Below are 57,671 nucleotides of genomic sequence, written 5' to 3'. Positions count from 1 at the left end.
TGTTCCATGGCTTTGTGGTGTATCCAACACTGCTGAAACTCTTTTCAGGCTTAAGCCCACTGATGTTTATTCGCAAGATGCGTGACGTGCAGCTGTTTGCCTTCAGTACCGCCAGCTCCAATGCCACCCTGCCAGTGACCATGGAAGCCGCTGAGCACCGTCTGGGGGCCGATAACAAGGTTGCCTCTTTTACGCTGCCACTCGGCGCCACCATCAATATGGACGGCACCGCGATTATGCAGGGCGTGGCCACCGTATTTATCGCCCAGGTCTTTGGCATTGAGCTGACCATCACCGATTACGCCATGGTCGTGATGACCGCCACCCTGGCATCCATTGGTACCGCGGGCGTGCCTGGAGTAGGTCTGGTGATGCTGGCGATGGTGCTCAATCAGGTAGGCCTGCCGGTAGAAGGTATCGCGCTTATTCTCGGTGTAGACCGTCTGCTGGACATGGTGCGTACCGCCGTTAACGTGACCGGCGATACAGTGGCAACTGTGGTTATTGCCAAGTCAGAAGGCGCCCTCAACGAAGCCGTGTTCAACGACCCCAAAGCCGGGAAGACCACGGGCAGTTTCGATGCCGAGGTACACCGCGGCGAATAAGCCCGGTGACAACACTCTGATGAAAAAAGGCGCCCAATGGGCGCCTTTTTAATGCTTATCAATTTGCCCCAGTTTAGATATCTGCCGGGGCATGGGCACAAACTAAGTATCAGCGTTCCCAGTATGACTCTTCGAGGCTATCTTCGCGTTCAGGCAGGCCACGGGACAAACGCGGGCTGTGCTGAGCCAGCACCTCGTAAGCTACCCGGTTTGCGTACTTACAGATCTGCGAAAATGATGAATAGCACAGGCCGTCATTTCGGTGTTTGCTCGAACCTGGAACATTCACCCGGTGGAAGTTATTGGCGGCGAGATCGTGCAGCAGCGCCGACAGCGCACCATCACCGGCGCCATTGGTATTACGGATCTGCTCAGGGCCACCCATATAAGGTGAAATGTGCGCATACACCTTAATTGGCTCGCTGCAATCGCGCTTACGCATCGGACGGGAGAACTCGAAGCGGTTAAATTCAGGAATCGCACCTGGCAGCAGAGTATGGCTGGTTTCGCGCTTGTCAGCTTCTTCGGTGTAGCCTGCAGTATAAAGCCCAATGGGGCCTGCGGTGGTCAGTACCATATCGCACCACTCCAGTGCCGCTTCACTGGCCAGCAGCGGGTCGGCAAAGCCGGTCAGCGCCTCACCTTCATCTTCATTCATCGCCAGAATGGTTACATTGTCACGGATAAACGCCTGCCACCAAGCCGGATCTTCCTGAATAAGGAAGCGGGTACCCAGGGTGAGCACTACAGGCACATCGGCTTCTTTGGCGTATTCGATGGCGGTCAGTGCGGCCTGACTCATCCCATCGCCCGCCGCAGCGCGCATCAGATAAGCGGTCAGCACCAGCGCGGCGCTACCCTGAATCACCTCTTTATCGATAAAGTCCGGTGTCAGTTTGTCCATCGAGCCTTTACTGATGGCAAAGGTGCGCTCGCCGCAGTCGGAAACCAGCGTAAAACAGCGACCGATGGGGCCATCCACCGGCTGCAGGTGGTTCAAATCCACTTTTGATGAGGTGTGGCACAAATACCGATAGGCATAACTGCCCACTTCGATGGACTTGCTCATCACCCCAAACAGCACCGAGCGGTCATCAGCCAGAATAGAGTAGTTGTGTACCGTATTGCCGATGGTGCCACCGGCAAACTCATCGCTGATAAGGTCTTCTTTTTTAAGCTCTTCATACAGCGCATGGGCGGTAGCATCGTCAATCAGGGTCGAGTTACCCTTGGGCAGTCCGTAGCGTTCCAGCAGCTCCTCGGCCACCTTGGCCTCAATGTCCACCAGGGTCTGATCAATCCCGCTGATATAGGTTGGCTGCGGCTGGGGAAGCTGAGTCAATTGCTCAAGCAGGGGGTCGCGGGTTTTGACCGGAAAATAATGTTTGGACTTGCGCTGACCAGGAAACTTCATATCGGATTCTCTGCAATCTCTGCACTTTGCAACTTGCGAAACGCAACTTGCCTATCGGCATTTCGCATCCATGCCATCGACGCCCGGCGCCCTCGCCCGGCGAAAGAAGAAAATAGGTAACTTGATTGTAGGCCGGACCGATTTTCATCGTCAAAAAGGCGGGGAGTTTATCTGGCAAGAGAGCCGAATACCGCCGCCCGGCGCAAAGGCGGCAGATTCTACCATATTTTCAGCCGCTGACCAGTGACAGCGGCTGCAGAGCATTAACTTAACTGCCAGCCCAGGCTTTGTTCGCGCACAAGCTCGGCAAGTAAGCGAATATGGGCATCATCGTCATTCAGACACGGGATCACCCGGTACTGCTCGCCACCGGCGTGAATAAAGGACTCCTGGCCACCTTCGGCAATTTCTTCGAGGGTTTCAAGGCAATCCGCCGCAAAGGCCGGACACATAATATCCACCCGTTTCACGCCCTGAGCAGGCAGGCTTTCCAGCAGCTCGTCAGTGTAAGGCGTAAGCCACTCTTCTTTGCCGAAGCGTGACTGGAAACACACCTGCCACTCATCATTGCCAAGTCCAAGCTCCTTAGCCACAAGGCGCGCAGTTTCGAGGCACTGAGCCTGATACGGGTCGCCTTCGGTAACATAACGAAGCGGCACACCGTGGAACGACATCAGCAAACGGCCAGGCTTGCCTTGTGCATCCCACAGACGGGTCACCGACTCCGCCAGAGCACGGATATAGAGCGGATGGCGATAATACTCACGCACCATGCGCCAATCCGGCAGACGACGCCAGCTTTTGAGCACACCGGCAACACCATCAAACACACTGGCGACGGTGGAGCAGGAATACTGCGGATAAAGCGGCAGCACCACGACCTTATCAACGCCCTGGGCACTCAAGGCATCGAGCCCGGATTGCAAAGACGGCGTGCCGTAGCTCATCCCGAGGGCAACAGGCACCTCGAAACCACAAACCGCCTTGAGCTCAGCTGCGAGTTTGTCGCGCTGGCGCTCACTGATCACCATCAGCGGCGAGCCTTCATCCCACCAAATGCTCTGATACAGCTTGGCCACCTTAGCCGGACGGGTATTGAGGATGATGCCATTGAGAATGGGCTTCCAAATCCAGGGAGACAGATCCACCACACGGGGATCACTTAAAAACTGTTTCAGAAAGCGGCGCACAGAAGCGGCATCGGGGGCATCGGGCGTGCCCAAATTGACCAGAAGGACACCAAACATAGGATTTACCTGGCTCACTCATCACCTCAGCGTTGCAAAAATATGGATTAGCCTAACACAGGGCAGAAAACAAAAAAGCCTGTTTTCACAGGCTTTTTCGCAAAGTGCGAACTGGCTTCCAGCGCTGGTTTCAGACCAGCACAAGGCTGAGGTTCACATTGGGCTGAACGTTATCAGCTCAGCCCAGGGCTCTATTCTCAGCTCAAGGCTGCCTGGATGAGCTTGCTCACCTCGGCCACAGACTGGGTACCGTCGAACTTGCTGTACTTGGTGTTACCTTCAGCAGCCACTTTGCCATAGTAGTCAACCAATGGCTTGGTTTGCTCGTGGTAAATGCCAAGACGCTTACGCACTGTGCTCTCTTCGTCGTCAGGACGGATAACCAAGTCTTCACCGGTCACGTCATCCTTACCTTCCACCTTGGGTGGATTGAATACCACGTGGTACACACGGCCTGAGCCTGGATGTACACGGCGACCACTCATGCGCTTAACGATTTCTTCGTCAGGCACATCGATTTCAATCACGTGGTCGATGCTGATGCCGTTGGCAGCCATAGCATCGGCCTGAGGGATGGTACGTGGGAAACCATCCAGCAGGAAACCCTTGGCACAGTCGTCCTGGGCAATGCGCTCTTTCACCAGACCGATAATCAGCTCGTCAGATACCAGCTGACCGGCGTCCATCACTTTCTTGGCTTCCAGACCCAGTGGAGTGCCCGCCTTAACAGCGGCGCGAAGCATGTCGCCGGTGGAGATCTGGGGAATTCCGTAGTGTTCCATGATGAACTGAGCCTGGGTACCTTTACCGGCACCTGGGGCGCCCAATAGGATAATGCGCATCGGGGGAGTCCTCTTAATTTCGCATCGATATTCTTCTTAGGGCCGCGATCTTCGCACATTACCCCGCGCTTTAGAAGGGCTGCGCTTTCGACTTTAGCCTCAGTTGGCGCAAAAAAACGCCAACTCAGGCCGACCCAGATTCATTCCACCGCTCAGTACAACAGGCCGTAGAGCTTGCGTCTGAATTGATTGGCCAGGGCACTGCCCTGCCCCATGGCGGTTAAAATATCCATAAACGCTTGTTTTACATCGCCACCCTGACAATTCAGGTCGTTGGCAAGTACGTCAAACAACAGACCGAGCGCTTCTTCTTCGCGCTTGGCCTGAGCGAGGGCTCTTGCCAACTCAATACGCAGCAAGGCGTTATCCGGATCAAGATTAAATTTTTGCTGTAGTTCACGAATTTCAGGCGTATCCGCCGCTTCTTTGGCGAGCGCGAGTTTCGCCTTAAGGCTCTGATAGTAACTATCCTGATCCGCAAGCCCAACAGTGCCAAGACGGACTTCGGCGCTACTGACATCCCCCATGGCGAGTTCAGCATCGGCCATGGTCAGCTGAAACTCGGCGCCAGCCGCCTGGGCCTCAGCTTCAATGCCCTTGAGGAGCCCATAAGCCGGCTCACTTTCGCCTGAGGCCAGCAGCGCTTTAGCGTCCTCCAGGGTTTGCTTCCACGCCGGTGGCAGATGTTGCTCCAGAATGGCACCAATCTCTGCATCGGCCTTTTCACCGGCAAAGCCATCCACCGGCTGCCCCTGGCTCATTACCAGCACAGTTGGCAGTGCCTGAATGCGAAAATAAGAGGCAATTTCCATCTCGGCTTCGCAGTTCACCAGTGCCAACGGACAGCGGCCCTGAATAAGGCGCGCCAGGGTGTCGTTCATGGCCACACTCTGGGGGTGGGATGGCGCATAAAAGCTGATGATAACGGGGCCCGTTAATGATTGTTCCAGCACCTGCTGAATGTTGTCGCGGCTAAGCTCTACGACCGCCAGTGCGTCGCCCGGATTCGTCCCTTGCATTGCTGTGGGCTCTCCTGTTCCTGTCGCAAATAGACAAACGGGGGCGCATGGCCCCCGCTATGAGTTTAGTTCACCGATTTAAGCAGCATCGCATTGACGAGCTTAATAAAGGCGGATGGATCTGCCAGGCTGCCGCGCTCTGACAAAGTCGCCTGGGACAGCAACAGCTCAGCCCACTGGGTGAAGGCTTCTTCATCCTGCTCGGCATCGAGTCTTGCCACCAGCGGATGGGTGGGGTTGAGCTCAAGCGTCGGCTTACTTTCCGGCACCGGCTGACCGGCCGCCTGCATCAGCTTGATCATCTGGCTCGACATTTCGCCTTCACCGGCCACCACACAGGCTGGGGTGTCGGTCAGACGAGTGGTCACTTTCACCTCTTTGACCTTGTCACCCAACGCTGACTTGAATCTGTCCACCAGGGCTTCGGCCTCTTTGGCAAGCTTCTCCTGCTCGGCCTTTTCGGCTTCATCTTCCAATGCGCCCAGATCCAGATCGCCACGGGTCACAGAGTGCAGTGATTTCTCTTTGAAATCATGCAGGTGGTTAATCAGCCACTCATCGATGCGCTCAGACAGCAGCAGCACTTCGATGCCCTTTTTCTTCAAAAGCTCCAAGTGCGGACTGTTGGCAGCGGCTTCATAACTGTCGGCCACTATGTAGTAAATCTTTTCCTGACCTTCCTTCATGCGGCCGATGTAGTCATCCAGCGACACTGAAGGCGTGGCATCGCCACTGTGGGTCGAGGCAAAGCGCAGCAGGCCTGCGATGCGCTCACGGTTGGTAAAATCTTCCGCCGGACCTTCTTTAAGCACAGTACCGAACTCGGCCCAGAACTGCTGATACTTATCGGCATCATCCTTGGCCAGCTTTTCCAGCATCGACAGCACGCGCTTGGTCAGTGCCTGACGCAGGTTACGGGTCACCTTGTTGTCCTGCAGGATTTCACGGCTGACGTTCAGTGGCAGATCGTTGGAATCAATCAAGCCCTGCACGAAGCGCAGGTAAGACGGCATAAACTGCTCGGCGTCATCCATGATGAATACCCGCTGCACAAACAGCTTCAGCCCGTGCTTGCGGTCGCGGTTCCACAGATCCCATGGCGCCTTGGCAGGGATATACAGCAGACTGGTATATTCCTGATTACCTTCAACTTTGTTGTGGCTCCATTCCAGCGGGTCGCCGTAATCGTGGGAAATGTGCTTGTAAAACTCTTTGTACTCTTCGTCAGTCACATCTGACTTGCTGCGGGTCCAAAGCGCGGTGGCTTTGTTCATCGCCTTCCACTCACCTTCGGTGGCAGGGATTTTCTCGCCGTCAGGGCCCTCGGTTTCAGGGGTGCCTTCCTGATACATCTCTACCGGGATGGAGATATGATCTGAGTACTTGGTGATGATGGAGCGCAGGCGCCAGTCGTCGGCAAACTCTTTCTCTTCATCGCGCAGGTGCAGCACGATTTTAGTGCCGCGAGTGGCTTTGGTGATGGTTTCAACGCTGAAGTTACCTTCGCCTTCTGATTCCCATTTTACGCCTTCATCGGCGCTGTGGCCGGCGGCGCGGGTGAACACTTCTACCCGTTTGGCCACGATAAAGGCCGAGTAGAAGCCGACACCAAACTGACCAATCAGCTGCGAGTCTTTGGCGCTGTCACCGGAGAGGTTTTTGAAGAACTCGGCGGTGCCTGACTTGGCAATGGTGCCCAGATGTTCGATAACGCCATCGCGGGTCATACCTATACCATTGTCTTCAATGGTCACTGTGCCCTTGTCTTTATCGGCACTGACGCGCACTTTCAGCTCGCCGTCACCCTCGTACAGGGCGTCGTTGGTCAGCGCCAGATAACGCAGCTTGTCGGCGGCGTCGGCGGCATTGGACACCAGTTCACGCAAAAAGATCTCTTTGTTGGAGTACAAAGAGTGGATCATCAAATGCAAAAGCTGTTTGACTTCTGTTTGAAAACCATGGGTTTCTTGATGCGACATCTCAGTTCCCTTTTCTTTCAGTGTTGCAAAATACGTGGGCGTTTGCCCGGATAGAAAAGAGATGGGGTCTGTGGTTTGGATTTCAAGGGCTGTAATGCACGACGCGCTTAAATGGCCAAAATTCCAACAAAAAAGCCCCAATAATTGGGGCTTTAGCATGAATATTCAAATGGCTTACAGCGGCAGACGACCGTTGAAACTGAGCGCCAGGGTGGTGCTGTCCACATATTCAAGTTCGCCGCCCACCGGTACACCATGGGCGATACGGCTCACCGAAACACCGGCCTTGCGGGCGATATCGGCAATAAAATGCGCCGTGGCATCCCCTTCCACCGTGGGATTGGTGGCGAGAATAAGCTCATTGATGCCGCCCTGCTCCAGCTGAGATGCCAGCAACGACAGCCCCAACTGCTCCGGACCTATGCCGTCCAGCGGCGATAAATGCCCCTGCAGCACAAAGTAGCGGCCCTGGAAGTGGCCACCGGACTCGATGGCCAACACGTCCGCCGGCGTTTCCACCACACACAGGGTGTCAGCATCGCCGCGACGACTGCTGGCGCAAATCGGACACAGAGGCTGCTCGGTGAAGGTACGACACTTCTGACAGTGGCCCACATCACTCATGGCCCGCGACAGGGTATCGGCCAGCCGAATGCCCGCCTTGCGATCGCTCTCAAGCAGCGCAAACGCCATGCGCTGGGCCGACTTGGGCCCAACGCCCGGCAAACAACGCAGGCTCTGGATAAGCTCATCCACCAGCGGACTGAATTTCATTCGACGCAGTTCCTCAGAAAGGCATCTTCATGCCGGGTGGCAACTGCATACCGCCAGTCACTTCGGCCATTTTGGCTTTCTGGTTTTCTTCCACGCGGCGCGCGGCATCATTACAGGCCGCAGCAATCAAATCTTCCAGCAGCTCTTTATCGTCTTCCAACAGGCTTGGGTCGATTTCCACTTTACGTACATTGTGGGTGCCGGTCATGGTCACTTTAACCAGGCCAGCGCCGGACTCACCGGTCACTTCCATGCGGGCAATCTCTTCCTGCACCTTGGCCATTCTTTCCTGCATCATCTGGGCTTGCTTCATCAGGTTGCCCATACCGCCTTTTCCAAACATACGCTCAATCTCTTTCGGTTGTGGCCCGCAGCCTTGCAGGCAAAAAGGAATTAAAGTTGGCTAATCTTACTGAAATCTGCGCCCTTGGCAATTGCCACACTTGTCCGCTGGGATCAGGACGACGCAATTTCATCCTGAGTCTCTGCCAGCGCCGGTGGTTGTGGCAGGGCTCTGCCACGGGCTGCCAGTCTGTCCTGGGGATAACTGATACTGTCTTCATCAATCCAGGCGCCAGCTTGTTGCATCAGCCGCTGAGCCACCGCATCAGTGCCAAGGGCCGTCTTGGCGTTTCTAAGCAGTTCCTGGTGGAAACGGCCACGAATATCGAGGGGGGTTTCGCGTCCCGGCACTTCACCCACTTCAAGGGCAATCCAGGCCGGATGACCCAGGGCATTTGAGAGTGCCTCATTGAGCTGCTCAATCGCCACAGGCGCCGCCAGGTGCTTCTGATCTTGCTTCAGCACCAATGGAATGGGATTGGTCCACTCAAGACACACTGAATTCACCGCCAGCTGACGCACCCGGCCACCAATCTCCAACGCGCCCATTAACTTGTACCAGCGCAAGTCGGTTTCATCGCCATTAATAGCATCGCCAGATACAGCGGACACTGGCTGCTGTGCCTGTGGCGGCGTTTGTACTGCGGAAGCCATTTGAGGCTCTCCCGCAGCCGCTTGCAAAGATACAGACTCTGGCTGAGCAGCAGATTCTGGCTGAGGCACGGGTTCCGGCTGAGCTGTAGGCTCTGGCAGCTGTGCATTTGCCCGCTCAGACGGAGCTTGCTCACTTGGCGCTATATCAGCTGTAGCGGCCTTACCCTCGGCATTGGAGGAGTCTTTACCGTCTGCCTGACTCTCAGCGACAGCGGCTTGCTGAGTCGGCGCCTCAGTGGCTTTGATGGGTTCTTCCCAGGGCGGCCGGTCATCAATCGCACTCACGGCCTGGCTGGCATGAGCTTGGCTGGCATGATGAGCTTCGTTGGCATCAGCAGCATCAACATTCTGGGCAGTCGCAGTCGGCGCTGTCGCAGCAGGCTCAGGCGCTTTGGTCGATTCAGCAGTTGCGGCAGAGTCAGCGCTGGCCTTTGCCGTCGCCAATTGACGACGGGCGAAACTGCCCGGGGACTTTTTTGATTCATCCTCTTTCGCCTCCTCACTGAGCCCAGCCAGCAGGTCGTCCCGTGCCGCCAGCACGGCATCGAGAATGTCGTCACCAAAGGCCGCGCCCGCCTGAGCTGAAGGGCAAGTTTCAGGGCTTGGCTCAGTTACAGGGCTTGGAGCAGAACTTACGTCCGCAGCGCTGTTTTGAGTTTGCGCTGCAGGCTCTGCCTGCCCGGGCTCAGTCAATACTTGGCTGCTTTGACCAGGCTCGGCAAACAAATCCTCACCAGAGGCAAAGGCTTCATAGTCATGGGAGTCAGACGCAAACAGCGAACCATTATCATATTCGGCATAATCAGCCGCTTCACCGTAGCCGACAAAGCCCTGACTTTCGGCCTGGGACATCAGCAGTGTCTGCTCGGCCAAAAGCGCAGCCTCGTCATGGGTATCTGCATCCGTGCTGGCCTCGGTAATAATGTCAGCGCCAGGCTTGTCTGCTGCTTGTGCCTCTTCCCCGGCTGAGTTATCCACCTGCGGTAACGGCTTTTTCACCTGCGGTAACGGATTGTCATCACTCACCACGGCCACTGCTGGCTTTTTGGGGGGCTTGGCAGGATCAAGGGCAGGTTTTACAGGTTCAACCGCTGCGGGAGTCGCAGCAGGTTCAGATACGTTTGCTGATGTCGCGGCCGTTGATGTAGCTGTTGTTGATGTAGCGGCTGTTGATGTAGCAGCAGGTGTTGCAGCCACTATTGCTGCAGCAGGCGCCGCAGCGGCTAAGCTGGCGACCTGGGGTAGCCCTTCGCCTGCCTGCCAGGTTTTTACTGGTTTTTCAGGAACAAAACCCACGGCGCGAAGCAGCGTCATCTCCAGACCGATGGCCGGAGTGGGCGCAAAGGCCAAATCTTTTCGACCGGCGAGTAAAATCTGATAGAAGAGCTGCACCTGCTCTGGCTTGAGCACCTGCGCCCAGGCGAGCACCACTTCGGTGTTATCACTCACCTGCGCCGTCGCCGGGGCAAATTGCGCCAGACTGATTTGATGCAACAACTCCAAAAGTGCCCGCAGCACTTCGTCGGCATCGGCGCCAAAACCCAGAGCCGAGCGGGCGCTACTGAGCAGCGGCTCAATCTCGCCCTGACACAGGGCATCGAACAGCGCGGCTATTTGCCCCTTGTCGATGGCGCCCAGCATGGTTTGCACCTGCTCGAGGCGCACTTCACCGGCGCCAAAGGCGATGGCCTGATCGGTAAGACTCAAGGCATCGCGCATACTGCCTGCGGCAGCTTTAGCCAGCAGTTGCAGCGCAGGCTCATCAAAGCCAACGTCCTCGCCGCCAAGCACGGCAGCCAGCTGCTGCTGGATTTGCTCCTGGGTCAGCGCCTTTAAATTGAATTGCAAACAGCGGGACAACACAGTCACCGGCAGCTTTTGCGGATCTGTGGTAGCCAGCAGGAATTTAACGTGTTCAGGGGGCTCTTCGAGGGTCTTTAGCAGCGCATTGAAGCTGCTCTTGGACAGCATGTGCACCTCGTCGATAAGGTACACCTTGAAGCGGCCTCGGCTGGGGCGATATTGAACGTTATCGAGGATTTCCCGGGTGTCATCCACCTTGGTGCGTGACGCCGCATCCACTTCAATCAAATCGACAAAGCGGCCTTCGGCAATTTCACGGCAGGCGCTGCACTGACCACAGGGAGTGGCAGTAATGCCGGTTTCACAGTTCAGCCCCTTGGCAAACAGACGCGCCAAACTGGTCTTCCCCACACCGCGGGTGCCGGTAAACAGATAAGCGTGATGTAATCGTTGCTGACCGAGGGCGTTGGTCAGGGCATGCAGAACATGGGACTGCCCCACGACCTGGGCAAAATTGGCAGGGCGCCATTTTCTGGCCAACACCTGATAAGACATGTCACTCCCCAATCGAAAAATCCGTCGGGAGCTTGTGTCCCGTCATGGGGCAAACATACCACGCGAAAGTGGCTGATGCCATCAAACCATAACGGGACGGTCAGTGTGACGAAGCGAGCGGCGGATTAATCGCCTTCGAACTCACACAGCTTGAAGATTTCAAGCCCAAGGTTTTCAAGACGCGCTTCACCGCCAAGATCCGGCAGGGAGATAACAAAGGCAGAATGCGTTACTTCACCACCGAGACGGCGGATAAGTTTCACAGTGGCTTCGATGGTGCCACCGGTGGCCAGCAGATCGTCCACCACCAGCACCTTGTCACCGGCTTCAATGGCATCCACATGGATTTCCAGCGTGTCGTGACCATACTCCAGCTCATAGCTTTCGCTGATGGTTTCGCGGGGCAGCTTACCAGGCTTGCGCACAGGCACAAAACCTACGCCCAGCTCCAGCGCCAGCGGCGCGCCAAACAGGAAGCCACGGGACTCAGTGCCCACAACCTTGGTAAAGCCGGCATCCTTGTAGCGGTCGACAAACAGCTTCATGGCCGTTTGGTAGGCGGTGTGATCCTCAAGCAGGCTGGTCACATCGCGGAACATGATGCCGGCCTTGGGATAATCAGGAATGGTTTTAATGCTTTGCTTGATAAGCGCTAAGCTGTCTGTGTTCATAGTATGTTCACATTCAATTCGCCGGGGTTAGCCGGGTTTAAACAACAAAAAAGTCCACAGGACGTGGACTTCATATTTAATCCGGCTAAAGCTTAAGCCCCTTTGCCAGTGGATGCAACCGTGTCACCCCGGTTACATCAGTGTTACTGGTCACAAAAAGCGCTATTGATGCTCATCTTCAAGCTCGGGAATACTGCGAAGGTACAAAAGCAGCGCCAGCAACATACATCCCAGCATTATTTTGACCCATATCAATGGCACTACGGCAATACTCGCCATAAAACTCAGACTAGACAGCAGCATCGCCTTTCGCTTCAAGCCTTTACGAATGGCCTTTTTCTGCTCCCAATTGTTGAGCGCATCAGAAAACCAGGGGTGCGCCAGTAACCAGCGGTGCAACCGTTCACTGGAACGGGCAAAACAAAACGCCGACAGCAGTACAAAAGGCACAGTGGGCAGCAATGGCAAAAAGACTCCAGCGATCCCCAGCAGCAAACTCACCAGTCCGGTGACAAGCAGTAAACTGCGTTTTATCAATTCCCGCTCCCCGTTTCATAAACAGCGCTATAACCGGCTTAAAAACCCAAGGCCCATAAAAAACAAAAGCCACTCCAAAGAGTGGCTGAGTATACCCTTGCCGCGGGCTTAAATTAAACCGGCAAGCTTCAGCCAAGAGAGGCTGGCAGGCAGGGTTGGAACCAGAAGAACCAACAAGAAACCAATCAGATACAAAGCGTTAAAGGGCTCTTTGAAATTAGCGTCCATGTGGACTCCTCTAAAATGTACAACCATTGGGTGTGACAGGGGTCACAAAATGGCCGCCATTCTAGCGGTTTGGTCCGGGCAATAAAACCAACTAAAAGTAAGGTTATTGCAACTTTTTCACGACAACGCCACGCGCCGCCATTTGCCCAAGCAAACTGGCAAGACCGTCGCGAATAACCACCACCTCAAAGCCGCTGTAGAGCGCCTGAAGACGCTGTACCAGCTGCTCGAAATCAAGTCCGGGTTCGGCATCCAGAATCGCCAGTACCTGAGCGCTGAGCGGATTGAGCTTCAGGAAGCTTACCTCGTCGTCCCAATCGCGAAACAGGCAGAAAAACTGCGCCGCTGCTGCGGGTTCCTCCGGGCGATAATCTTCAGAAATTTTTTCCACTTCAAAGTGATACTGGGCCACCCGCGCATGGGCAGCCAGAGCCAGCGAAGCGTGCTTCCAGGCCCCCGCCTCCATTTCCTGGCCGGAAAACACGCTGCGATCCTCCTTGTCCATCGCCGTTGCCACCGCAAGCTCAAGCCACTCGTAATGGGCCAGCTCCAACATAAACACCGGGTCGTGCTCAGTGGGCTCCCGCCCTTGCAGGAACTGCAAAAACTCACCGGCAATGCCAACAAACAAAGGGTTCTGGCAGTTATGGTGGATAAAAAACTCCCGCACCAGCGCCTGCCAGTCGTCCGCCTGATACAGGCTTTTCAATACCGGAAAGGCATTGGCAACAAAGCCACTGACATTATTGAAAAAAAGCTCGCGGTAAACCGCCATGCGAACCTCGGGTACGCCCTGGGGGCAAGGCAGCGCCGGTTCGCGGATGGCTGCAATAAAATCGTCCTGAATGGCTTTGAAACTCATACGGCCCTCCGGGATGCGGATACGCCTGCGGCCAGCGCCTGATAATCACGGATACGGCGGATTTCCTGCAGCAGCACTTCGGTGGGTGGAATATTAAAGTCCCGCTCCAGCAAGGTCGGCAGCGGACCGTGGATGGCGTAACAATCGGCGAGCAGCTTCCACACTGGGTCAACGATATCGGCGCCGTGGGTGTCGACAATCAAATCCTCCGCCTCCACATAATGCCCGGCCACATGCAGATAGCGAATACGCTCTGTGGGCATGGCGGCGAGATACTCGCTGGCATCGTAGTTGTGGTTCACCGCATTCACATAGATGTTGTTCACATCCAAAAGCAGCTGACAATCGGCCTCTTCCAGCACCGCCAGCACAAATTCCTGCTCGCTCATTTCGGCGCCGGGGGCAGCGTAAAAGGAAATGTTTTCAAGGATGAGCGGCCGCTCGATGATGTCTTCAACCTGTTTTACCCGGCTGGCCACATGGCGCACCGCTTCCTGGGTAAAGGGCATGGGCATCAGGTCGTACAGATGGCCTGCGCCAGAGCAATAGCTTAAGTGCTCTGAGTAAATCTCGATGCCGTGCAAGTCCATAAACGCCTTAACGCCTTTCACAAACTCCACGTCCAGTGGCGCACTGCTGCCAATGGATAATGACAGGCCATGGCAGAAAAATGCATGACGCTCGGTCAGGGTTCGAAATTGCTTTCCAAACTTCCCCCCAAGCGCCATCCAGTTTTCCGGCGCCACCTCGAAAAAGTCGATTTCGGTCGGCACCTTTTGACAAAACTCATCCAACATTTCACGGCGAAGGCCTAAACCCGCCAGGGAAGGGACTGCCATTTTGATTACTCCTTCTCAGACTGTGAAATCGGCAGGGCCAACGGCCCTGCCCTTCGGGTACGGGTGATTAGTGGCTGCCGCCACACTTACCTTCACCACACTTACCTTCTTTCTTGGCTTTGGCTTCGCCTTTTTTCATGCCTTCGCCACATTTGCCTTCGCCGCACTTACCTTCTTTGGCTTTTTCGTGACCCTTGGCCATGCCTTCACCGCACTTGCCTTCGCCACACTTACCTTCTTTGGCTTTTTCGTGACCCTTGGCCATGCCTTCACCGCACTTGCCTTCGCCACACTTACCTTCTTTGGCCTTCATGCCTTCGCCGCATTTACCTTCGCCGCACTTGCCTTCTTTGGCCTTTTTACCTTCGCCACACTTTCCTTCACCGCACTTGCCTTCGTCGCCAACCAGCTGGTAACCGGCGTGCATTTCATCGAAGCCAAAAGGGTTGGCCTGCGCTTCCGCTGCGAACGCAGCACCTACAACTACGCTTCCCAGTGCAACGGCTGCGGCAGTTTTCTTGAATGTATTCATATGCATGTTCCTTCTTGGTTTCAGTGAGTATTCACGGCCGCCTGTTGCTGCCGGTCTGGCTAACTAGACCTATGGCGACTTATTTTTATTTCACAAATTTGCTCACGCCCGCAGAAAATTTTTTCAATGCGTGCAAGGCAATGAAACTAAGCTAGTCATTTTTATCAGTATCATCAAGTTCTTGAACCGCAAACCGCTGCAGTTATTTCAGCTGTAAAGAGCGCTCACTGGCGCAGCCGACATGCGGCTTTCTGTGGTCGTGTTCTTTCTCTCACAGCTTGGTTCCCGCGAGTGCACAGGGTAAAATGCCGCCCCCGGATACACTTGATAATTGGAACCACCCGCTTGCGCATCGTTCTTGCCCCCATGGAGGGCGTACTTGACCATCTGATGAGAGAACTGCTCTCGTCCATCAATCCCTATGACCTGCTGGTCACCGAATTTGTGCGCGTGGTGGATCAACTGCTGCCGGAGAAGGTGTACTACCGCCTGTGCCCCGAGCTTAAAAACGGCGGCCTGACCAAAAACGGCACCCCGGTGCGGGTGCAAATTCTCGGTCAGGAGCCCGGCTGGATGGCAGAAAACGCCCTGCGCGCTGTGACCCTGGGCTCCCGCGGCGTTGATGCCAATTTCGGCTGCCCGGCCAAAATGGTAAACCGCAGCAAAGGCGGCGCTGTATTGCTGCAATATCCTGAGTTGATTCACGATATTGTTAAAGCTATGCGCGAGGCTGTGCCAGGCGAGCAACCGGTTACCGCCAAAATCCGTCTTGGCTACGAAGACAAAAGCCTGTTTATGGAAAATGCGCTGGCGGTCTATGAAGCCGGTGCCACCGAGCTTGCCATTCACGCCCGCAGCAAGGTCGATGGCTACAAGCCGCCCGCCTATTGGGAATACATTACCGAGGTGCGCGAGCGTCTGCCGATCCCGGTGATTGCCAATGGCGAGATCTGGAGCCGCGAAGATGCCGAGCGCTGTATGCAAGTGACCGGCTGCGACAGCATCATGATAGGTCGCGGCGCCTTGTCGCTGCCGAACCTTGCCGCCAGCATCAAAGGCGATGCACCTTTTGATTGGCAACGGACCCTGGATTTGATGATCCATTACTCCGAGCTGGAGCTGGATAACCAGAAGGCGACCTACTATCCAGCCCGCATCAAACAGTGGTTCAGCTATTTAAGCCGTCAGTACCCCGAGGCCGATACCCTGTTCCGTGAAATCCGCATTCACAAAACCACAGATGCCATTCTACAGGCCCTCAAGGACGCTGCCGCCAACCTGCGCCAACCCGGCTGAAGTAAACAGCCGCCTCCCCCTGTTTAAGCCGTCATTCTTTGATCCCACAAGGGTTTCAGCCTGAGTGACGGCTAAAATCGAACGCTGTTTTGATCTTTGTCATAGTCGGTGGCCACAGGCCAACTAGACTGAAATCCGATGAGAGTTGTATCAGAACCACCACGACAGGGGACCACAGTGACCACACAGAGCACAAGACAAGCGTTATTACAGCTTGAAGCCAAACTCAGGGAAGAGATTGCGGCACTCCCCTTCCCAGATATACAAAAGGCCGCAAGTGGGCAATCACTGGGCGAGCTTATCGACACCCTGACCGCCCTGCATCTGGCGGACGAGCCCATCTACGAGCGGCTGACCCGCCTCGATGCCGCCCAGTGTCAGTTGGATTTGGGGCTCTATGGCCTGTGCGCCGATTGCGAGTCTGAAATCGAGTCCGAGCGTTTGATAGCCGATCCCACCGAGCAGCGCTGCCTGGCCTGCGACGACCACTTTCGCCATGAACACCGGCTGGAGCTGCGGCTTAATCACTGATGTTGTTTATCGAGGTTCGCGGCCATAAAAAAAGCCTCCCAAGGGAGGCTTTTTTGTCAGCTAACGGCGGCGAACAAGCCCGCGAAGCAGGGACGGAGCTTGTTCACAGCACCCTTAGAACTTCTGGTTCAGACGCAGGTAGAAGGTGCGGCCCAGTACATCGTACAGACCCACGTTGGCATCGCGGTAATCTGCGTAGGTGTAGTAGTTTGGCGCCTGCTCATCAAACAGGTTGTTCACACCCAGGGTGATGGAGCCATTCCAGGCATGCTGGTAACCAAGCTGCACGTTGTGACGGAAGTAAGATGAGTAGTCCTTGTAGTAGTCCTCACCGCTTAAGTCACGCCAGTACTGGGCATCCTGGGCACCGATGTAAACCGTGGTCCAGGCGGCGCTGAAATCTTCATGCTTCCAGCTGGCAGTGAAGTTACCGCGCCAGTCAGGAGTGTCGGTCAGGCCGGCATAGTCAATCATTTCAGACTCGGCATTGTCCTGCTTCTTGAACTCCAGTACGTGGGACATTTCCAGCTTGAAGTTGAAGTCACCTATGTTGGTTGGCAGGTTGTAAGCGGTCACGAAGTCCAGACCAGAGGTCTCAACTGTGGCCAGGTTACGTACGCCGGCTTCCATGTATTCAATCTTGCCATCGGCGCCGCGGTGGATATAAGGCGAGCTGCCGTTACGGATTTCTTCACGCAGCAGGTCATCCACGTCCACCGACTCAATCTTGTTGTCGTAGGTGATGGCGTAGTAAGACAGTTCCACGTTCCAGTCGTCGGTGACATTCCACACCGCGCCCAGGGTCAGGGAGTTGCCTTCTTCGGCTTCCAGATCCGGGTTACCGCCGTACCAGGTTTTGTGCTGGTTGGCTGTGCGGCAATAGTTCTCGTCAGTATTGCCCGGCGCATTACACCAGAGGGTATCCAGCGCCGACTCGAAACTCAGCGACTGAGAGGAGAACATCTCGCTCATGTTGGGGGCACGGAAAGAGTCACCGTAGCTGGCACGCAGCAGCAGGGTGTCAACAGGACGCCAGCTGATCCCAAACTTTGGCACCACAGCATCAAAGGTTGAGCTGTTGACCACTTCGCCGGTGGCGCCGGTCAGGCTGCCTTCCTGCTCGTAACGCTCGTAACGCAGGGCGGCAGAGATTTCCACATCGGCGGGCAGGCCCATCTGGAATTCCACATAACCGGCAGTACGGTCACGGGTGGCATCCACATCGTCACCGCCCGAGCCGCCAGAGATGATACCGGCCGCAGATTCAGGATCTGAAGTCTGCTTGAACTTGATCATCTCGTATTCAGCGCCGGTCACCATCGCCAGAGTCAGGGTATCGTTGTCCACCAGGGTGGTCGAGAACAGGCCATCAATCTGGGTGCTTTCAAACTTACCCTGATACACGCCAGTGTGCGCCGCCGCCATGTAGAGCGCGGTCATCTGACTTTCCCAGTCGGCATAGCTCATGCCCGAGGTATTGAAAATATCGTATTCACCCGAGTCGATTTCACGCTGAATGATGGAATCGTTGATGAGGTTGTAGTTGAACGAATTGGTCTTCGAGGTGGAATGCTGAACATTCACTTCCCAATCGATACCATTACCCACATCGGCAAAGCCCACCAAGCCGCCGAGTACATCGAAGCTGTCGGTTTCGGTCAGGGTGTCACGCTCACCAATCTGTACCGAACGCATGTACAGCGTCATGTCGGCACCGGTTGGGTTGTACGGGTTATCGGCGCCCATTACCGGGTAGTTGGTCGACACAGGTGTGGCGGCATAACGGGTTTGGGTTTCGGCCAAAGAGGCACTGGCACGGCCACGGAAGCTCAGGTTGTCGCTGATTTCATAGTTAAAGTTCGACAGCAGCGAGTTACGGGTCTGATCGCCAAACAGTTTGGTCACTTCACCATAGCTGTAGAAGCAGCGGCCGTTGTTGCTGCCATCGGTGGCATCCACCACGTTCTCGGTGCCTTCACAGATAGCCGAGTTGCTGTAGAAGCCGTAGATATCTTTGCCGTTGGCATCCTGCTTCCCTGTGTTGTAATAACCGTTGGGCACAGAGCTGAAGCTGGAGTATGCGCCATAGGATGGGTCATCCAGGTTCCAAACGTCGCGGTCAAACACAGCCTTGGTATCGTAATACTCGTAGGTCAGGGTGATGTTGCCGCGATCTGAGTTAAAGCCGGTGGCAATGGCCAGACGGTTGGCATCGCCGCCCTCAACCTGAGGCATTTCCAGGTTGTAATCCAGCTCTACCCCTTCAAATTCTTTCTTGGTGATGATGTTGATTACACCGGCTACCGCATCGGAGCCATACACAGCCGAGGCGCCATCGCGCAGAATTTCAATGCGCTCAACAATAGCCATGGGGATCTGCGAGGTGTCAGCCACGGCGCCCGAGCTTGAGCTGGTGCCCGGCATGCGACGACCATCCAGCAGCACCAGAGTGGCAGATGAGCCCAGACCACGCAGGTTTACACTGCTGGTAGAGCTGGCGCCGGAGCCATAACCTGAAATACCACGCCAGGAACCAAAGCTGTTGATGGCAGAGTTGTTCAGCACGTCAGCAACGGTTTTCTCACCGCTCATCTTAATGGCGGCAGCGTCGATAACGGTGACCGGGGATACGGTTTCCATATCCACTTGCTTGATGCGTGAACCTGTTACTTCAATACGTTCTACTTTGGCTTTTTCTTCTTCGGCGAAGGCTGAGGAGCCCAATGCCACTGTAGTGGCAGTAGACACTAATAAGGCACTTCGAATAGCACGAGCGGCTAACGACATAGTTGTCATATTTATCTCCCTGAATTCAATTTCAACTTAAAAAAGTTGCGTCTGCTTTTTGTTTTTATTAATCGCTTGTTGCGATTCGGATATTAATATCCCAATTAAATCGCAATATCGTCAATCTGATTAACGTAAAAACAAAGGCACAGAAAACAATTGATACAGGTGTGGACTCATAAATATAACCACATGTTTTTAATCATATTTAATAGTTCGCCAAGCTAAAAATAAAGATACAGATTAATACAAGTGAAACGCAAATGTTTATTAACACTCCACAGGTTAAAATTTATTAAACAATTGTGAGTTATAAACATACAAACATAAAAAAGCCCCTGCCATAGGCAGAGGCTTTAAAGTGGTATTTATTTCACATTAAAAGGTCATTTCAACAATGAAATAATACTCACGACCCACTACCGAATAATAAGAACGTGGGTAGTGTGGCCAGGTGGTCTGGGTGTAATCGATTTCCGGGCCCGCATCAAACAGGTTGTTGATACCGGTAGACAACTTAACGGCATCGTTCACCATGTAGCTGGCCGCCCAGTTAACCTCAACGTGGCTGTCTACTGTCACCGCATAATCAGCATCGAAGCCGTTGTCGACGAAGTAGTCCATATTCTGGCCGTTCATGCCATCGATGTACTTGATAAGCACGTTGGTGCTGAAGTCATCGTAGCCCCAACCCAGATTCAGATTGGCACGCAGTTGTGGTGCTGAGCCTTCGCCGTCAATCAAATCCAGCGGCGCAGAATCCGGCGTCAGCTGCTCTTCCCACTCCAGCAGGTAAGTGCCTTCAAAACGGGCGCTCCACTCACCAAAGTCACCGCTGTCGTAGCGATAGCCCATAGAGAAGTCGATACCTGAAGTCTTCTGGGAAGACATGTTGATGGCCTGGGTGTTGACCTGAATGAGCTTGCCATTTTCGTCACGAACAATCTTGTCACCGAAGGCATCGGCGTGATCCAGAATGTACTGAGCCGATGGGTCGTTCACCAGATTGTCGATATCCACCATCCAGTAATCCAGGGTCAGGTTGAAATCGTTGTAATCCCATACCATGCCCAGGTTGTAGTTCTTACCGGTTTCGGCTTCAAGCTCGGCATTGGCACCCACTGTGATTGGCAGAGACTCGATTTTGTCGCACTCGCCGTAGGCTTCGCAGCGCGGAGTGTCAATCACAGTGCTGTAAGCCGAGGTAGGCTCGCCAAACAGCCGCTGCATGTCAGGGGCGCGGAAAGTTTCGGCATACAGGCCACGAATAAGCAGGTTGTCTACCGGACGATACTCGATGGCGACTTGCGGGCTGAACTGGCCACCCACATCGGAGGCGTCATCGTAGTAGTCGTAACGGCCCGCCAGGGTCATGGTCAGGTTTTCCAGTACCGGCACCGCCACTTCAGCGTAGGCGGCGTATTGCTCGCGCTCGCCTTCGGCAGAGCTGCCGCCCTTACCAATCACACCGCCATTGCTGGTGAAGCTGTCGGACTTGTCATAGAACCACTCTTTGCCGTACTCCACACCCACGGCGTACGCCAGGGCGCCGGCGGGCAGTTCGAAGCCTTCGCCGGTGATGCCGGCGGTGAAGTTGGATAGGGTGCTCTGGCCTTTTTTGCTGCCTTCATAGTTGAGCATGGCGGCATCTTCGGCGCTGATCACATCAAACAGTGACTTGCCGTTGTCGCCGGAAGTCAGGTAATCGAACATACCCTGAAAAGTAGGCGAGCCTGTGCTTCTGGACTCCACTGTCTGGCGCGCAATCGACCAGGAGGTGTCGTATTCGATGTTGTCGGTCAGATAACCCTTGCCGCCCACCAGGAAGGAGAAGTTATTGGTCTCGAAATCTGAGGTACGGGGGCCAAGCTCGGACAGACGGCGGGTATAGTAGTAATCGCCATCGGCGGCTGCGGCAAAGTCACCGCCAAAGGCGACATCTTTATCAAAGCTCTGTGACAACCCTTTGTTCTTGTTGAAGATGGTGACCTGATCGCCCGCCACATTGAACATCAAATCGTTGCCCATGGTAGCAGACTCGATTTCAGTAAAAGTAGAGGCGTGGGTGTAATCCATGCGGGCATACAGCTGATGATCGTCGCCCAGCTCCTTGGTGAGGTTCACCATGGTGGAGTAACGCTTCTGCTCAGGCATAAAATCGCGCTGGGCAGAACGGTCAAAGCCGCAGCGGCCATTGGCAAGCACTTCATAGCCACGGGCTTCGCACTGCTCTGGGGTCAGGGTAGAAACCAGCTTGTTATCGGCGGTGACCAGGTTGGCGCCGTAGGAGCTGTAACCGGCATAGGGCTGACCCGGGATAACGTCTGTACCCCACTCCGGACGATCACTGCCTTTGAGGGCAGTTCTGTCTTCGTATTCGGCGAAGAAGGTCAGATTGGCATCATCGCTGGACACCCCGGTCATAAAGGAGAACTGGTTGTTTCTCAGGCCACCGTCCACGGTGTCGGAGAAACGATATTTAAGATTGGTCTGCTCCACGTCCTTTTTGAGGATGATGTTAATCACCCCGCCCATGGCGTCGGAGCCGTAAATCGCCGAAGCACCTGTGGTCAGGATTTCGATACGCTCGATGGCGCCCAGGGGAATGTTGGCGGTATCCACAAAGCTGTCGGTACCACCGGCACCGAATGGATACTTGGGCACCCGTTTGCCGTTGATCAGCGTCAGCACACGGCCTGCACCCACACCGCGCAGGTTAACCGCCGACGCGGCCGGAGTAAAACCGTGGACTTCCTGCTGAGTCATGGAGCCGCCGGAGTTTTGTGACAGGTTGCCGAGCACATCCTGAACCGAGTTAAAGCCACCTTTCTCGATATCATCGGCACTCACCACCACCACAGGAGACGCGTTCTCCAGATCGGTACGCTTGATGCGTGACCCGGTGATCTCGATGCGTTCCACCTGAGCACCGGCCTGAGCTATCTCATCCTGAGCCTGGGCCGACATGGCCATGGCGCCCATGGCAAACAAACCAAAGCGTACGGCCTTGGCAACTGCAGTTTGCGTTGACATTGTGACTTTCCTTTACTGTGTTATGGCAGCGCGAGGGAGAGGTTATGGAGGGCGCACACTGTCGCCTTTCACCACGGACACTTGGCTCGCGGCGACGGCACAGGACCTGTTGCACCCACCTTGGACGCTGCACTTATTATTGATAACTGAGTCACTCCCCAAGCGAAACTTATCAATAACAGCAACAATATCAACAGGTTAATTGTTATCAACAGGATGCAGCAAGGTTGCAATTGTAATCCGGTTGCCGCTAATAAATTTCATGCGATCATACGAAAGTTTACACTTATCAAGCGCTTGTACGGAAAAAACGCCGGGCGGACATCAACAGCCCGGTTACATCATGGCGTACCAAAAGTTCCCGAGGGGAAAATGTGGGATATCAAAACTGTGAAGGGGCTCACATCTGCGTTTGGATGCGGCAAAAATCGGCCATAAAAAAAGGAGCCAAATGGCTCCTTTTTTAACCTTCTTAACCGATTAGCGAGTACGTGGGCACAGCTCGTCGGCAGCGAAGAAGTAAGCGATTTCGCGCTCGGCAGAAGCCAGAGCGTCAGAGCCGTGAACGGCGTTTTCATCGATGCTTACAGCGTAGTCAGCGCGCAGAGTACCGCGGGCAGCTTCAGCTGGGTTGGTGGCACCCATGATTTCACGGTTAGCCAGAACAGCGTTCTCACCTTCCAGAACCTGAACCATGATAGGACCAGAAGTCATGAAAGATACCAGGGCGCCGAAGAAAGGACGCTCTTTGTGCTCGGCGTAGAAGCCTTCAGCCTGCTCTTTGGTCAGGTGCAGCATTTTAGAAGCGATGATCTTCAGACCAGCAGATTCAAAACGGTTGTAGATAGCACCGATGTGGTTTTTGGCAACTGCATCAGGCTTGATGATAGAAAAAGTGCGTTCGATCGCCATAACTAGCTTCCTTTGATAAGCAAGTTGGAAAAATTCGCGCGGATTATAAGGGATTTCTTTCGTAAATCCTATCTTTATCACACAGGCAAACCCCAGGCGCCGTCATCTGGTCACTATTGCGTGTGCAAAACAAGGTGACCAGGACAGTGCCCGGAAGTCAAAAAGGCGAGTCGATTACTTACGGCCCCTGGCCCACCACCAGGTGCCGGCAATGGCAATCAGTGCAATCGCAGGCAGTAAATCCATCAGGTGATGGAACAGCCCCACCCCACCGTGGCCCTCGTGGGCCATGGCAGCGGCGGGAAACAGGAGCAGCAGGGGCAGTACAGATTTCATGGCATTGTCCTTATAAGCGTTCTGGCCGCCTTCGGGCAGCTATGGAACCAGCTTACGCCGACGCTCTGTGATTGATTTGATAACGATCAAAGTTCACATTCGCCAACAAGGAGTTAACCCTAAAATCTCGCCGAGATCACAAAATGCCGGTCAGCCGCGTGCGCCCACCAGTTTGGGTCTTTTCAGCGCCGCTTTTTCGATATAGGCAATGATGGATGACGCCACATCCTTGCCGGTGGCGCCTTCGATGCCTTCGAGCCCCGGGGATGAGTTGACTTCCATCACCAAAGGCCCGTGGTTGGAGCGCAGCAAATCCACACCGGCCACACTGAGACCCATGGTTTTGGCGGCGCGAATGGCAATGGAGCGCTCCTCGGGGGAGAGTTTAACCAGGGTCGCGCTGCCGCCGCGGTGCAAGTTTGAGCGAAACTCGCCGGGCGCCGCCTGACGTTTCATGGCAGCCACCACTTTATCGCCAAGCACAAAGCAGCGAATATCCGCGCCATTGGCTTCGCGGATATACTCCTGCACCATGATGTTGGCTTTAAGGCCCATAAAGGCCTCAATAACGCTCTCAGCGGCCTTGCGGGTCTCGGCCAATACCACGCCAATACCCTGGGTGCCTTCGAGCAGCTTAATCACCAGCGGCGCGCCGCCGACCATCTCAATCAAGTCAGGAATATCCGACGGCTTGTTGGCAAAACCTGTGATAGGCAGACCAATGCCACGGCGGGACATCAACTGCATCGAGCGCAGCTTGTCGCGGGAGCGGGTGACCGCCACCGATTCGTTGAGGGTATAGACCCCCATCATCTCAAACTGGCGCAGTACCGCGCAGCCATAAAAGGTGATGGCAGAGCCGATACGGGGGATCACCGCATCAAACAGCGGCAGCTCTTCCCCGGCAATATGAATGCTGGAAGCCCGCATGTTGATATTCATATAGCACTCTAAGGGGTTGATAACCCTTACCTCATGGCCCCGGGCGCTGGCAGCTTCAACCAGACGACGGGTGGAATAAAGTTCAGGGCCCTGAGACAAAACGGCGATCCGCATTCATAACTCCGAAATGGAAAAAAACGAGCGCATCATACGCGCCTTTGGCATAAAAGCAATCATGCCTGCAGCGCAATGTGGCCAATGCGAATAACTATAGCGAGCAGGCATAAAAAAAAGCCAGTCAATTGACCGGCTTTCTTGTAACACTGACCGAAATCAGGCGTTAGCCTTCGCTCACCATGTTGATGGTGTACTTAGGAATATCGACCACCAGATCGGCATCCACAACTTTGGCCTGACAGGACAAACGGCTCTCAGGCTCCAGGCCCCAGGCCTTGTCCAGCATGTCGTCTTCCAGCTCGTCAGACGGCTCCAGCTCGTCAAACCCTTCACGTACCACCACGTGGCAAGTGGTGCAGGCACAGGACTTCTCACAGGCGTGTTCGATATGAATTCCGTTTCTTAAGGCCACATCCAGAATGGACTCACCCACTTCGGCCTGAACCACTGCACCATCCGGACACAGTTCTTCGTGGGGCAAAAATACGATTTGCGGCATGATGTTACCTATTTGATGTTTGGCTAAATAGTGTCTACCGACTGCCCCTTGAGGGCGGCGCGGATGGAGTTGTCCATACGTCTGGCGGCAAACTCCTGAGTGTGGCCGTCGAGACGTTCAATGGCTGCCTGAATGGCATCAGTATCTTCGCCGCCAGCCAGACTGGCAAGCTCAGCCAGGGCGTCGGTGATGGTCTTGAGCTCGTCCTCAGACAAGAGTGCTTTGTCTTTGGCCAGCGCCGAGTGCAGCGATTCCAGCACCCGGGCGGCCTCTACCTGCTGCTCGGCCAGCATACGGCGGCTGATGTCTTCCTTGGCATGCTTCATGGAGTCTTTGAGCATGGTGGCAATTTCAGTGTCTGACAGACCAAATGACGGCTTCACCTGAATGCTGGATTTCACCCCGGTGGATTTCTCCATCGCAGTAACGCTGAGCAGGCCGTCGGCATCCACCTGGAAGGTCACCCGAATATGAGCCGCACCGGCTGCAAGCGGCGGGATGCCCTTGAGGGTAAAGCGTGCCAGGGAGCGGCAATCCTGCACCAGCTCACGCTCGCCCTGCACCACGTGGAAGGCCATGGCAGTTTGCCCATCTTTGAAGGTGGTAAACTCCTGGGCACGGGCCACGGGAATAGTGGTATTGCGGGACACGATTTTCTCAACCAGACCGCCCATGGTTTCGATACCCAGTGACAGCGGGATCACATCCAGAAGCAGCAGATCAGACTCAGGCTTGTTACCCACCAGAATGTCGGCCTGAATAGCGGCGCCAATGGCCACCACGCGGTCAGGGTCGATGCTGGTCAAAGGGGTCTTGCCGAAGAATTTTTCCACTTCGCTGCGTACCAGCGGCACACGGGTCGAGCCACCAACCATTACGGTTTCAAGCACTTCGCTGGCATCAATACCGGCGTCACGCAGCGAGCGGCGGCAGGCGGCTATGGTCTTTTTCACCAGCGCAGAAATCAGGCTGTCAAAGGTCTCGCGGGATACCTCACAGGCATACTCCTCGCCATTGAAGCTCAAACGGGCTTCGGTGGCATCGGCGTCAGTTAGGGCTTCTTTCACCCGGCGCGCTTCAATCATCAGCTTACGGCCAAGCTCGCCGCTGTCGCCATCGAGGCCCCACTGGGCAGCCAGAAGGTTTGCCAGCAGATGGTCAAAGTCATCGCCGCCAAGGGCTGAATCACCGCCGGTGGCCAGCACTTCAAATACACCGCGGCTTAAGCGCAAAATAGAGATATCAAAGGTGCCACCGCCGAGGTCATACACGGCAATCACCCCTTCCTGACCCGAATCCAGGCCGTAGGCAATGGCGGCAGCGGTAGGCTCGTTCAAAAGGCGCAATACTTTCACACCCAGCAGCGAAGCCGCGTCCTTGGTGCCCTGACGCTGGGCGTCATCAAAGTAAGCAGGCACAGTGATCACCACGCCTTCGAGGGTACCACCAAGGGTCTCCTCGGCGCGGCTGATAAGCGGCCGTAAAATTTCAGCGGAAACCTGCACCGGGTTGAATACGCCCTGGGCGGTATTGAACAGTGGCAGGCCATTATCGCTGGCAGAAAACTGGTAAGGAAAGCGCTGGCTGCCGGATTGAATATCGGCAAGGCTGCGGCCCATAAAGCGCTTTACAGACACTATGGTATTGACAGGATCGACGGCGCTGAACGCCTCGGCAGCCTGACCCACCTCAATACCATCCTGGCCGAAACGCACGATGGACGGCAGCGAGTGACGGCCTTCGGCATCCGCCAGAGTCTTGGCCTCACCGCTGCGAACGGCGGCTACCAAAGAATTGGTGGTGCCAAGGTCGATGCCAACGGCGAGTTTATGCTGGTGAGGCGCGGCGCTCTGGCCGGGCTCGGCAATTTGCAATAAGGCCATAGGTTTCCAACTTAACTTGCAATGGCGGCCAGGGCCGCCACGGGGTAATGAGAATTGTCAGTCCAGCAGGGCGTCTTCGGCCCGCTCGAGTTCCTGATGCAATTTTGCCATAAACTTGAGCTTGCGTACCTGATCTGCCGCAGCTTGCCAGTCATCTTGATTGTCGCTGATAAGCAAGGGCTTGAGCCTGGCGGTCACCTGCTGCTGAAACTCGCCGAACGACTGGTACAGGGCTTCAATCTCGCTGTGGGGATCGCTGGCATGGGGAATCTCTTCCAGCGCCTCACGCCACTCCATCTGCTGCATCAAAAAGCCAGTGTCACGCACAGTCTGGGTTTCATGGCGAATGTCCACACCCTTTAAGGTCAACATGTGCTCGGCGCGCAGTATCGGGTCTTTGAGGGTTTGGAAGCCGTCGTTGACCATGGCGGTCCGGCTCACGGCAAGCAGCTTTTCCTGCTCACTGGCGGCGGCAAATTTGTCGGGATGCACAGCGCGCTGGAGCTCGCGGTATTTTTCCGCAAGCTCGGCGCTATTCAATTCGAAGGTAACGGGAAGATCAAACAGCTCGAAGTAATTCATAAAACCGGATCAGACGGTGAAGCTCTCGCCGCAACCGCACTCCCCTTTGGCGTTGGGGTTGTTGAACTTGAAGCCCTCATTGAGGCCTTCCTTGACGAAATCGAGCTCGATACCCGCAAGGTAGATAAAGCTCTTGGCGTCGATGATGATGTTCACGCCATCAATCTCGTAAACTTCATCATCGTCGTTCACATCGTCCACAAACTCCAGCACGTAGGCCATACCCGAGCAGCCGGAGGTTTTAAGTCCGAGACGCAGACCAACGCCTTTTCCCCTGTTGGCCAGGAAGGCTTTAACCCGCTCATTGGCTGCTGGTGTCATAGAAATCGCCATACGGACTCCGAATTACTTGGCTTGCTTGTGCTTGTACTCTTCCAGGGCGGCCTTGATGGCGTCCTCTGCCAGAATGGAGCAGTGGATTTTCACCGGTGGCAGAGCCAGCTCTTCGGCGATGTCCGTATTCTTGATGGCAGCGGCTTCTTCGATGCTCTTGCCTTTTACCCACTCGGTAACCAGTGAGCTGGAGGCGATGGCGCTACCGCAGCCGTAAGTTTTGAACTTGGCGTCTTCGATAATGCCTGAGTCGTTGATCTTCAGCTGCAGCTTCATCACGTCACCGCAGGCAGGCGCGCCTACCATGCCGGTTACTACGCTGGGATCGTTTTTGTCGAAAGAGCCCACGTTGCGTGGATTCTCATAATGATCAATTACTTTTTCACTGTAAGCCATGATTACTGCTCCAAATCTCTCAAACCACTATCAGTGGTGAACCCAATCAACCTTGGTCAGGTCTACGCCGTCTTTAAACATCTCCCACAGAGGAGACATTTCCCGCAGCTTGCCGATAGAGTTACGGATAATGTCGATGGCATAGTCCACTTCTTCTTCGGTGGTGAAACGACCGATAGAGAAACGAATGGAGCTGTGTGCCATCTCGTCGCTCAGACCCAGGGCACGCAGCACGTAGCTGGGCTCGAGGCTGGCTGAGGTACAGGCCGAACCGGACGAAACCGCCAGGTCTTTCAGGGCCATCATCAAAGATTCGCCTTCAACGAAGTTAAAGCTCACGTTCAGGTTGCCGCAGTAACGCTGCTCGACATCGCCGTTTACGTAAGTTTCTTCGATGTCTTTAATGCCGTTCCACAGGCGGTCACGCAGTGCGTGGATACGGGCGTTATCGGCTTCCATATCGGCCTTGGCGATGGCAGCAGCCTCACCCAGACCTACGATTTGATGGGTTGCCAGGGTGCCACTGCGCATACCGCGCTCATGGCCACCACCGTGCATCTGGGATTCCAGACGAATACGTGGCTTGCGGCGCACATACAAGGCACCAATCCCCTTGGGGCCGTACATCTTGTGGCCGGAGATGGACATCAGGTCCACTTTGGTTTTCTGTACATCGATTGGCAGCTTGCCGGCGCTTTGAGCGGCATCGACGTGGAAGATGATGCCCTTGCTGCGACACAGCTCGCCAATGGCGTCGATGTCATGCACTACGCCAATTTCGTTGTTCACGTGCATCAGGGTCAGCAGAATGGTGTCATCACGCATGGCCGCTTCGAGGCGCTCCATCGGGATGATGCCGTTTTCGGCTGGCTCAAGGTAAGTTACCTCAAAGCCTTCACGCTCAAGCTGACGGCAAGTATCGAGCACGGCTTTGTGTTCGGTCTTGCTGGTGATGATGTGCTTGCCTTTCTTGTGGTAGAAGTGGGCAACACCCTTGATAGCCAGGTTGTCTGACTCGGTTGCACCCGAGGTAAACACAATCTCGCGATGGTCGGCGTTGATCAGCTCGGCCACCTGGGCACGGGCAATGTCCACCGCTTCTTCGGCTTGCCAGCCGTAACGATGGGAACGGGAAGCCGGGTTACCAAAGACGCCGTCCATGGTCATGAACTGCATCATCTTCTGCGCAACGCGCGGATCTACCGGGGTCGTCGCGGCATAGTCAAAATAGATAGGAAGCTTCATCACACACTCCGTACTTCGCAGTCTCAACCGAGGCTACTTACAACGTACACGCTTTATTTTTATCGATGCGCAGGGCTTATGCTGAGGCCCTGTGCCCTTTGTGTATCTCGTCCTGCTGCACCGAGATGTACTGGACATCCCGCTTTTTCATCAAAGCAGCGAGGCTGATACCGTTCAAAAAGTCTGAAATCTGTTTGCTGAGGTCGCCCCACAGAGAGTGGGTCAGGCAGCGATGGCCGCCCTGGCAGTTACCGGCACCCTGGCAGCGGGTGGCGTCTACCGACTCATCTACGGCATGTACGACCATGCCAACGGAAATATCTTCGGCTTCGAGGCCAAGGCGATAACCGCCGCCGGGACCACGAACACTGGCCACCAGGCCGTGTTTGCGTAATTTGGCGAAAAGCTGTTCGAGGTAGGAAAGCGAAATGCCCTGGCGCTCGGAAATATCGGCCAGCGGCACAGGCCCTTGGGCTGAATGGATTGCCACATCCAGCATGGCTGTGACTGCATAGCGGCCTTTCGATGTCAGTTTCATAACTACCATAGCTCCCGTCTGAATCTGGGAGCAATTTGAACATATCTGAGTAAAATAGTCAACTATTAGTCCTACTAATTTACTCAAGTATTGACTTGATGGAAGCGGGAAAATACCCCCGCGCTCAGCTGGGGTATTTAACCCTTTTTTAAGGTGAGTTTCAATGTAAAAAGGCCGATTTCACGGCCTTTGTTTTCAGATTATGGGATCAAACTCATCCAGCGCTTTCTGACGCTTCTCGGCGGCAGCCGCTTCGGCCTCGCTGAATTCACCCACATCAAGCTCCGGCAGCTTCTCGGTGCAGACATTGCCACCGAGGCGTTGCAGCTCCTGGCAAAGGTCCTGCACCTTGGAGTCCATCAGGTGCATATGATCGAGCATTTGACCAATGGCGTTGGCCACAGGGTCCGGGTTGTCCGGCGATACCGCGTAAGCATCGAAGCCATACTTTTTGGCCATGGCCGAGCGCCGCTCGCTGGTTTCCTTCGACTGACTGGATGGCTGCGCCACCGCGCGGCCGGGGATCCCCACCACTGTGGTATGTTCCGGCACGTCTTTTACCACCACCGAGTTGGAGCCAACCCGGCTGCCCTCTTTCATGGTGATAGGGCCGAGGATTTTGGCACCTGCGCCCACTACCACGTTGTTTTCAAGCGTAGGGTGACGCTTACCGGCGTTCCAGGTGGTCCCACCGAGCGTCACACCATGGTACAGGGTGCAGTCATCGCCGATTTCAGCGGTTTCACCAATCACAATGCCCATGCCGTGGTCGATAAAGAATCGGCGGCCAATGGTGGCGCCCGGGTGGATTTCCACCCCGGTCAGCCAGCGGGAGAAGGTAGACAAACATCGGGCCAGAAAACGCCAATCCCGCTTCCACAGTTTGTGGCTTATCCGGTGCAACCAAATGGCGTGCATGCCCGGATAGTTCAGCAGGATTTCAATGGCGCTGCGCGCCGCCGGATCCCGGTGATAGATGGAGTTGATGTCTTCTTTGAGCCTGGATATCACACCCATGTCGTTTCCCTAATGTTGCTGCCAAGACGCTGTTATTTTTTGCCGCCCACCGCTTTTTCGATAGAGCTTAAGATGCCGCGCAGAATGTTCATTTCATGACTTTCGATGCGCGCACGGGTAAACAGGCGGCGAAGTTTGGTCATCACTTGCCCCGGATGGTTTTTGATAATAAACCCGGTACCGAGCAAGGTTCTTTCGAGGTGCTCAAAGAAACGCTCGTTTTCTTCGGCGAAAGGATACTCGCTGACCTCTGTCGGCCCTTGTTCCTGCGCCAAATGGGCAATACGGGTTTCGTAGCAGATGATCTGCACCGCCTGCGCCAGGTTCAGCGACATATACTCGGGGTTAGCCGGAATGAACACGTGGTAATTACAGGCCTGCAACTCTTCGTTGTTCAGACCATGGTTTTCACGGCCGAACACAATGGCAACCGAGCCGCCCACCGCTTCGGCGGCAAGCTTGGTGCCGGCCTGACGCGGGTCAAGCATCGGCCAGTCGAGGGTACGACTGCGGGCCGAGGTGCCAATCACCAGCGAGCAGTCTTTGATGGCCTCGGCCAGAGAGTCCACTATGGTGACGTCTTTTAAAATGTCACAGGCGCCGGCGGCCAAAGCCACCGATTGACCATCCACTTCGCAGCGGGGTTCAGCCAGATAAAGGTTTGATAAACCCATGGTTTTCATGGCCCTTGCGACAGAGCCAATGTTACCGGGATGAGAGGTGCCCACCAGGACAACGCGGATATTACTGAGCATGAAACGACTTAATTTAATTCACAAAATCTCAAGCGATGCAGTCTACCACAGGGGCGGGTAAAACCTTATATGAAAATCTGTAATTGATATAACTGCCAGATGCGGTATAATGCGCGCCGCTCATTTTTCGTTCTTTAACATCCAGGGGATTGCAATGCATCCGATGCTGACCATTGCCGTGCGCGCTGCCCGCGCTGCAGGCCAAACTATTATGCGTGCCTATACTGATCTCGACCGCGTTGAGGTAAGTACCAAAGGTATCAATGACTTTGTCACCAGCGTAGACAAAGAAGCAGAAGCAGCTATCGTTTACCAGATCCGCAAGTCATACCCCGACCACACCATCGTTGGTGAGGAACAGGGCGAAAACCGCGGCACCAACAAAGATTACATCTGGATTGTTGATCCACTGGATGGCACCACCAACTTTATGCGTGGTATCCCTCACTTCGCCGTTTCCATCGCCCTGCAATACAAAGGCAAAACTGAAGTTGCCGTGGTTTACGATCCTGTTCGTGACGAGCTGTTCAGCGCCGTACGTGGTCAGGGTGCCAAGGTAAACGACTTCCGTATTCGCGTCAGCAATGCTCAGGAACTGGGCGGCGCCATCATTGCCACCGGTTTCCCATTCAAAGCCCGTCAGCACACCCAGACCTACATGGCCGTTCTGAACGAAGTATTCGGTCAGTGTGGCGACCTGCGCCGCGCCGGTGCCGCCTCTCTGGATCTGGCCTACGTTGCCGCCGGTCGTATGGACGGTTACTTCGAGCTGGGCCTCAAGCCATGGGACATCGCTGCCGGTGACCTTATCTGCCGTGAAGCCGGCGGTACCGTGACCGACTTTACCGGTGGTCACAACTACCTTATTTCAGGCAACATCGTTGCCGGTGCTCCCAAGGCGACTATCGCTCTGGTGAAAACCATGCGCCCACTGCTGAACGAAGCCCTCAAGCGCTAAGTTACAGAAAGCGTTATTAAAATAAGAACCGCCTCACGGCGGTTTTTGTTTTTGTGCGCTACATCAATTTACATGCATATTTTTAGCACCTTATAATAACCAACAAATTTACTCAGGTTTAGGTGCGCCACATGCTGAATATCGACGATCCACGCAAAACCCAGGCTACCCCGGCGCCGCTGCGTCTGGGCTTTCGCCCCTTCTTTCTGCTCGGCTCACTGGTCAGTCTGGCCGGGATTTCCCTCTGGGTGCTGGCACTGTCCGGCGCATTTCACTTCACGCCCCATGGCGGCGCGCTATGGTGGCATGGCCACGAGATGCTGTTTGGTTTTGTGGTGGCCATCATCGCCGGTTTTTTGCTGACAGCAGTACAAAACTGGACCGGCGTGCCCGGCCTCAGGGGCTATCCGCTGCTGGCACTGGTATTGCTGTGGCTCGCGCCAAGGTTGCTGCTGCCCTTCTCAGCGGTGCCCTTTACACTGGTTATGACCCTCGACCTGGCGTTCCTGCCTGCCACCGCCCTGGCACTCGGCAGCAGTGTGGTGAAAGTTAAGCAGTGGCGAAATCTGATTTTTGTGCCGATATTGCTGCTCCTTGCCAGCTGTAACGCCCTTTCCTATTTTGCGTTGCTTGATGGTAATGCGGTGCTGGCCCAAAAGGCACTGCACGGCGGCGCACTGGCAATTATTCTGATTGTGGCGCTGCTGGGAGGCCGGGTTATTCCCTTCTTTACCGAGCGCGCCAGTGATTATCAGCGCAAACCTAATCTATGGTATCTCGACGCAGGCACCTTCGCGTCCCTGCTGGCATTGCTGATTGCCATTGTATTTTCCGTTGAAGAGATGATCCGCCCTATGGCTGGGATCGCATCGGTGATTATCTTCCTGCGCTGGCACCGCTGGGGATGGTTGCAAAGTTTTCAGGTGCCACTGCTGTGGTCACTGCATTTAAGCTACGTGTTTATCCCCATTGGCCTGGCGCTGATTGCCCTGGGACAGCCATTTTCAGCAGGCTTTCACGCCATGACCGCTGGCGGTATGGGCGGGATGATCCTGGCGATGATGGCGCGGGTATCTCTTGGTCATACAGGCCGCACCCTGACGCCGCCCAAGCCAATGGTATTTGGCTTCGGAATAATGCTGTTTGCGGTGGTGATGCGAGTGCTGGCAGGGCTTTTCAGTGCCTATTATCTGAGTTTTATTGCCCTGTCGGCGCTGACCTGGGTTATGGCCTTCGGGATCTTTATCCTGTTTTATGGCCCTATGCTGCTGACGCCAAGAGCTGACGGTCGTCCCGGCTAACGAACAATCTCATCCTGCAAAACAGGTCAGTTTCAGGCAATTTCAACCTTTGTGACGGCTATCACGCAGGTTTATCAGGTGTTTTAGCCAAACATTGGTACCATCTTCCTTATAAGTGTTATAGGGAGACCGGGATGAACCTGTATCGCCAATATGGCTCGAAGCTGCTGAAACTGACTGAAAATCTGGTGCTGGTGATTATCGCCGTCGCCACTGTGGCTGCCATTGGCCAGGAAATCGCCCACATCGTCAATATGGGTAAGGTGCAGCTGGCCGATTTGCTGCTGCTGTTTATCTACCTCGAAGTGCTGGCAATGGTTGCCAACTACGCCGAATCGGGCAAGTTGCCTGTCCGTATGCCGCTGTATATCGCCATTGTGGCGCTGGCCCGCTATCTGATTTTGGACATGAAGAGCATGGATGACTGGCGCATCCTTGCCATTTCCCTTTCTACTGTGGTGCTTGCCGGCACCGTTATCGTTATTCGCTGGGGCCAGCTGAAAATGCCCTACCCCAAGAATCAGGAGTACGATAACTGAACCCAATCCTTCCCTTTAGCCGGCTTATGCCGGCTTTTTTTTATTCCGTTTTTCACCAGCATTGGTATTCTCAAGAAAAAGCAATTATGCTGATTTTTAAGCGCTTGTTACGCGCCAGAGGAGAAGGCCGCAATGGATGACAATCCAAAAGACTACGAAGAAAAACGCAGATCGCTCAGGGTAGACATGGAAGCCGAGCGCATTGTGCTCCGTTGGACTGAAAAAGACGGTTTGGAACGCACAGATGATGGCATTTGTGTCGATTTGTCCCGCCGGGGCATTTTGCTCGAATACCGACAACCCTTTGCCCTGGGGGAACTGGTTGAAGTGACCTTTAATCCCGGCACCGAAAAAGAGAACACGATTCAGGGGCAGGTTTGCCGTTGCACTGAGTGTAAGGCGCAAAGCTACCACATAGCTATGCAGTTGATTTAAGCGACGCTTTTCTATCGCTTCTGGCATGCTGTTCTATACTGGTGGGTAAAGATTGGCTAAAACGGAGCACAAATTATGATTTTGCTGGTCGGTGGGGAAAAAGGTGGCAGTGGCAAGAGTTGCCTTGCCCAGAATATCGCAGTTCACATTACCCAAAAGTTTGATGCCAATGTGCTGATGGTCGACTGTGACCCTCAGCGAACCACCTCTGACTGGATCCAGGCCCGTAATAACGATCCCAGCCTGCCGCAAATCAACTGTATTCAGTTATACGGCAAAATCCGTAACGACCTGCTGAGCCTCAATGAACGCTTCGACTACGTGATTGTGGACTGCGGTGGTCAGGATAACCTCGCCATGCGCGCCGCCATGTCGGTAGCCACCTATGTGGTGGTACCGCTTCGTCCCAAACGGCGGGATCTCAAGACCTTGCCGCACATGGAAGACATGCTCAGCACCTGTAAAATGGTCAATCCCAAGATGGTCGCCACTGTCGTGCTGACCCAGTGTCCGTCGCTGCCTACTCAGGGTAAACGTATTCTGGAAGCCAAAGAAGTGGTCGCCTCGTTCGGCTTGAGGGTGCTCGACTCTGTTACCTTCAGCCGTAACATTTACGATGACAGCGAAGAAAAAGGCTCCTCGGTCATCGAAATTGAACCCGATGGCAAGGCCGCCGAAGAAATCCGCGCGATTGCGGATGAACTCCTCGCCATACCGCCAGAAAATTCTTATGAGCTTAACTGATCTTAAACGGAAAAAGCCGAAGCTGGATCGCGACAAGATCTCAGTGGAAGACTTTATCGAAGATGCCAACAATTATGCCTTGGGTCGCCCCACCATCATTGATGAAGAAGGGCGTAACCTGCGAATAAAGCTTGGCCTCGATAAGTCCACCACCAAGGTTTATCGCCACGCGACCTTCAGCCTGACTACCAAGTCCATTGAACAGCTTGACGATCTGGCCAAGCAAACCGGCATCGCCAAATCCAAGCTGCTGCGCATTCTCATCAAAGAGTTCCACGATAAAAGTTCAGGCGAGCAGCATCATATCTTGCTGCGCGGCGAAGACGACAACTAACCATTCGAACGCCCCATCAGCCCTCGCCATTTGCTGCGGGGGCTGCGCACCAATCTCTGCGGCACGTGCAGTGCTTTTATCTCCTGCTTACACTCAGTCAATCAAGCTCGTATTCAACCAAGCTCGCGTTCAATCAAGCTCACGTTAAATCAGGCTAGCCACTTAACTAGCACAGGCCACGCCTGTGGTGTTGGCAGGTGACGTTTAATACTCACGCTGCTTATCGGTCGTAACCCGCTTCTTTCACGGCTATCAGTGATTGCAAATACGGCTCGATTCGGTAGCAAATCCTTCAGAAGATTCAATAAACTTTCCCTTCTGCTTTAAGAAACCCACCAGTTCGGCCGCGGTCATACCTTCTGCGCTACAGGTATGAAAACGGGCATCGCCACCGAAGGTATCCATAATCAGTGTGATAAGTGCTTCTTGAGTCAAAGGTTTACCGTGGGCTAACATCAGGGCCATAACTTCATGGCCGTGGACGGACTGGGTCATAGGTTTCTCCGCTGGCTGCACAACGCCAAATAGGCAATTTGCAGGCATCTTATCGTCAGCGGCGTTGCCTTTCCCTGCGCCAGCGCAAATATCCGTAATATTGGCCGCTACCGGAGTGCATTCTATGCCGCTCATCCTGCTGTTGACCCAACAGATGTGTCTGTATCTGGTGATAGTGTATCTCGTCAGTAAGACCCCACTGTTCAAGGTGCTGACCGAAAACGCACCGCGGCTGCCCCATAAAATCATCATCTATGTGATTTTTTCCGCCTTTTGCGTTATGGCCACATACTTCGGCGAGCAGACCCACGGCGCCATTGCCAATACCCGGGCCATGGGCGCTGTGCTGGGCGGCCTGCTTGGCGGCCCGGTTACCGGCTTTCTGGTGGGACTCACCGGAGGGCTGCACAGATACAGCATGGGCGGCTTTACCGACGTGGCCTGTGCCCTGTCCACAACCCTTGAAGGTCTGTCGGCAGGCCTTATCAGCCTGACCTTGCGCAGGGCAGGTAAATCCGAGCTGATATATCATCCTCTGGTGGCGGGCTTTGTGACCTTTTACGCCGAAATCATGCAGATGCTTATTATCCTGCTGGTTGCCAAACCCTTCGACGATGCCTGGGCGCTGGTGCAACAAATTGCGCCACCGATGCTGCTGGTGAATTCCATGGGTGCGGCGCTGTTTATGAGCATGCTTAAAGACCAAAAGGCGATGTTCGATAAGTTGTCATCCGCCTTTTCTACCAAGGCGCTCAAAATTGCCGAGCGCAGTGTGGGACTCCTGTCCCAGGGCTTTAACGAGCGCACCAGCGCCGAGGTAGCCCGCATCGTAATTGAGGAAACCCACGTTGGCGCCGTGGCCATTACCGACAGAGATAAGCTGCTGGCCTTTATCGGAATTGGCGCCGACCACCACCTGCCCGGCACCCCCATCGCCTCCCAAATCACCCTGGAAGCGATTAGGGAAAACAAAGTAATGTTTGCCGATGGCGTCGAAACCCCCTATGCCTGCTCTATTTCTCCCCAGTGCCGATTGGGCTCGAGTCTGGTGATCCCACTACGAAGCGACACCGAAGTTATCGGCACCATTAAGCTGTACGAGCCGAAGAACAAACTGTTTTTGAACATCAACCGTACCCTGGGCGAAGGCATTGCCCGGTTGCTGTCGAATCAGATCCTGTATGGCCGGGTCGAGGCACAAAAAAACCTGCTGACTCAAACCGAGCTTAAACTGCTGCAGGCCCAGGTGAATCCGCATTTCCTGTTTAATGCGCTCAACACCATTGGCGCCATTATTCGCCGTGATCCGGATATGGCCCGTGGGCTTTTGCAAAAGCTGTCGCAGTTTTTACGGATAAATCTCAAGCGCAGCCCCGAAATGGTCACCCTGGCCGACGAGCTTGAACATATTGATGCGTATCTTGGCATTGAAAAGGCACGCTTTATCGACCGGCTAACGGTTGAAATCAAGATCCCCGACAGCCTGATGCACCATCGACTGCCCGCCTTTACCCTGCAGCCGATTATCGAAAATGCGGTCAAGCACGGCACCTCTCAGCTGCTGTCGCCCGGACGAATCGAGGTCCATGGCAGCGAACGTGGCGATTTATTAATATTGGATGTCACCGACAACGCCGGGCTCTATCGCCCCAGCGACAACAGCGAAGGCCTTGGCATGAACCTGGTTCACAAGCGGATCCAGAACCAGTTTGGCGTCCAATATGGCATTGAGGTCAACTGCGAAGCCGATGTGTTCACCCGGGTCAGCATTCGGCTGCCAATTACTCAGGATGAGCTAAGCCCAGCAACACACACAGGAGCAACAGATTGATTTCCTGCATTATTATTGATGATGAGCCCTTTGCCAGAGACGAGCTTGCCGAGCTGCTCAGCGCTCAGGGTGATATCGATATCCGCGGCTTTGCCAGCAACGCCATCGAAGCTATGCAGGCCATCAACAGCCACAAGCCTGAGCTGATTTTTCTGGATATTCAAATGCCTAAAATCAGCGGCATGGAATTGATTGCCATGCTCGATAAGGATGAGATGCCAAGGGTGGTGTTTGTTACCGCCTTCGATGAATACGCCATCAAGGCGTTTGAGCACCACGCCTTCGACTATCTGCTCAAACCCATCGATGAGGCCAGGCTCAATAAAACCCTCGAGCGGGTACGAAAAGACCTGACGCCAAAAGATTTGGCGCTTATCTCCCCGGCCACGCTGCCGCACCTGCCCTGCTACAGTGGCAATAGGTTACGGGTGGTACCTGTGGTGGAGGTGGAGTATATTTTCAGCGATGTGGGCGGCATTCATGTGGCCACAGCAAGCGGCATGGTGCACACCCACATGACGTTGAAAACACTGGAAGAAAAAACGCCGCTGATTTTTTGCCACCGCCAGTATCTGATAGCACCCTCGGCCATTGCCGAGATTGAGCTTCAGGATGGCGGCGGCGAAGTCATCACCCGCAGTGGCGCCAGGGTACCCGTGTCCCGCCGCTATCTGAAAGAGCTTAAACAGCATTTTGGCTTCTAATAATCAGCCAATTCATCAGCACCGCTCACAGACAGCCGCCGGGCGAAACCGCTCGCGGCTGATAACAACCGCTTAACCCTGCCATTCGACCACTCACCCAAATGGGTCACCCAGCTGATTTTGCGCCCCTTAGAATGTAAGTACTCAAAAAAGGGGAGACAAACAAAATGACCTGGTTCCTGCTTTGTGTCGGCTTGCTGCTGGCCGGCTACTTCATCTACGGCACCTTCGTTGAGAAGGTGTTTGGGATCAATGCCACCCGGCAAACGCCGGCCTTCACTCAAACCGATGGCGTGGACTATGTGCCCATGTCAAAGGGCAAGGTGTATCTTATTCAACTGCTGAACATTGCCGGTGTCGGCCCGATTTTCGGCCCCATCCTCGGCGCCCTGTATGGCCCTGCCGCCATGCTGTGGATTGTGGTGGGCTGTATTTTTGCCGGTGCTGTGCACGATTACTTCTCGGGCATGTTGTCGGTACGCAACGGCGGTCAGTCGGTTCCCAACCTCGCCGGTAAGTACCTTGGCAAGAGCGCCAAACACTTTATGAACGTGTTCGCCACCATATTGCTGCTGCTTGTGGGCGTGGTGTTTATTTCGGCCCCTGCCGGACTGCTGGGTAAACTCACAGGCCTCAGTGTCACCCTGTTTGTGGGCATCATCTTCGTTTACTACCTGATTGCCACTATCGTTCCGGTCGACAAAATTATCGGTCGTCTCTACCCCTTCTTCGGCGCCCTGCTGCTGTTTATGTCTGTGGGTCTGACCATTGCACTGATTGTATCGTCCGAACACAGCCTGCTGCCCGGAGTGACCGCCAGTGACTTCCTGACCAACCTGAACCCCAACGACATGCCGCTGTGGCCTGCGCTGTTCATCACCATCGCCTGTGGTGCCATCTCCGGCTTCCACGCCACTCAGTCACCGCTGATGGCCCGCTGCATGGAAAACGAGTCAAACGGCCGTTTTGTGTTCTACGGCGCCATGATTGGTGAAGGTATTATCGCCCTTATCTGGTGTGCCATCGCCCTGTCGTTCTTCGGCGGTGTAGAAGGTCTGGCAACCGGCATGGCTGGTAACCCTGCCAACGTGGTGTATGAAGCCTCAACCGGCCTGCTTGGCGCTGTGGGTGGCTTTATGGCCGTGCTGGGTGTGATTATTCTGCCTATCACCTCAGGCGATACTGCATTCCGCTCTGCGCGTCTTATCCTGGCTGAGTTCTTCAATCTGCCGCAAACCGCGCTGCCCAAGCGCCTGATGCTGGCCATTCCGCTGTTTATCATCGGCGGCATCCTGACTCAGGTCGACTTCGGCGTGATTTGGCGCTACTTCGGTGTCGCCAACCAGGCAACTGCGGTGCTTATGCTGTGGACCGCATCAGCCTACCTGCTGCGCCACAACAAACTGCACTGGATTTGCACCATCCCCGCCATGTTTATGACCACAGTGGTAGTGAGCTTCCTGCTGAACTCTTCTACTCTGGGCGCTGGCTTGCCAATGACCCTGTCGACCGTGGTGGGCGTGGTAACGGCCTTCGTGGTGGCGACTCTGCTTATCATCAAAACCAAAGGCAAGGCGGTGGAGCTGGCTGAAGAAGCTTAACCCCTAAGCGCTCACGCACTGAAAAACAAAGGTCGGCCCCGCGCCGACCTTTGTGTTTATTGATGCGGCCAAGGTACAATAGCTGCTCGAATCAACCTCAGCCCAAGGCTCGCCCCAATCCATGTCTTCACCCACGTCTTCACAGCCCAATAATCCCCTCCACGGTGTCACCCTTCAGGTGATGCTGGAAACCCTGGTGAAAGAGCTTGGATGGCCACGCCTTGCCGATGAAATTCGTATTCGCTGCTTTGCCAATGATCCCTCGGTCAAATCCAGCCTGACCTTTTTGCGCCGCACCCCCTGGGCCCGCGCTAAAGTCGAATCGCTGTACCTTTGCCGTGAAGTCAGTAAAGCCAAGGCCAGAGAAGCCCGCAAAGCGGCCGACAAAGCAGCAAAAGCTCCTGGCACTGTACATGCCAAAAGCGCAGCTAAAGCAGCAAAACCGACCAGGGCAGCAGTCAGAATAGACAACCCCAAGAAGCCACCCACCCCTGGCGCGAAGGCCGCGCCAAAGCCGAAGAAGCCCTCGCAAAACACCTTGAGTTTAAAAAAGAAAACTGAGGATGATGCCGCCACAGCCGCGGCTCCCGTCAATGCCAATGTGTGGGGCAAGGCGTCAAAGGACTGATGACAGAGAACTGAGGACTGAGGACTGAGCGCCGGACGCTTACCCCTTCAACGAAAAAGCGCCCATTGGGCGCTTTTTTGGTGTTTGTACGTCGCAGGTAAAGGGAAGCGGCTAAAGCGGCTGACTGAAGAATAAGCGCCACACACCTTCACTTCCCAGCAGGCTGTAACTGAGCCCTACCCGCTCAACGGTCACAGGCGCTATACCAACGGGCTTATCAAACGCCAGGCTCAGTCCAAGTTCGAAGGTGCTGTCGTCCATCAGCGCGCCCACCAGCTCATCGGCCAGTTCACCGCGGCCAAACACCCAGTGCAGGGCGCCAAAAAGTCGTGGCTCCATCCACACATCCATTGCCGAAAAACCAAGCCCCAAGCCGCTATCCACGCCTGTGGTCAGCGCCGAGTAACGCTCAGACGCATCCCCCGCCATGCTGCGATAACCGGCGCTGTAAAAGCGGCTGATCCAAAGGGGCCGATAGGCTTCACTGCCAAACTGATACAGGGCAGACACGCCTGCCGACAGAATGCCCACATTTGTACTGTCAGCAAAATTATGGCCAAAGCCGATGTCGAGATAGGCTTCCATGGCCAGCTTTTCGCTGGCTTGCCAGTGGTATTCGATGCCGGGAGTTAAAGTCAGGGTGCCAACATTGTCGGGCAAATCCCCTTCCGGCAAGTCATCCCACTGATAATTGAAAAAGCCAAGCGAGAGCGGCATACGCAGCAACAGTTCGCTGTCGGCGGTTTCTTCGATGGTAAAAGACAGAGGAATATTGGCGACGGCGGCACTGTCGCCGGTGCTGCTGTAGATACCACTGCCAAGATAATTGGCAAAGGCAAAATGCTGGATTTCAGCCGCATCGTCGGCTACTGCCAAGGCGCTGAAAAATAAAAAAAGAAAGGCGCAAAAAGACTTCAAGACAGTCGGTACATCCACAGTTGAATGCACCGACTATAAAAGGTTTTCCCACGGAAAACCAGAGAACGGCGTCCGGGTCAGTCCTGGTGATCAGCGCTGAAATGCACTTCGGACATCATATGCCCCAGTTGGTCGGATTTGGTTTTCAGATAGGCTTCGTTGTAGCGGTTTTTACCCACCTGCAGCGGCACCCGCTCTACTACATCCATACCCACATCCTGCATGGCTTTCACCTTGCGGGGGTTGTTGGTCATCAGCCGTACCCGCGACACGCCAAGATGTTCCAGCATGGGGGCAATCATATCGTATTTGCGCATATCGGCGGCAAAGCCCAGCTTTTCATTGGCTTCTACTGTATTGGCGCCCTTGTCCTGCAGCTCATAGGCACGGATCTTATTCAGCAGACCAATGCCGCGGCCTTCCTGGCGCAGGTACAGAATAAAACCACGGCCGGTTTCGGCAATGCGCTGCAGTGCCGTTTGCAGCTGGAAACCACAGTCACAACGAAGGCTGAACAGGGCGTCACCGGTTAAACACTCGGAATGGATCCGGCCCAGCACAGGCTCGTCACCACTGAGTTCGCCAAAGGTCAGCGCCACATGCTCTTTACCGGTTTGGGTATCTTCAAAACCGTGCATGGCAAAAACGCCCCAGGGCGTAGGCAACTTGGAGGTGGCGACATACTTTATCGACATGAATTTATCCTAACGACAACGCTCAATCCGTGAGACCAGAACTTTCCCTGACAACTCAACATCTTTGGCGAGAAGCCTCACCGGGGGGCCTATTCTAAGCGCTTTTACCGCTCGCAGGAATACCCAAGTGAACAACTGGGACTTTACCCGGCTATCCATTGGAGGAATGGCTGCTCAATTGGCTGGAGTATACCAGCGAGTAGCGTCAACCGACAGAACTAAGCCGATATTGAGATAAATCCGCTGCGTCTTAGCTCTGCCAGGGGACAAATCCACCTGGCGTTCGGGCCAAAATCCGCTGATTACTGCTGCCGCGAAACCGCAACTTGGGGTCAAACAGCGCCTTCTCAAAGCGGCCATCCACTATCACATCCACCAGCGCCGCCAAGCTGGCCTGGGCCGCGGAAAAGTCTTCGAGGCGATAACCGGTCCACAGCCAGATGTCTTTACCGGGGCACTGCTCGCGCACCTCGATGACCAAGCTGCGCAGCGCCTCAATATTGGCGGGCAGCAGCGGATCGCCACCGGAGAGACTAAGCCCTCGGCGGCGAATGCGGCTGTCATTGAGATCGCTGATAATCCGCGCCTTCATGGCCGCATCAAAGGGGTGGCCACTTTTTTCATCCCAGGTGGACTGGTTATAGCAGCCACGGCATCGATGCTCGCAGCCGGACACAAACAGGGTCGCCCTGGTGCCCGGCCCGTTGACCACATCCAGCGGAAAGTACTGATGGTAGTTCACCTGATTTCCGCCTTCAGAGATGCTTGACCCGGCGCTTTACTTCTTCCTGCTTGCCGTGGTTGAACGGACGTGCATCCGGGCTGCCAAGGTAGCCACACACCCGGCGGGTCACCGACACCCGGCTGGGTTCGTGGTTGCCGCAGGAAGGACAGACAAAGCCTTTGCTGGTGCAGTCAAATTCGCCGGTAAAGCCGCAGTCGTAGCACTCATCGATAGGGGTGTTGGTGCCATAGTAAGGCACGCGGCTGTAACTGTAGTCCCACACATCCTCCAGCGCCTCGAGGTTGTGCTGCATGTTGGGATATTCGCCGTAACAGATAAAGCCACCGCTGGCGAGTTCAGGGTACGGCGCCTCGAAGTCGATTTTGTCAAAAGGCGACACCTTCTTTTCCACATCCAGGTGGAAGCTGTTGGTGTAATAGCCCTTATCGGTCACCCCGGCAATTACCCCAAAGGCCTTGGTATCCAGCTTGGCAAAGCGGCTGCACAGACTCTCGCTCGGAGTGCTGTAAAGGCTGAAGCCATAACCTGTTTCCTGCTTCCACTGCTCGGTGGCTTGCTTAAGACGCGCCACAATGGCGAGGGCTTTTTGTCTGAGCTGCTGCGAGTCGTACACATGCTCCTCGGTGCCATAGAGGGCATTGACGGTTTCATGCAAGCCGATGTAACCCAGAGAAATGGACGCGCGGCCATTTTTAAAGATGGGCTCGATATCATCGTCAGGACGCAGGCGCACACCGCAGGCGCCTTCCATATAAAGGATGGGCGCGACCCGGGCTTTTACGCCTCTGAGGCGCTCGATACGGCTGTCCAGTGCCTGGCGGGCAATCTGCAAACGTTGCTCCAGCAAGGCGTAAAAACGCTGCTCATCCCCCTGGGCTTCAATGGCAATACGCGGCAGGTTAAGGCTGACCACACCGAGGTTGTTGCGCCCTTCGTGCTCCAGTTCGCCGTCCTTTTCATGCACACCCAAAAAGCTTCTACAGCCCATGGGCGTCTTGAAGGAGCCGGTTACTCTGACCACCTGCTCATAATTGAGGATATCCGGATACATGCGCTCGGAGGCGCATTTAATCGCCATCCGCTTGATATCGTAGTTGCAATCGCCCTGTTTGTGGTTGATGCCGTCACGGATAGCAAACACCAGCTTGGGGAACACCGCCGTTTTGCGGTTCTTGCCAAGACCGGCCATCCGCACCTTAAGGATGGACTGCTGAATAAGCCGCGACTCCCAACTGGTGCCAAGCCCAAAACCAAAGGTCACAAAAGGTGTCTGACCGTTGGCGGTATGCAGGGTGTTCACCTCATATTCCAGTGACTGGAACGCATCGTGACACTCTTTCTCGGTCAGGGCGCGGGCGTACGCCACCGCATCGGTAATCCCCCAATGCAGCGCGGTTTGATAATGCTTGTCATAGCTTTTGGCCACATAGGGCGACAGCACCTCGTCGATACGATTAATGGTTGTGCCGCCATAAATGTGGCTCGCCACCTGGGCGATGATTTGTGCCGTTACTGCGGTGGCCGTGGAGATAGACTTGGGCGTTTCAATCTCGGCATTGCCCATCTTAAAGCCCTTGGTCAACATGCCGCCCAAATCAATCAGCATGCAGTTGAACATGGGGAAGAAAGGCGAGTAGTCGAGGTCGTGGTAATGGATTTCACCGGCCTCATGGGCGGCCACCACTTCTTTGGGCAGAATATGGCGCTTGGCGTAATGGCGCGCCACAATGCCCGCAAGCAGATCCCGCTGGGTTGGGATCACCTTGGAGTCTTTGTTGGCATTTTCATGGAGCAGCGCGGCGTTGGTTTGCTCCACCAGCGAGCGAATTTCCAGATTCAGACGGCTGCTTGCTTCGCGGCACACATCGCGGTCGTGACGATACTCAATATAGTGACGGGCCACTTCCTTGTTGGGGCCTTCCATCAGGCAGTTTTCCACCGCATCCTGCAGTTCGTGGATGGCGACTTCGTCTTTACCGGCAACCTGCGCCGCCACAATGGCAGCCACGGTGGCAGCATAGTCGTTATCGATAACACCGGCAGCACCCTGCGCCGCAATTACCGCATCCCTGAGTCTGGTTTCATCGAACGCAGCACGGCACCCATCCCGCTTGATCACCACTGGCATCGCTAGATCCTCTTTGTCGAAGCCAACACTATATGTTGAGCTTATTTTTTATCCAGATACAAAATGTAGTGTATTAGGCGACAAATACCAGAGCGATACCTTGATATGGATCATGTTTGGGAAAAAGATAAATCTCCCCTTTTTGAAAATCTGTGGCAGGTAGCCTTTTAAAAATCTGCCCCTTGACCCACGGCAAAACAGCAGGCACGCAGCAGCAAAAAATACCCGCAAGCCACCCTCAAAAAAGCAAAAAGCCGGTTCAAAAACCGGCTTTGGCAGTAAGGAGTCAGGCGCTATTGCCCAAGGCTTGCCTCAATCAAATGAGCCTGAGCCATCACGGCAGCATATCCGGCATCGATGGCCTCGGCGGCGCGGTGAAACTCCATGGTGCCAATGTCTGCTACCTTGGGCACCAAACAGACATCGGGCGGATCGCCCATCAGTCGTGCCCGCTTGTGGCGCTGCTGGACAATTTCCATCGACTGGCTCATCACCGCCAGCATCCCGGGGTCGTCACGACTGCCGAGGGAAAACTTATCCGACAAACTGGCGACATAATCCCGCCCCCGCGCCAGCAAATCCATAAAACCGCCCTCTTGCTCGGCCAGCGCCTGGGTTTCCTCCTGGGGCGAAATCGCCTCGCTGCGAAGGTCAACCGGCAACGCCTGAATGCGGCTGCGACGCTGACCATCCAAATCCACCGCAATCACCACATCCACATCCAACGCGCGACAGGCAGATACCGGCACCGGATTGACCACAGCGCCATCCACCAACCAGCGATGGCCCTGACGCACGGGCGGTAAAATCCCCGGCATAGAGCAGGACGCGCGCACCGCATGGCGCAAATCGCCCTCACGAAACCAGATCTCCTGGCCGCTGTAGAGATCAGTCGCCACCGCAATAAAGGGCATGGCCATGGTTTCGATGTCCATCACCCCCATGTGGCTTTGCATTACATCGAATACCTTCTCGCCGCGAATAAGCCCGCCGCGGCGCCAACTCAAATCCATCAGCCCCAGCACATCCCAGCTGGAAAAACTGCGTACCCAGGTCTCAAGCGCATCCAGATGACCGTTGACATACGCGGCGCCAACCAGCGCCCCGATAGAACAGCCCGCCACCCGGTCGGGTTTAACGCCGAGTTCATTCAGCGCTTTGAGCACGCCAATATGGGCCCAGCCTTTGGCGGCGCCGCTGCCAAGGGCGATTCCAATGCGGGTTTGGGTCATGGACATTTCTCCATCCATAAGAAAAGTAACGGTGGGCAACGACTATAAACGACAAGCGCCGGCGGGTGCCAGCGCTTGAACTTAAGAACTCCGGGCTTTGACCAGGTAACCGAGCCAGCCAAACCAGGACGAGAAGGTAACGGCCAAAATCCACCAGCCCTTTTTACGGGCGGGCATCACATCGGACAGACCAATGTGTAACACCGGGATCATCCAGCCGAAAATGACTATCGCAAGCGCAATCCAAAAATCCATTTATTGCTCCAAAGACATCCGCAGCGAGTGTCTCGGGTCGTTTTTTATTTATGGTTGTTCAAACATAAGTCAAAAGCATCACTGGATAAAGTGCTTGCGTCACTTTTTTGACGAATATCACGGATATCGACACCCCATCACGCTAGGCAGGCCGCACCAAACAACCCCAAATGCCGCCTGTTGCCTTGCTTTAGAGAGTGTCATCAGGTTGCCATGGCGCCAAAGCCCCGTTGGCGCTATAATTCCCCGCTTGAATTTTTCCGGAGACCATCCATTGCAATTTTCTGATTTTTCCCTCGATAAGCGCCTCTTACAAAGCCTGAAACACATGGGCATTGAGACGCCTACTCCCATCCAGAGTCAGGCCATTCCGGTTGCCATGAGCGGCCGTGATTTGATGGCCTCATCCAAGACGGGGTCGGGAAAGACGCTGGCATTTTTGCTGCCGGCGCTGCAACGGGTGATTTCCACCAAGTCCCTGTCGAAGCGTGACCCCAGGGTATTGATTTTGCTGCCAACCCGAGAACTGGCCCAGCAGGTTTACGCCCAGCTGCGTCTTCTGGTTGCCAACACCCAATACCGAGCCATCAGTGTGCTCGGCGGTGAGAACTTCAATGACCAGGCCAAGGCGCTGGCTCGGGATCCTCACTTTATTGTGGCCACGCCAGGGCGTATTGCCGATCACCTGTCGCAAAAGCACCTGTACCTGAATGGTCTGGAACTGTTGGTTCTGGATGAAGCCGACCGTATGCTTGACCTGGGTTTTGCGCCTCAGCTTAAAGCCATCAATGCAGCTGCCGACCACCGTCGCCGCCAGACCCTGATGTTCTCGGCCACTCTGGATCACGGCGAAGTGCAGGAACTGGCGGGTGAGCTGTTGGAAAACCCAGAGCACGTTGCCATTGATGCGGTGCATCAGGGCCATGCTGATATTGACCAGAAAATTCTGCTGGCCGATCACCTGGACCACAAGCAGGCGCTGCTTGAAAAGCTGCTTGAGCAGGACGATTTCCGCCAAGTGATGATTTTTACCGCCACCCGTCAGGACACTGAGCGTCTGGCCAGCTTGCTGGCCGAAAAAGGCCACAACACAGCGGCCCTGTCCGGTGAGCTGCGCCAAAGCCAGCGCAACCAGATCATGGACGGCTTCAGCCGTGGCCACTGCCGCATTCTGGTGACCACAGATGTGGCCTCCCGCGGACTGGACATTGGCACTGTATCTTTGGTGGTTAACTTCGACATGCCCAAATTTGCCGAAGAATACGTGCACCGCATTGGCCGCACAGGCCGCGCCGGTAACAAAGGCAGTGCAGTATCGCTGGTTGGCCCGAAAGACTGGGACAACTTCCTCAAGGTGCAGCTGCTGCTTCGCAAAACCTTTGAATTCAGCACCCTGCCCGGCCTTGAGGCCAGCTTCACCGGCCTTAAACCCAAGCGTGTTCGCCCCAAGAAGGCCGATGCCGGTGACAAACCGATGAAAAAACACAGCGACAGTGCCAAGCCCAAAGGCCCCGCCAAGGCACGGGATCGTCGCTTTATCACGGGCGTGGATGTAGGCGATGCGCCTATGATCCGCAAAAAGCCCAAACCCGAAGCGCCCGTCAGCGAGGCGCCGGAAGACGATGCGGAATAAGCGCCAAATCAGCGCGATTAACCAGTAAAGATTTTAGAGAATAAGGGTTCAAAAATGAGAGTATGTGGCGTAGAGCTTAAAGGCGCAGAAGCCATCATCAGCCTGGTAAGTTACGACCGGGAAGCCTTCAACGTGCCTGAGTGCCGTAAGCACACCTTCACCATTTCCAATGCCAGCGAACAGGAAGCCATGACTGAGTTCCATTTCGCGTTCAGCAAGCTGATGGAAGACTACAAAATCGAGGCCATTGCCCTGATTGAGCGTGAGCACAAAGGCAAGGCAGCAGGCAGCGCCATCAGCTTTAAACTGGAGACCGCCATTCAGCTGTGCGGCCTGCCGGTGAAACTGATGAAGCCGACAGCCATCCGTGAGCAGTGCAAGCGCAACCCGCCTCAGGTGGACTTCGAAGTGCTGGGACTCAAGCGTTTCCAGCAACCCGCTTTCGAAGCGGCCTATGCCTTACTCAACGGTAAAATCTACGGCAAGCTGTGAGCCAATATCTGGCCCACTATCCCGAGCAGGTGCGTGCCCAGGTGGCCGCCTTGCTCGACGCGGGTAAGCTTGGCGAACTGTTGGCACGGCGCTACCGTGCCGACCACAGTATTCGCACCGACAAAGCCCTGTTCGAGTACACCCAGGCGCTGAAAAATCGCTTCCTCAAGCGCGCCGATCCCCTCGCCAAAGTCTGTTTCGACGACAAAATCAGCTTAAAACAGCAGGCCCTTGGCTTGCACACCAGCATCTCCCGGGTTCAGGGCAGTAAGCTTAAGGCCAAACGGGAAATCCGCATCAGCTCCAGACTCAAGACCGTCCCCGAGCCCTTGCTGCGGATGGTGGTCATCCATGAGCTGGCACACCTGAAAGAGCGCGACCACAACAAAGCCTTTTATCAGCTGTGCTGCCATATGGACGGCGATTATCACCAGCTGGAATTTGATTTGCGTTTGCTGCTGACAGCCATCGACGCCGGTCAGTCGCCCTTCCCGGGCTGATCCCGCAGCCCTCTCTTCACGGATTCACCCATTCAGCTCTTCAGGCCCTGTTGCCTTCGCACTCTGTTGTACATTCAGCCTTATGCCTTTGCGTTCTGATGTCTTTGCGCTGATGTCTCTCGGCGCAGTAGCAGCGGGCTTACTCCCCTTCCGCTACTGCATTGCAAATAGTGGTCAGGACAGTTGACTGATAACGATTTTCATTTAGAATGCCAGACATAGTCACCATGTTATGGCAGTCAAAGCCACAGCAGGAGTCCCATGGCCAAAGCCGACAAATGCCTGGAAAAAATGTGCCGCAAGGCAGCCCGCAAATCTTTGGGGCTGAAAAAGCGTGATATTAAGGACAAGGCGCAGAAAGCCAAAGTCAGTGAGCTTGCCGGCAGGCTGCACAGTGCGCTGCCAAAGCAGCCCTCCCCGCAGAACAAGGCCGAGAAAAAGGCCACCCGCCGCACACTGAAACAACTGGCGGCCAAGCAGCTTAAATCACTCCCAAACAGTGCCAACGACGACAGCCTGCCTGCCGTAAGAACCCTGCGCCCGGCCATAGGCAGTATGGCCTTTGCACTGACACCACTGAAACGCAAACCCTGCGGCGGCTGCGCGGCCAAACGTGGCGGCCTGTGCCAGTGCGCACTGAAACTCGTCAAGCGTAAAGCGGGCTGACGCAAGGCTAACAGCCAAATGCGGCACAGGTTACGCGGCAGAAAAGCAGCGACCCAACTCAGGTAATAGTTAAGTAATGATTTAAGTAAATTACACCAATAAAAAAGCGACCCTGGGGTCGCTTTTTTAGTTTCTATTGCCTTGGGATTAGCCCAAGTCCATCAACATCTGCCGGCTTCGAACAATAGAGATAAACTCAGACAGTTCAGACGAATTAAGTTGGGTCGATGTTGGCAGCGGCACCTTCATAGGGTCGACCGGCCGGCCATTGACGTGGAATTCATAGTGCAGGTGTGGCCCGGTGGAGCGACCGGTGTTGCCGGACAGCGCAATCACCTGACCGCGGCTGACTCTGTCACCCTTACGCACCAAGGCTTTGGAGAGGTGCAGATAACGGGTGCGGAACTTGTTGCCGTGCTCAATCACCACGTACTTACCGGCAAACTTGTGGTCGGTCACCATGGTAACCACGCCATCACCGGGGGCAACAACTCGGGTACCAATGGGCGTGGCAAAGTCGGCGCCATTGTGGGGAGATACACGGCCGGTAACCGGATGCTTACGTACCGGATTGAAGCGACTGCTCATGCGGAACGACTTCTCCAGCGGCACCCGCTGGAAGGCACGTGCCAGATTGTGGCCTTTGGCATCATAAAAGTTGCCGTCGCTGTGCTGGAACGCAGTGATTTCGCGCTTACCACTTTTAATTTGAATACCGAGGATTTGACTGGCACCGGTAGCCACGCCTTCCACGTACTGATCGTTTACCAATACCGAGAAGGTGTCACCCGCACGTAAGTCGCGGGAAAAATTCATTTTTTCTTTCAGCAGAGACTCGATTTTGGCAATTTCACCGGCAGACAACCCCATACGCTGGGCCGAGACATAGAAAGAGCCACGGATTTCGCCGCTGGCAATGCGGTTTTGCCACAGGCCATCGACAACAATTTCATCCACGTTAAAGCTGCCATCTTCGAAGCGACTGAACACCACCTGACGGGCCGGGCTGAAGTAAAGTTCGAGTTTCTGCAGCTCATTGTTGCTGTCGAGCCAAAATTTGATGCGGTTATTGGGCATCAGGGTATCGAGCGCCAGAATGCTCATATCGGCTTCCAGCACTTTATACATGGTCTGTTGATCCACACCGGCGCGGGAAAAGAGTCCGCTCAGGGTATCGCCGGAGACAATCAGGTGATCAAAATCTGCCACTGATTCGCGGGCCGCAAGCGGCAGCGGCGCATCGGATACCTGAGGCAGCAAAGACTCAATATCCAATGCAATGGGAATGCGGCCTGTCACCGGTTGTTGAACCGATGGCCACATGATGGAAGCACCAACCAGTAAACCACCCAGCAGCAGTACGCGCTTATGAAAGCTGGGTAAACTGGCAATATGTGTCAAAAACAAATTGTTTTTATTAGAGATTTGATTACTCAACCCTGAAATTTCCTGTACTGCCAGTCGTTCTTATTGGTATATAACCCTGCTATTTTGCGGGGATTGCTTCTTTTTATACCAAAAACTCAGCCTGACACAAGCCTTTTCAGGCAAAGGTGCGGCTGGCCTGCCCTTCACTTCGGCGAACATTAACAAAACTGAACGGGGAAAAATGTGAAGCGGCAGAAGATTTCTGCCGCTTTGGAGGTATTTTCAGCGCCTGAGCCGCAACCTGGGGTCAGGGAAGCGTGAGGCTGATTTTACTGCCGTCGTTGCCCTTGCTGATATCCACCTGGGTCTGGATCTGCTCTTTCATCTCGGTGACATGGGAAATCACTCCAATCATGCGCCCGGCTGACTGTAAGTCCACCAAGGTTCTGATGGCAAGCTCCAGAGAGTCCTGATCCAGGCTGCCAAAGCCTTCGTCAATAAACAGGGTGTCGAGCTTAATGCCTCCGGCATAGGCCTGCACCACATCCGACAGCCCCAGCGCCAGCGACAATGCCGCCATAAAGCTCTCGCCGCCACTGAGGGTTGCCACAGGTCTGAGCTTACCTGTGTAGGCATCTTCCACATCCAGATCCAGTCCGGACGCCCGGTTGCCTTTGGCCTTATCTTCTTTGCGGATAAGCCGGTAGCGGCCCTTGCTCATCAGATGCAGACGATTGCTGGCCTCAATCAGCACATCATCGAGCAGCACCCCAAGTACAAAACGCTGCAAACTGATGCGCCCGCCGGTCTGGCCGCTGGCGGCATCAGACAGGGTACCAATCAGCGCATAGTCGGCATCAAGCCTGGCGGCAGCCTCGGCTTCGCTGCCAAGCTGCGCCCGGGCGCGGCTGTACATTACCTGGGTGTCGTTGAGTGACTGCCAGCGCTGATTGGATTGACTGAACTCCTCCTGGGCGCTGGCTTCAGCAGCGGCAAGCTCAATCAAATCCGGTGGCAGAGCATCGCCAAGGGCTTCCTGCTGAGCGGCGAGGCGCTCTTTGAGCCCCGCGAGCTGCTGCTGCCAGTTGGCGATACTGTTTTTGGCAGCACTCATCTCATCTGCGCTCATCCGTGCCTGAGTAAAACTTTGCACATCATCAAAGCCCTTGGCCGCAAGCTCGGTATCAAAACGTGCTTTGGCGGCTGCCTGGCGGCTGCCAGCCTCACTGAGGGCCCGGCTCAACGCATCCCGGCGCTCATTACACTGAGTTTGACGGGTTTCGGCCTCTTTTTGCCGGGTTTGCAGCGCCTCTATTTGCGCGCTCATAGCATCGATTTGCTGCGACAGCATCGCAAGATGAGCATCGAGCGCCTGCTCACTGCCGAGGCGCTGACACAGCTCGGGAATAGCACTGCTGAGGCTGTCTTTCTCACCGCTGGCCTTTTGCAGTTCACCGGATTGCTGCTCGCGCTGACGCTGCAGCTCATCTATGTTGGCCATCAACTGTTTTTGAGCGCTGTCGAGCTGCTCAAGTTCAGCGTCCAGCGCCTGTAAGGATTGCTGGGCCGCCCTGGCGTTTTGGCACGCTTCCCGGCTTTGCCCAAGGAGGTGCTGCTTTTGCTCAAGACTGGTGGCCAGCGCATCACCCAGCGCTGCGGCGTCCTGAGTCAGTTCCTGCGCCATGGCATCGAGACGCTGTTTTTGCGCCTTGTAATCTGAGCGGGCACGGCTAAGCACTTCCCTCGCCTGCTGCTCGGCGTCTCTGGCAGCGGCAAGTTCATCATCGCCCGGCAGCATACCGTCATGGTGAGCTGGGTTTGGGTGATCCTGACTGCCACACACAGAACACGGCTCGCCGGGTAAAAGCCTTGCCGCCAGAATCGCGGCCTGCCCCTGATGCCAGGCAAGCTCCAGCAGTTCGCGGGCACGGGTCAGCTGTTCCTGATTGACCTTGGCCTGACGGCCGTCAGCCTCAAGCCGTGAAAGCTCGGCACCAAGCTTGTGCGCCTGCCGCTCTTTTTCAATAAATTGCTGCTGACGCTCAAACGCCTGGATTTGCTGCACCAGCGCGGCCTCAAGGCTCCCGGCGCTGCTTGCCAGCGCCGACAGGTCGCGTCGCTGCTGGGTAAGCTGTGCCATGCGGCTCTGGGTATCGCCAAGCTGGCTGCGAACATGGGCAATATTGGCATCAAGTGCACTCAGCCCCTGTCCAAGCGTGGCAATTGCCTCACTCAGCGCCGACAGTCTGCTCATTCTTGGGCGCCACTCAGCCAGTCTTTCGGCGTCCGCCCTGAGCTGCTGGCGTTTTGCATCCAATTCGGGCAGAGCGGATGCCGCCTCCCTGGCATGTGCCAGTGCCGCCTCGGCCTGTTTTGCCTCTTCAACGGCTTGCGCTGCTGCGGTTTCAGCACTTAAACGCTCTTTTTCGCGCTCATCCCAGGCATGCCATGCACCAGCAAGGGACTCGGCAAGTGTCGCGCGCTCAAGCTGAATGCCCAGAGCGGCCATAGACTCGGCCCTGGCGTTTTCGGCCTCGAGCCGCGCCCTGGTGTCATTCAGGGCGGTAAATTCACGCAGCCTGGCTTCTGCCGCCTGACGCCCGGCTTTGGCGGCGGCGAGCTTGGTCTCGGCGGCGAGTTTGGCGTCTGCAGCACTGGCAAGCTCGGGCGCAAGAGCTGATATGGAGGCATTCAGCGCATCCAGGCTTTCGGCGCCTGCGGTTTCCAGAATGCCAGCTCGTCGCGCCTCGAGTTCACGGGCTTTGGCTTTGAGCTCCAGCGCGCGCTGCTTAAGGCTGTCTTCGATACGTTTATAAATGCTGGTTTGAAACAGCTGACCGAAGATGGCCTCGCGCTCTTTGGAGTCGGCCAGCAGCAGCTTTCGAAACTGCCCCTGGGGCAGCACCATCACCTGACGAAACTGCTCAACTTCAAGCCCGAGCAAATCTTCAATCTCGGCGGTCACCTCGGTGACCTTGGCAGAGGCCATGGGCACGGCGCTGTCGCCTTCAAGCCGCTCGAGGAAGGCTTCACTCTTTTGCACAGTGTAACCATCGCCGCTTTTTTTGGCCCGCTGCTGCTCGGGAGTTCGCCTTACCCGATAGCGCTTATCCGCCAGACCAAACTCAAACACCACTTCGGTGAGCATGCTGTCGGGGGCACTATCGCAGCGCATCTGTGTACCTTCACGCTCATTGCCTGTGGTCTTGCCATACAGTGCAAAACAAATGGCATCGAGAATAGTGGTCTTGCCCGCGCCAGTGGGGCCATTAATCAGAAACAGCGGCCAGTCGCCAAGGGCGGTAAAATCCAGCCTTTGGGTGTCAGCAAAGGGGCCAAAGGCGGTCATCTCAAGGGTCAGCGGCTTCATTGGGCATCCCCCTTGTGCAGGGACGAGATAAGTTCTGTCATCAGTTGCCGCTGGGGCTCTGTCATCTGCTCGCCCTGTACCTGACTGAAAAAATCTTCAAACATGGCCAGTTCGCTCTTTTGAATGCGCTCCCTGCCCGGCCCATCCACCTGACGGGCCTGCATCAGCCCCGTGCGCTCCAGATGCAGCACATTGGGATACACTGCCCTGAGTTTGGCCATGGGCTCCAGAATCGCCTGGGTGTCGAGTAGCCGCACCATCAGGTAGTCCTCCCGGGCGGCATCGGTTTTTCCTCGCTCAAGCAGCTCAGCCAGCAGGCCTTCAATCACCCGAACATCGCGTTTTGGCGTAATCGGCAGCAGCTCGATAACAGGTGGCTGATTGGGCTTAAGCTCCACCAAGGTCACCGATTTTTTCTGGTTTTGCTCGCTGAAGGAATATTTGAGCGGCGAGCCAGAATAACGCACATGCTCGGCGCCCTTGTATTGGGGTCCATGCAGGTGCCCAAGGGCGACATAATCGAAGGGTGCAAATAACGATGGCGAGATGCGATCGGCGCCGCCGATGGACAGCGGCCGCTCTGAATCCGACTCGCTGCCACCGTCCAAAAAGCAGTGACTGAGCACGACTTTGGGCAAGCCCTGGCTGTCGTGGGCCTGTACCTGCCCAAGCAGCGCCGCCATGGCCTCTTCGTGGGTGTGCACATCTTCATCAAGCAGATGCCTGACCAGCGCTGGCTCGGCGTAAGGAATAGGATAGAAAAAGGCGCTGCCGTCTTTGCCATCTATGCGAACCGGTTTTACCTCGGCGCTCACCGGCCCGTGAATATAGAGCCCAGCCCCGGCCATCTGCCGCGCACCGAATGCGATGCGCTCCTGACCGTCATGGTTGCCGCCAATGGCAACCACGGCCACTCCCAGGCTTGTGGTGACCAGGTCCAGAAAGTCATCCAGCAGGGTTACCGCGGCCGCAGGCGGCACTGAGCGGTCAAAGATATCGCCGGCTATCAGTAAGGCGTCCACCTCATGGATGCGGATAAGCTCCAGCAGGCTTTGCAACATCCCGGCCTGCTCGTCCAGCAGCGATTGATTGTGCAGCGTGCGGCCAAGGTGCCAATCCGAGGTGTGGATGAATCTCATGAAAACGCCTTTTTGCTTTGAAATTGAGACTCATACTAGGGGATTAGCACAGCGCTGTGAAGGCAGAAAACGGCGTTTTGCTGCTATCTGCCTGCTGCTTCACCACCACTGGAATTCGTTGCCGAGCAGCTTAACACTCATCGCCACCGACATGGTCACCACCAGCGGCTTGATAATGGCCGTGCCCTTGCTGATAACGAGCCTGGACCCCAGGGTGGCACCCAGCGCTTGCCCCACCAGCATCAAGCCACCCAGTAGCCAAACCACCTTGCCGCCAAGGGCAAAAAAGATAAGCGACGAGATATTGGTGGCAAAGTTAAGCACCTTGGCATGGGCGGTGGCCTTGGCGAGGCCAAAACCTGCCAGACTCACAAAGGCCAGCGCAAAAAAGCTGCCGGTGCCGGGGCCGAAGAAACCATCGTAAAAGCCAACACCGAGGGCGGCAGTAAAGGCAAAGGCCGTAGGCGCCAGCACCCTGTGTCTGTCATCCTCGCTGACCTTTTTGGAAAACAGAAAGTAGCCGCCGATTGCCAAAATCAAAAAGGGCAGCAGCTTTTCCAGCACACTGGCATCGATTAATTGCACCGCGATGGTGCCGAGGGCGGCCCCGAGAAAGGCGCAAAAAATCGACAGTTTAAGACTGGCAAGGTCGACCATTTTCTTGCGCACAAAATAGAGGCTCGCAAAAAAGCTGCCGCCGCAGGCCTGCAACTTGTTGGTCGCCAGCGCCGCCGCAGGAGACAGACCCACCCACATCAGCGCAGGAATGGTCAGCAGGCCACCGCCACCGGCAATAGCGTCGATAAAACCGGCCACCATGGCCACCACAAACAGCACCGCAGCAAGCTCAAGGGT

General features: G+C 55.2%; 55 protein-coding genes (2 of these 55 only partly in view). 17 read left to right on the top strand and 38 right to left on the bottom strand.

Going from position 1 to position 57,671, the window contains the following annotated elements:
- On the top strand, positions 1-605 hold the end of the coding sequence (locus STH12_RS04405; RefSeq protein WP_126166437.1) for a dicarboxylate/amino acid:cation symporter. Its footprint begins 709 nt before the window's first position; only the last 605 of its 1,314 coding nucleotides appear in the window; the start codon falls outside the window, past its left edge; its stop codon occupies positions 603-605.
- A 109-nt stretch (positions 606-714) separates the two neighbouring features.
- Here the strand turns inward: STH12_RS04405 and STH12_RS04400 are convergent, their stop codons facing one another.
- The 13 genes from STH12_RS04400 to STH12_RS04340 form a co-directional block, all read right to left on the bottom strand.
- Positions 715-2,019 (bottom strand): inosine/guanosine kinase, encoded by a 1,305-nt coding sequence (locus tag STH12_RS04400; RefSeq protein ID WP_126166436.1) that lies wholly within the window; start codon positions 2,017-2,019, stop codon positions 715-717.
- A 263-nt stretch (positions 2,020-2,282) separates the two neighbouring features.
- Positions 2,283-3,266 carry a ferrochelatase gene (gene hemH, locus STH12_RS04395; RefSeq protein WP_126166435.1) on the bottom strand — a complete coding sequence of 328 codons (984 nt, stop codon included), beginning with the start codon at positions 3,264-3,266 and terminating at the stop codon, positions 2,283-2,285.
- 197 nt (positions 3,267-3,463) lie between these two features.
- On the bottom strand, positions 3,464-4,108 hold the full coding sequence (gene adk / locus STH12_RS04390; protein ID WP_126166434.1) for an adenylate kinase: 645 nt from the start codon (positions 4,106-4,108) through the stop codon (positions 3,464-3,466).
- A gap of 152 nt (positions 4,109-4,260) precedes the next feature.
- On the bottom strand, positions 4,261-5,127 hold the full coding sequence (locus STH12_RS04385; protein ID WP_126166433.1) for a tetratricopeptide repeat protein: 867 nt from the start codon (positions 5,125-5,127) through the stop codon (positions 4,261-4,263).
- Between the two features lie 65 nt (positions 5,128-5,192).
- Positions 5,193-7,106, bottom strand: a complete 1,914-nt coding sequence (gene htpG / locus STH12_RS04380) for a molecular chaperone HtpG (RefSeq protein WP_126166432.1) — start codon at positions 7,104-7,106, stop codon at positions 5,193-5,195.
- A 174-nt stretch (positions 7,107-7,280) separates the two neighbouring features.
- Positions 7,281-7,880, bottom strand: a complete 600-nt coding sequence (gene recR, locus STH12_RS04375) for a recombination mediator RecR (RefSeq protein WP_126166431.1) — start codon at positions 7,878-7,880, stop codon at positions 7,281-7,283.
- Positions 7,881-7,893: 13 nt separating this feature from the next.
- Positions 7,894-8,223 (bottom strand): YbaB/EbfC family nucleoid-associated protein, encoded by a 330-nt coding sequence (locus STH12_RS04370; protein ID WP_126166430.1) that lies wholly within the window; start codon positions 8,221-8,223, stop codon positions 7,894-7,896.
- 113 nt (positions 8,224-8,336) lie between these two features.
- Positions 8,337-11,234 carry a DNA polymerase III subunit gamma/tau gene (gene dnaX / locus STH12_RS04365; RefSeq protein ID WP_126166429.1) on the bottom strand — a complete coding sequence of 966 codons (2,898 nt, stop codon included), beginning with the start codon at positions 11,232-11,234 and terminating at the stop codon, positions 8,337-8,339.
- 125 nt (positions 11,235-11,359) lie between these two features.
- Complete coding sequence (gene apt / locus STH12_RS04360; RefSeq protein ID WP_126166428.1) at positions 11,360-11,905, bottom strand: adenine phosphoribosyltransferase; 546 nt, start codon at positions 11,903-11,905, stop codon at positions 11,360-11,362.
- 162 nt (positions 11,906-12,067) lie between these two features.
- Complete coding sequence (locus tag STH12_RS04355) at positions 12,068-12,442, bottom strand: YbaN family protein (RefSeq protein ID WP_126166427.1); 375 nt, start codon at positions 12,440-12,442, stop codon at positions 12,068-12,070.
- A gap of 331 nt (positions 12,443-12,773) precedes the next feature.
- The gene (locus tag STH12_RS04350; protein WP_126166426.1) at positions 12,774-13,532 is read right to left on the bottom strand and encodes an HvfC family RiPP maturation protein; all 759 of its coding nucleotides are present in this window, start codon (positions 13,530-13,532) and stop codon (positions 12,774-12,776) included.
- Entirely contained in the window at positions 13,529-14,371 is an 843-nt protein-coding gene (locus tag STH12_RS04345; RefSeq protein ID WP_126166425.1) for an HvfB family MNIO-type RiPP peptide maturase, read from the bottom strand. The genes STH12_RS04350 and STH12_RS04345 overlap by 4 nt, the downstream gene beginning before the upstream one ends.
- 67 nt (positions 14,372-14,438) lie before the next feature.
- Positions 14,439-14,903, bottom strand: coding sequence for an HvfA family oxazolone/thioamide-modified RiPP metallophore (locus STH12_RS04340; protein ID WP_126166424.1), 465 nt, complete (start codon positions 14,901-14,903; stop codon positions 14,439-14,441).
- 345 nt (positions 14,904-15,248) lie between these two features.
- Here STH12_RS04340 and dusC point away from each other — a divergent pair, with 345 nt between their 5' ends.
- Together dusC and STH12_RS04330 are read left to right on the top strand one after the other, a co-directional pair.
- The gene (gene dusC, locus STH12_RS04335; protein WP_126169413.1) at positions 15,249-16,199 is read left to right on the top strand and encodes a tRNA dihydrouridine(16) synthase DusC; all 951 of its coding nucleotides are present in this window, start codon (positions 15,249-15,251) and stop codon (positions 16,197-16,199) included.
- 177 nt (positions 16,200-16,376) lie between these two features.
- Entirely contained in the window at positions 16,377-16,730 is a 354-nt protein-coding gene (locus tag STH12_RS04330) for a TraR/DksA C4-type zinc finger protein (protein WP_126166423.1), read from the top strand.
- A 114-nt stretch (positions 16,731-16,844) separates the two neighbouring features.
- On the opposite strand, the gene STH12_RS04325 is transcribed toward STH12_RS04330, so the two are convergent.
- From STH12_RS04325 to trmJ, 14 genes are all read right to left on the bottom strand, one after another.
- Complete coding sequence (locus STH12_RS04325) at positions 16,845-19,526, bottom strand: TonB-dependent receptor (protein ID WP_126166422.1); 2,682 nt, start codon at positions 19,524-19,526, stop codon at positions 16,845-16,847.
- A 369-nt stretch (positions 19,527-19,895) separates the two neighbouring features.
- Entirely contained in the window at positions 19,896-22,550 is a 2,655-nt protein-coding gene (locus tag STH12_RS04320) for a TonB-dependent receptor plug domain-containing protein (protein ID WP_126166421.1), read from the bottom strand.
- Between the two features lie 480 nt (positions 22,551-23,030).
- A complete protein-coding gene (gene ndk / locus STH12_RS04315; protein WP_126166420.1) occupies positions 23,031-23,462 on the bottom strand; it encodes a nucleoside-diphosphate kinase in 432 nt (143 codons plus the stop codon).
- 174 nt (positions 23,463-23,636) lie between these two features.
- Complete coding sequence (locus tag STH12_RS21420; protein ID WP_164551143.1) at positions 23,637-23,798, bottom strand: hypothetical protein; 162 nt, start codon at positions 23,796-23,798, stop codon at positions 23,637-23,639.
- A 150-nt stretch (positions 23,799-23,948) separates the two neighbouring features.
- A complete protein-coding gene (rimK, locus tag STH12_RS04310) occupies positions 23,949-24,854 on the bottom strand; it encodes a 30S ribosomal protein S6--L-glutamate ligase (protein ID WP_126166419.1) in 906 nt (301 codons plus the stop codon).
- Positions 24,855-25,020: 166 nt separating this feature from the next.
- On the bottom strand, positions 25,021-25,356 hold the full coding sequence (fdx, locus tag STH12_RS04305; RefSeq protein ID WP_126166418.1) for an ISC system 2Fe-2S type ferredoxin: 336 nt from the start codon (positions 25,354-25,356) through the stop codon (positions 25,021-25,023).
- A gap of 23 nt (positions 25,357-25,379) precedes the next feature.
- Positions 25,380-27,239 carry a Fe-S protein assembly chaperone HscA gene (hscA, locus tag STH12_RS04300; protein ID WP_126166417.1) on the bottom strand — a complete coding sequence of 620 codons (1,860 nt, stop codon included), beginning with the start codon at positions 27,237-27,239 and terminating at the stop codon, positions 25,380-25,382.
- Between the two features lie 57 nt (positions 27,240-27,296).
- Positions 27,297-27,821, bottom strand: a complete 525-nt coding sequence (gene hscB, locus STH12_RS04295) for a co-chaperone HscB (RefSeq protein ID WP_126166416.1) — start codon at positions 27,819-27,821, stop codon at positions 27,297-27,299.
- 9 nt (positions 27,822-27,830) lie between these two features.
- Complete coding sequence (gene iscA, locus STH12_RS04290) at positions 27,831-28,154, bottom strand: iron-sulfur cluster assembly protein IscA (protein ID WP_126166415.1); 324 nt, start codon at positions 28,152-28,154, stop codon at positions 27,831-27,833.
- Positions 28,155-28,166: 12 nt separating this feature from the next.
- Positions 28,167-28,550: a Fe-S cluster assembly scaffold IscU gene (gene iscU, locus STH12_RS04285; protein WP_126166414.1), complete on the bottom strand. Its 384-nt coding sequence runs from the start codon at positions 28,548-28,550 to the stop codon at positions 28,167-28,169.
- A 30-nt stretch (positions 28,551-28,580) separates the two neighbouring features.
- Positions 28,581-29,795 carry an IscS subfamily cysteine desulfurase gene (locus tag STH12_RS04280; RefSeq protein ID WP_126166413.1) on the bottom strand — a complete coding sequence of 405 codons (1,215 nt, stop codon included), beginning with the start codon at positions 29,793-29,795 and terminating at the stop codon, positions 28,581-28,583.
- A gap of 76 nt (positions 29,796-29,871) precedes the next feature.
- On the bottom strand, positions 29,872-30,333 hold the full coding sequence (gene iscR / locus STH12_RS04275; protein WP_126166412.1) for a Fe-S cluster assembly transcriptional regulator IscR: 462 nt from the start codon (positions 30,331-30,333) through the stop codon (positions 29,872-29,874).
- Between the two features lie 195 nt (positions 30,334-30,528).
- Positions 30,529-31,350: a serine O-acetyltransferase gene (cysE, locus tag STH12_RS04270; protein WP_126166411.1), complete on the bottom strand. Its 822-nt coding sequence runs from the start codon at positions 31,348-31,350 to the stop codon at positions 30,529-30,531.
- Between the two features lie 32 nt (positions 31,351-31,382).
- Positions 31,383-32,105 carry a tRNA (cytosine(32)/uridine(32)-2'-O)-methyltransferase TrmJ gene (trmJ, locus tag STH12_RS04265; RefSeq protein WP_126166410.1) on the bottom strand — a complete coding sequence of 241 codons (723 nt, stop codon included), beginning with the start codon at positions 32,103-32,105 and terminating at the stop codon, positions 31,383-31,385.
- 154 nt (positions 32,106-32,259) lie between these two features.
- On the opposite strand from trmJ, the gene suhB reads away from it, so the two are divergent.
- From suhB to STH12_RS04235, 6 genes are all read left to right on the top strand, one after another.
- Positions 32,260-33,063 (top strand): inositol-1-monophosphatase, encoded by an 804-nt coding sequence (gene suhB / locus STH12_RS04260; RefSeq protein ID WP_126166409.1) that lies wholly within the window; start codon positions 32,260-32,262, stop codon positions 33,061-33,063.
- Between the two features lie 131 nt (positions 33,064-33,194).
- A complete protein-coding gene (locus tag STH12_RS04255; RefSeq protein WP_126166408.1) occupies positions 33,195-34,364 on the top strand; it encodes an NnrS family protein in 1,170 nt (389 codons plus the stop codon).
- Positions 34,365-34,498: 134 nt separating this feature from the next.
- Entirely contained in the window at positions 34,499-34,903 is a 405-nt protein-coding gene (locus STH12_RS04250; RefSeq protein WP_126166407.1) for a phosphate-starvation-inducible protein PsiE, read from the top strand.
- Positions 34,904-35,035: 132 nt separating this feature from the next.
- The gene (locus STH12_RS04245) at positions 35,036-35,338 is read left to right on the top strand and encodes a PilZ domain-containing protein (protein ID WP_126166406.1); all 303 of its coding nucleotides are present in this window, start codon (positions 35,036-35,038) and stop codon (positions 35,336-35,338) included.
- Between the two features lie 75 nt (positions 35,339-35,413).
- Positions 35,414-36,082: an AAA family ATPase gene (locus tag STH12_RS04240; protein ID WP_126166405.1), complete on the top strand. Its 669-nt coding sequence runs from the start codon at positions 35,414-35,416 to the stop codon at positions 36,080-36,082.
- Positions 36,069-36,416, top strand: coding sequence for a ribbon-helix-helix domain-containing protein (locus STH12_RS04235; protein WP_126166404.1), 348 nt, complete (start codon positions 36,069-36,071; stop codon positions 36,414-36,416). The genes STH12_RS04240 and STH12_RS04235 overlap by 14 nt, the downstream gene beginning before the upstream one ends.
- Before the next feature lie 252 nt (positions 36,417-36,668).
- Here STH12_RS04235 and STH12_RS04230 read toward each other — a convergent pair whose 3' ends face one another.
- Positions 36,669-36,911 carry a YecH family metal-binding protein gene (locus STH12_RS04230; protein WP_126166403.1) on the bottom strand — a complete coding sequence of 81 codons (243 nt, stop codon included), beginning with the start codon at positions 36,909-36,911 and terminating at the stop codon, positions 36,669-36,671.
- Positions 36,912-37,035: 124 nt separating this feature from the next.
- Here STH12_RS04230 and STH12_RS04225 point away from each other — a divergent pair, with 124 nt between their 5' ends.
- The 4 genes from STH12_RS04225 to STH12_RS04210 all read left to right on the top strand — a co-directional run bounded on the left by STH12_RS04225 (position 37,036) and on the right by STH12_RS04210 (position 41,675).
- A complete protein-coding gene (locus tag STH12_RS04225) occupies positions 37,036-38,742 on the top strand; it encodes a sensor histidine kinase (protein WP_126166402.1) in 1,707 nt (568 codons plus the stop codon).
- Complete coding sequence (gene btsR / locus STH12_RS04220; protein ID WP_126166401.1) at positions 38,739-39,446, top strand: two-component system response regulator BtsR; 708 nt, start codon at positions 38,739-38,741, stop codon at positions 39,444-39,446. The genes STH12_RS04225 and btsR overlap by 4 nt, the downstream gene beginning before the upstream one ends.
- Before the next feature lie 167 nt (positions 39,447-39,613).
- Positions 39,614-41,047 carry a carbon starvation CstA family protein gene (locus tag STH12_RS04215; protein ID WP_126166400.1) on the top strand — a complete coding sequence of 478 codons (1,434 nt, stop codon included), beginning with the start codon at positions 39,614-39,616 and terminating at the stop codon, positions 41,045-41,047.
- Between the two features lie 121 nt (positions 41,048-41,168).
- Positions 41,169-41,675 carry a VF530 family protein gene (locus tag STH12_RS04210; protein ID WP_126166399.1) on the top strand — a complete coding sequence of 169 codons (507 nt, stop codon included), beginning with the start codon at positions 41,169-41,171 and terminating at the stop codon, positions 41,673-41,675.
- A 111-nt stretch (positions 41,676-41,786) separates the two neighbouring features.
- Here STH12_RS04210 and STH12_RS04205 read toward each other — a convergent pair whose 3' ends face one another.
- The 6 genes from STH12_RS04205 to STH12_RS21415 all read right to left on the bottom strand — a co-directional run bounded on the left by STH12_RS04205 (position 41,787) and on the right by STH12_RS21415 (position 47,648).
- Positions 41,787-42,551, bottom strand: a complete 765-nt coding sequence (locus STH12_RS04205; protein ID WP_126166398.1) for a hypothetical protein — start codon at positions 42,549-42,551, stop codon at positions 41,787-41,789.
- Between the two features lie 119 nt (positions 42,552-42,670).
- On the bottom strand, positions 42,671-43,288 hold the full coding sequence (gene ribA / locus STH12_RS04200; protein WP_126166397.1) for a GTP cyclohydrolase II: 618 nt from the start codon (positions 43,286-43,288) through the stop codon (positions 42,671-42,673).
- 250 nt (positions 43,289-43,538) lie between these two features.
- Positions 43,539-44,030 (bottom strand): anaerobic ribonucleoside-triphosphate reductase-activating protein, encoded by a 492-nt coding sequence (gene nrdG, locus STH12_RS04195; RefSeq protein ID WP_126166396.1) that lies wholly within the window; start codon positions 44,028-44,030, stop codon positions 43,539-43,541.
- A 13-nt stretch (positions 44,031-44,043) separates the two neighbouring features.
- Complete coding sequence (gene nrdD / locus STH12_RS04190; protein WP_126166395.1) at positions 44,044-46,161, bottom strand: anaerobic ribonucleoside-triphosphate reductase; 2,118 nt, start codon at positions 46,159-46,161, stop codon at positions 44,044-44,046.
- A 293-nt stretch (positions 46,162-46,454) separates the two neighbouring features.
- Positions 46,455-47,393 (bottom strand): patatin-like phospholipase RssA, encoded by a 939-nt coding sequence (gene rssA / locus STH12_RS04185; protein WP_126169412.1) that lies wholly within the window; start codon positions 47,391-47,393, stop codon positions 46,455-46,457.
- An 81-nt stretch (positions 47,394-47,474) separates the two neighbouring features.
- Entirely contained in the window at positions 47,475-47,648 is a 174-nt protein-coding gene (locus STH12_RS21415; protein WP_164551141.1) for a hypothetical protein, read from the bottom strand.
- Between the two features lie 274 nt (positions 47,649-47,922).
- On the opposite strand from STH12_RS21415, the gene STH12_RS04180 reads away from it, so the two are divergent.
- The 4 genes from STH12_RS04180 (at position 47,923) to STH12_RS04165 (ending at position 50,939) form a co-directional block, all read left to right on the top strand.
- Positions 47,923-49,281 carry a DEAD/DEAH box helicase gene (locus STH12_RS04180; protein WP_126166394.1) on the top strand — a complete coding sequence of 453 codons (1,359 nt, stop codon included), beginning with the start codon at positions 47,923-47,925 and terminating at the stop codon, positions 49,279-49,281.
- Between the two features lie 54 nt (positions 49,282-49,335).
- Entirely contained in the window at positions 49,336-49,773 is a 438-nt protein-coding gene (locus STH12_RS04175) for a DUF3010 family protein (RefSeq protein WP_126166393.1), read from the top strand.
- Positions 49,770-50,273 (top strand): M48 family metallopeptidase, encoded by a 504-nt coding sequence (locus STH12_RS04170; RefSeq protein ID WP_126166392.1) that lies wholly within the window; start codon positions 49,770-49,772, stop codon positions 50,271-50,273. Before STH12_RS04175 ends, STH12_RS04170 begins: the two co-directional genes overlap by 4 nt.
- 261 nt (positions 50,274-50,534) lie before the next feature.
- Positions 50,535-50,939 carry a hypothetical protein gene (locus STH12_RS04165; protein ID WP_126166391.1) on the top strand — a complete coding sequence of 135 codons (405 nt, stop codon included), beginning with the start codon at positions 50,535-50,537 and terminating at the stop codon, positions 50,937-50,939.
- Positions 50,940-51,086: 147 nt separating this feature from the next.
- Here STH12_RS04165 and STH12_RS04160 read toward each other — a convergent pair whose 3' ends face one another.
- The 4 genes from STH12_RS04160 to STH12_RS04145 form a co-directional block, all read right to left on the bottom strand.
- Complete coding sequence (locus STH12_RS04160; protein WP_126166390.1) at positions 51,087-52,346, bottom strand: peptidoglycan DD-metalloendopeptidase family protein; 1,260 nt, start codon at positions 52,344-52,346, stop codon at positions 51,087-51,089.
- Between the two features lie 268 nt (positions 52,347-52,614).
- The gene (locus STH12_RS04155; protein ID WP_126166389.1) at positions 52,615-55,677 is read right to left on the bottom strand and encodes an AAA family ATPase; all 3,063 of its coding nucleotides are present in this window, start codon (positions 55,675-55,677) and stop codon (positions 52,615-52,617) included.
- Entirely contained in the window at positions 55,674-56,816 is a 1,143-nt protein-coding gene (locus STH12_RS04150) for an exonuclease SbcCD subunit D (RefSeq protein ID WP_126166388.1), read from the bottom strand. The genes STH12_RS04155 and STH12_RS04150 overlap by 4 nt, the downstream gene beginning before the upstream one ends.
- A gap of 99 nt (positions 56,817-56,915) precedes the next feature.
- A protein-coding gene (locus STH12_RS04145) for a TSUP family transporter (protein WP_126166387.1) crosses the window boundary here: on the bottom strand, positions 56,916-57,671 show its 3' portion. The gene runs 15 nt beyond the window's last position; 756 of the gene's 771 nt are visible here — the last part of the coding sequence; its start codon lies beyond the right edge, outside the window — the gene reads right to left on this strand; the stop codon is at positions 56,916-56,918.

Source organism: Shewanella khirikhana (assembly GCF_003957745.1).
Taxonomy (GTDB): Bacteria; Pseudomonadota; Gammaproteobacteria; order Enterobacterales; family Shewanellaceae; genus Shewanella; species Shewanella khirikhana.
Note: the sequence above shows the minus strand (reverse complement) of the source record. Positions and strands in the feature narration are given on the sequence as shown.

Coding starts and splice junctions, on each gene's coding strand:
- STH12_RS04400 (WP_126166436.1), bottom strand. CDS start 2,019: ATGAAGTTTCCTGGTCAGCGCAAGTCCAAACATTATTTTCCGGTCAAA.
- hemH (WP_126166435.1), bottom strand. CDS start 3,266: ATGTTTGGTGTCCTTCTGGTCAATTTGGGCACGCCCGATGCCCCCGAT.
- adk (WP_126166434.1), bottom strand. CDS start 4,108: ATGCGCATTATCCTATTGGGCGCCCCAGGTGCCGGTAAAGGTACCCAG.
- STH12_RS04385 (WP_126166433.1), bottom strand. CDS start 5,127: ATGCAAGGGACGAATCCGGGCGACGCACTGGCGGTCGTAGAGCTTAGC.
- htpG (WP_126166432.1), bottom strand. CDS start 7,106: ATGTCGCATCAAGAAACCCATGGTTTTCAAACAGAAGTCAAACAGCTT.
- recR (WP_126166431.1), bottom strand. CDS start 7,880: ATGAAATTCAGTCCGCTGGTGGATGAGCTTATCCAGAGCCTGCGTTGT.
- STH12_RS04370 (WP_126166430.1), bottom strand. CDS start 8,223: ATGTTTGGAAAAGGCGGTATGGGCAACCTGATGAAGCAAGCCCAGATG.
- dnaX (WP_126166429.1), bottom strand. CDS start 11,234: ATGTCTTATCAGGTGTTGGCCAGAAAATGGCGCCCTGCCAATTTTGCC.
- apt (WP_126166428.1), bottom strand. CDS start 11,905: ATGAACACAGACAGCTTAGCGCTTATCAAGCAAAGCATTAAAACCATT.
- STH12_RS04350 (WP_126166426.1), bottom strand. CDS start 13,532: ATGAGTTTCAAAGCCATTCAGGACGATTTTATTGCAGCCATCCGCGAA.
- STH12_RS04345 (WP_126166425.1), bottom strand. CDS start 14,371: ATGGCAGTCCCTTCCCTGGCGGGTTTAGGCCTTCGCCGTGAAATGTTG.
- STH12_RS04340 (WP_126166424.1), bottom strand. CDS start 14,903: ATGAATACATTCAAGAAAACTGCCGCAGCCGTTGCACTGGGAAGCGTA.
- STH12_RS04325 (WP_126166422.1), bottom strand. CDS start 19,526: ATGACAACTATGTCGTTAGCCGCTCGTGCTATTCGAAGTGCCTTATTA.
- STH12_RS04320 (WP_126166421.1), bottom strand. CDS start 22,550: ATGTCAACGCAAACTGCAGTTGCCAAGGCCGTACGCTTTGGTTTGTTT.
- ndk (WP_126166420.1), bottom strand. CDS start 23,462: ATGGCGATCGAACGCACTTTTTCTATCATCAAGCCTGATGCAGTTGCC.
- STH12_RS21420 (WP_164551143.1), bottom strand. CDS start 23,798: ATGAAATCTGTACTGCCCCTGCTGCTCCTGTTTCCCGCCGCTGCCATG.
- rimK (WP_126166419.1), bottom strand. CDS start 24,854: ATGCGGATCGCCGTTTTGTCTCAGGGCCCTGAACTTTATTCCACCCGT.
- fdx (WP_126166418.1), bottom strand. CDS start 25,356: ATGCCGCAAATCGTATTTTTGCCCCACGAAGAACTGTGTCCGGATGGT.
- hscA (WP_126166417.1), bottom strand. CDS start 27,239: ATGGCCTTATTGCAAATTGCCGAGCCCGGCCAGAGCGCCGCGCCTCAC.
- hscB (WP_126166416.1), bottom strand. CDS start 27,821: ATGAATTACTTCGAGCTGTTTGATCTTCCCGTTACCTTCGAATTGAAT.
- iscA (WP_126166415.1), bottom strand. CDS start 28,154: ATGGCGATTTCTATGACACCAGCAGCCAATGAGCGGGTTAAAGCCTTC.
- iscU (WP_126166414.1), bottom strand. CDS start 28,550: ATGGCTTACAGTGAAAAAGTAATTGATCATTATGAGAATCCACGCAAC.
- STH12_RS04280 (WP_126166413.1), bottom strand. CDS start 29,795: ATGAAGCTTCCTATCTATTTTGACTATGCCGCGACGACCCCGGTAGAT.
- iscR (WP_126166412.1), bottom strand. CDS start 30,333: ATGAAACTGACATCGAAAGGCCGCTATGCAGTCACAGCCATGCTGGAT.
- cysE (WP_126166411.1), bottom strand. CDS start 31,350: ATGGGTGTGATATCCAGGCTCAAAGAAGACATCAACTCCATCTATCAC.
- trmJ (WP_126166410.1), bottom strand. CDS start 32,105: ATGCTCAGTAATATCCGCGTTGTCCTGGTGGGCACCTCTCATCCCGGT.
- suhB (WP_126166409.1), top strand. CDS start 32,260: ATGCATCCGATGCTGACCATTGCCGTGCGCGCTGCCCGCGCTGCAGGC.
- STH12_RS04255 (WP_126166408.1), top strand. CDS start 33,195: ATGCTGAATATCGACGATCCACGCAAAACCCAGGCTACCCCGGCGCCG.
- STH12_RS04250 (WP_126166407.1), top strand. CDS start 34,499: ATGAACCTGTATCGCCAATATGGCTCGAAGCTGCTGAAACTGACTGAA.
- STH12_RS04245 (WP_126166406.1), top strand. CDS start 35,036: ATGGATGACAATCCAAAAGACTACGAAGAAAAACGCAGATCGCTCAGG.
- STH12_RS04240 (WP_126166405.1), top strand. CDS start 35,414: ATGATTTTGCTGGTCGGTGGGGAAAAAGGTGGCAGTGGCAAGAGTTGC.
- STH12_RS04235 (WP_126166404.1), top strand. CDS start 36,069: ATGAGCTTAACTGATCTTAAACGGAAAAAGCCGAAGCTGGATCGCGAC.
- STH12_RS04230 (WP_126166403.1), bottom strand. CDS start 36,911: ATGACCCAGTCCGTCCACGGCCATGAAGTTATGGCCCTGATGTTAGCC.
- STH12_RS04225 (WP_126166402.1), top strand. CDS start 37,036: ATGCCGCTCATCCTGCTGTTGACCCAACAGATGTGTCTGTATCTGGTG.
- STH12_RS04215 (WP_126166400.1), top strand. CDS start 39,614: ATGACCTGGTTCCTGCTTTGTGTCGGCTTGCTGCTGGCCGGCTACTTC.
- STH12_RS04210 (WP_126166399.1), top strand. CDS start 41,169: ATGTCTTCACCCACGTCTTCACAGCCCAATAATCCCCTCCACGGTGTC.
- ribA (WP_126166397.1), bottom strand. CDS start 43,288: ATGTCGATAAAGTATGTCGCCACCTCCAAGTTGCCTACGCCCTGGGGC.
- nrdD (WP_126166395.1), bottom strand. CDS start 46,161: ATGCCAGTGGTGATCAAGCGGGATGGGTGCCGTGCTGCGTTCGATGAA.
- rssA (WP_126169412.1), bottom strand. CDS start 47,393: ATGACCCAAACCCGCATTGGAATCGCCCTTGGCAGCGGCGCCGCCAAA.
- STH12_RS21415 (WP_164551141.1), bottom strand. CDS start 47,648: ATGGATTTTTGGATTGCGCTTGCGATAGTCATTTTCGGCTGGATGATC.
- STH12_RS04175 (WP_126166393.1), top strand. CDS start 49,336: ATGAGAGTATGTGGCGTAGAGCTTAAAGGCGCAGAAGCCATCATCAGC.
- STH12_RS04165 (WP_126166391.1), top strand. CDS start 50,535: ATGGCCAAAGCCGACAAATGCCTGGAAAAAATGTGCCGCAAGGCAGCC.
- STH12_RS04155 (WP_126166389.1), bottom strand. CDS start 55,677: ATGAAGCCGCTGACCCTTGAGATGACCGCCTTTGGCCCCTTTGCTGAC.
- STH12_RS04150 (WP_126166388.1), bottom strand. CDS start 56,816: ATGAGATTCATCCACACCTCGGATTGGCACCTTGGCCGCACGCTGCAC.